Source organism: Desulfotruncus arcticus DSM 17038 (assembly GCF_900113335.1).
Lineage (GTDB): Bacteria > Bacillota > Desulfotomaculia > Desulfotomaculales > Desulfallaceae > Desulfotruncus > Desulfotruncus arcticus.
Genome location: NZ_FOOX01000001.1, coordinates 288,357 through 346,027 on the forward strand (window position 1 = coordinate 288,357; position 57,671 = coordinate 346,027).

Annotated in this window: 53 protein-coding genes and 1 riboswitch (2 of these 54 cut by a window edge); of the genes, 39 read left to right on the plus strand and 14 right to left on the minus strand. The window is 42.6% G+C overall.

Features of this window, described 5'->3' with window-relative positions; translation table 11 throughout:
* From BM056_RS01440 to BM056_RS27570, 3 genes are all read left to right on the plus strand, one after another.
* Window positions 1–869, plus strand: partial view of a hypothetical protein gene (locus BM056_RS01440; RefSeq protein ID WP_092467990.1) — the 3' portion only. Its footprint begins 727 nt before the window's first position; 869 of the gene's 1,596 nt are visible here — the last part of the coding sequence; its start codon lies beyond the left edge, outside the window; the stop codon is at window positions 867–869.
* A 132-nt stretch (window positions 870–1,001) separates the two neighbouring features.
* Window positions 1,002–1,325: a stalk domain-containing protein gene (locus tag BM056_RS01445; protein ID WP_092467992.1), complete on the plus strand. Its 324-nt coding sequence runs from the start codon at window positions 1,002–1,004 to the stop codon at window positions 1,323–1,325.
* A gap of 103 nt (window positions 1,326–1,428) precedes the next feature.
* The gene (locus tag BM056_RS27570) at window positions 1,429–1,698 is read left to right on the plus strand and encodes a helix-turn-helix domain-containing protein (protein WP_092467994.1); all 270 of its coding nucleotides are present in this window, start codon (window positions 1,429–1,431) and stop codon (window positions 1,696–1,698) included.
* On the opposite strand, the gene BM056_RS01455 is transcribed toward BM056_RS27570, so the two are convergent.
* Window positions 1,685–2,365: a helix-turn-helix domain-containing protein gene (locus BM056_RS01455; RefSeq protein WP_092467996.1), complete on the minus strand. Its 681-nt coding sequence runs from the start codon at window positions 2,363–2,365 to the stop codon at window positions 1,685–1,687. The genes BM056_RS27570 and BM056_RS01455 overlap by 14 nt on opposite strands.
* A 1,047-nt stretch (window positions 2,366–3,412) precedes the next feature.
* Here BM056_RS01455 and BM056_RS01465 point away from each other — a divergent pair.
* From BM056_RS01465 to BM056_RS01495, 7 genes are all read left to right on the plus strand, one after another.
* Complete coding sequence (locus BM056_RS01465) at window positions 3,413–3,748, plus strand: type II toxin-antitoxin system HicB family antitoxin (RefSeq protein WP_207648111.1); 336 nt, start codon at window positions 3,413–3,415, stop codon at window positions 3,746–3,748.
* Window positions 3,749–3,817: 69 nt separating this feature from the next.
* Window positions 3,818–4,033 (plus strand): helix-turn-helix domain-containing protein, encoded by a 216-nt coding sequence (locus BM056_RS01470; RefSeq protein ID WP_092467999.1) that lies wholly within the window; start codon window positions 3,818–3,820, stop codon window positions 4,031–4,033.
* Between the two features lie 5 nt (window positions 4,034–4,038).
* Window positions 4,039–5,115, plus strand: coding sequence for a tyrosine-type recombinase/integrase (locus BM056_RS01475; RefSeq protein ID WP_092468000.1), 1,077 nt, complete (start codon window positions 4,039–4,041; stop codon window positions 5,113–5,115).
* 217 nt (window positions 5,116–5,332) lie between these two features.
* On the plus strand, window positions 5,333–5,767 hold the full coding sequence (locus tag BM056_RS01480) for a YkvA family protein (protein WP_092468002.1): 435 nt from the start codon (window positions 5,333–5,335) through the stop codon (window positions 5,765–5,767).
* Between the two features lie 502 nt (window positions 5,768–6,269).
* Entirely contained in the window at window positions 6,270–7,004 is a 735-nt protein-coding gene (locus BM056_RS01485) for an enoyl-CoA hydratase/isomerase family protein (RefSeq protein WP_092468004.1), read from the plus strand.
* 69 nt (window positions 7,005–7,073) lie between these two features.
* A complete protein-coding gene (locus BM056_RS01490; protein ID WP_092468006.1) occupies window positions 7,074–8,531 on the plus strand; it encodes a 4-hydroxyphenylacetate 3-hydroxylase family protein in 1,458 nt (485 codons plus the stop codon).
* A gap of 210 nt (window positions 8,532–8,741) precedes the next feature.
* Window positions 8,742–10,385 (plus strand): long-chain-fatty-acid--CoA ligase, encoded by a 1,644-nt coding sequence (locus BM056_RS01495; RefSeq protein WP_092468008.1) that lies wholly within the window; start codon window positions 8,742–8,744, stop codon window positions 10,383–10,385.
* A 93-nt stretch (window positions 10,386–10,478) separates the two neighbouring features.
* On the opposite strand, the gene BM056_RS01500 is transcribed toward BM056_RS01495, so the two are convergent.
* On the minus strand, window positions 10,479–11,003 hold the full coding sequence (locus tag BM056_RS01500) for a carboxymuconolactone decarboxylase family protein (RefSeq protein ID WP_092468010.1): 525 nt from the start codon (window positions 11,001–11,003) through the stop codon (window positions 10,479–10,481).
* A 359-nt stretch (window positions 11,004–11,362) separates the two neighbouring features.
* Between BM056_RS01500 and BM056_RS01505 the strand changes: the two genes are divergently transcribed.
* The 7 genes from BM056_RS01505 (at window position 11,363) to BM056_RS01535 (ending at window position 20,453) form a co-directional block, all read left to right on the plus strand.
* Entirely contained in the window at window positions 11,363–11,938 is a 576-nt protein-coding gene (locus BM056_RS01505; protein ID WP_092468012.1) for a TetR/AcrR family transcriptional regulator, read from the plus strand.
* A 17-nt stretch (window positions 11,939–11,955) separates the two neighbouring features.
* Window positions 11,956–13,929: a sigma 54-interacting transcriptional regulator gene (locus tag BM056_RS01510; RefSeq protein WP_092468015.1), complete on the plus strand. Its 1,974-nt coding sequence runs from the start codon at window positions 11,956–11,958 to the stop codon at window positions 13,927–13,929.
* A gap of 265 nt (window positions 13,930–14,194) precedes the next feature.
* Complete coding sequence (locus tag BM056_RS01515; protein ID WP_092468017.1) at window positions 14,195–15,850, plus strand: AMP-binding protein; 1,656 nt, start codon at window positions 14,195–14,197, stop codon at window positions 15,848–15,850.
* A gap of 30 nt (window positions 15,851–15,880) precedes the next feature.
* The gene (locus BM056_RS01520) at window positions 15,881–16,315 is read left to right on the plus strand and encodes a MaoC/PaaZ C-terminal domain-containing protein (protein ID WP_092468019.1); all 435 of its coding nucleotides are present in this window, start codon (window positions 15,881–15,883) and stop codon (window positions 16,313–16,315) included.
* Between the two features lie 20 nt (window positions 16,316–16,335).
* Window positions 16,336–17,631: a DUF362 domain-containing protein gene (locus BM056_RS01525; RefSeq protein WP_092468021.1), complete on the plus strand. Its 1,296-nt coding sequence runs from the start codon at window positions 16,336–16,338 to the stop codon at window positions 17,629–17,631.
* Window positions 17,632–17,796: 165 nt separating this feature from the next.
* A complete protein-coding gene (locus tag BM056_RS01530) occupies window positions 17,797–18,687 on the plus strand; it encodes a 3-hydroxyacyl-CoA dehydrogenase family protein (RefSeq protein ID WP_092468024.1) in 891 nt (296 codons plus the stop codon).
* A 137-nt stretch (window positions 18,688–18,824) separates the two neighbouring features.
* Window positions 18,825–20,453: a long-chain-fatty-acid--CoA ligase gene (locus BM056_RS01535; protein ID WP_092468026.1), complete on the plus strand. Its 1,629-nt coding sequence runs from the start codon at window positions 18,825–18,827 to the stop codon at window positions 20,451–20,453.
* 207 nt (window positions 20,454–20,660) lie between these two features.
* Here the strand turns inward: BM056_RS01535 and BM056_RS01540 are convergent, their stop codons facing one another.
* The 5 genes from BM056_RS01540 to ybaK form a co-directional block, all read right to left on the minus strand.
* Window positions 20,661–22,484, minus strand: coding sequence for an acyl-CoA dehydrogenase family protein (locus tag BM056_RS01540; protein WP_092468027.1), 1,824 nt, complete (start codon window positions 22,482–22,484; stop codon window positions 20,661–20,663).
* A 27-nt stretch (window positions 22,485–22,511) separates the two neighbouring features.
* The gene (locus BM056_RS01545; RefSeq protein WP_092468030.1) at window positions 22,512–23,285 is read right to left on the minus strand and encodes an enoyl-CoA hydratase-related protein; all 774 of its coding nucleotides are present in this window, start codon (window positions 23,283–23,285) and stop codon (window positions 22,512–22,514) included.
* Window positions 23,286–23,326: 41 nt separating this feature from the next.
* A complete protein-coding gene (locus BM056_RS01550; protein ID WP_092468032.1) occupies window positions 23,327–24,505 on the minus strand; it encodes a thiolase family protein in 1,179 nt (392 codons plus the stop codon).
* 96 nt (window positions 24,506–24,601) lie between these two features.
* Window positions 24,602–25,474, minus strand: coding sequence for a 3-hydroxyacyl-CoA dehydrogenase family protein (locus BM056_RS01555; protein WP_092468034.1), 873 nt, complete (start codon window positions 25,472–25,474; stop codon window positions 24,602–24,604).
* 539 nt (window positions 25,475–26,013) lie between these two features.
* Complete coding sequence (ybaK, locus tag BM056_RS01560; RefSeq protein ID WP_092468037.1) at window positions 26,014–26,496, minus strand: Cys-tRNA(Pro) deacylase; 483 nt, start codon at window positions 26,494–26,496, stop codon at window positions 26,014–26,016.
* A 271-nt stretch (window positions 26,497–26,767) separates the two neighbouring features.
* Window positions 26,768–26,951, plus strand: a riboswitch (cobalamin riboswitch).
* A gap of 332 nt (window positions 26,952–27,283) precedes the next feature.
* Between ybaK and cobK the strand changes: the two genes are divergently transcribed.
* The 13 genes from cobK (at window position 27,284) to BM056_RS01625 (ending at window position 39,175) form a co-directional block, all read left to right on the plus strand.
* Entirely contained in the window at window positions 27,284–28,048 is a 765-nt protein-coding gene (gene cobK / locus BM056_RS01565; protein ID WP_238456262.1) for a precorrin-6A reductase, read from the plus strand.
* Window positions 28,049–28,138: 90 nt separating this feature from the next.
* Window positions 28,139–28,888, plus strand: coding sequence for an energy-coupling factor ABC transporter permease (locus BM056_RS01570; RefSeq protein WP_092468039.1), 750 nt, complete (start codon window positions 28,139–28,141; stop codon window positions 28,886–28,888).
* Between the two features lie 2 nt (window positions 28,889–28,890).
* Window positions 28,891–29,181, plus strand: a complete 291-nt coding sequence (locus tag BM056_RS01575; RefSeq protein ID WP_092468041.1) for an energy-coupling factor ABC transporter substrate-binding protein — start codon at window positions 28,891–28,893, stop codon at window positions 29,179–29,181.
* Between the two features lie 82 nt (window positions 29,182–29,263).
* Entirely contained in the window at window positions 29,264–29,965 is a 702-nt protein-coding gene (gene cbiQ / locus BM056_RS01580) for a cobalt ECF transporter T component CbiQ (RefSeq protein WP_238456274.1), read from the plus strand.
* Window positions 29,958–30,794 carry an energy-coupling factor ABC transporter ATP-binding protein gene (locus BM056_RS01585; RefSeq protein ID WP_092468044.1) on the plus strand — a complete coding sequence of 279 codons (837 nt, stop codon included), beginning with the start codon at window positions 29,958–29,960 and terminating at the stop codon, window positions 30,792–30,794. The genes cbiQ and BM056_RS01585 overlap by 8 nt, the downstream gene beginning before the upstream one ends.
* Window positions 30,795–31,016: 222 nt before the next feature.
* Window positions 31,017–31,868 carry a nitrilase family protein gene (locus BM056_RS01590; RefSeq protein ID WP_092468046.1) on the plus strand — a complete coding sequence of 284 codons (852 nt, stop codon included), beginning with the start codon at window positions 31,017–31,019 and terminating at the stop codon, window positions 31,866–31,868.
* Between the two features lie 54 nt (window positions 31,869–31,922).
* Window positions 31,923–32,177, plus strand: coding sequence for a hypothetical protein (locus tag BM056_RS01595; protein WP_092468048.1), 255 nt, complete (start codon window positions 31,923–31,925; stop codon window positions 32,175–32,177).
* A gap of 280 nt (window positions 32,178–32,457) precedes the next feature.
* Window positions 32,458–33,570 carry a PRK06851 family protein gene (locus BM056_RS01600; protein ID WP_092468052.1) on the plus strand — a complete coding sequence of 371 codons (1,113 nt, stop codon included), beginning with the start codon at window positions 32,458–32,460 and terminating at the stop codon, window positions 33,568–33,570.
* 329 nt (window positions 33,571–33,899) lie between these two features.
* Window positions 33,900–34,337, plus strand: coding sequence for a 4Fe-4S dicluster domain-containing protein (locus BM056_RS01605; RefSeq protein WP_092468054.1), 438 nt, complete (start codon window positions 33,900–33,902; stop codon window positions 34,335–34,337).
* A 10-nt stretch (window positions 34,338–34,347) separates the two neighbouring features.
* A complete protein-coding gene (locus BM056_RS01610) occupies window positions 34,348–35,640 on the plus strand; it encodes an NAD(P)/FAD-dependent oxidoreductase (RefSeq protein ID WP_092468055.1) in 1,293 nt (430 codons plus the stop codon).
* The gene (locus tag BM056_RS01615; protein WP_092468057.1) at window positions 35,640–36,785 is read left to right on the plus strand and encodes a class II glutamine amidotransferase; all 1,146 of its coding nucleotides are present in this window, start codon (window positions 35,640–35,642) and stop codon (window positions 36,783–36,785) included. Before BM056_RS01610 ends, BM056_RS01615 begins: the two co-directional genes overlap by 1 nt.
* 15 nt (window positions 36,786–36,800) lie before the next feature.
* Window positions 36,801–38,315, plus strand: a complete 1,515-nt coding sequence (locus BM056_RS01620; RefSeq protein ID WP_092468059.1) for a glutamate synthase-related protein — start codon at window positions 36,801–36,803, stop codon at window positions 38,313–38,315.
* A gap of 5 nt (window positions 38,316–38,320) precedes the next feature.
* Window positions 38,321–39,175: a GltB/FmdC/FwdC-like GXGXG domain-containing protein gene (locus BM056_RS01625; protein ID WP_092468061.1), complete on the plus strand. Its 855-nt coding sequence runs from the start codon at window positions 38,321–38,323 to the stop codon at window positions 39,173–39,175.
* A gap of 137 nt (window positions 39,176–39,312) precedes the next feature.
* Here BM056_RS01625 and asnB read toward each other — a convergent pair whose 3' ends face one another.
* From asnB to BM056_RS01650, 4 genes are all read right to left on the minus strand, one after another.
* Complete coding sequence (asnB, locus tag BM056_RS01630) at window positions 39,313–41,157, minus strand: asparagine synthase (glutamine-hydrolyzing) (RefSeq protein WP_092468063.1); 1,845 nt, start codon at window positions 41,155–41,157, stop codon at window positions 39,313–39,315.
* 234 nt (window positions 41,158–41,391) lie between these two features.
* Complete coding sequence (gene pssA, locus BM056_RS01635) at window positions 41,392–41,925, minus strand: CDP-diacylglycerol--serine O-phosphatidyltransferase (RefSeq protein ID WP_238456263.1); 534 nt, start codon at window positions 41,923–41,925, stop codon at window positions 41,392–41,394.
* Complete coding sequence (locus BM056_RS01640) at window positions 41,909–42,541, minus strand: phosphatidylserine decarboxylase family protein (RefSeq protein WP_092468065.1); 633 nt, start codon at window positions 42,539–42,541, stop codon at window positions 41,909–41,911. The genes pssA and BM056_RS01640 overlap by 17 nt, the downstream gene beginning before the upstream one ends.
* A 367-nt stretch (window positions 42,542–42,908) precedes the next feature.
* Entirely contained in the window at window positions 42,909–43,151 is a 243-nt protein-coding gene (locus BM056_RS01650) for a hypothetical protein (RefSeq protein WP_092468069.1), read from the minus strand.
* 177 nt (window positions 43,152–43,328) lie between these two features.
* Here BM056_RS01650 and BM056_RS01655 point away from each other — a divergent pair, with 177 nt between their 5' ends.
* The 3 genes from BM056_RS01655 (at window position 43,329) to cotE (ending at window position 46,048) form a co-directional block, all read left to right on the plus strand.
* Window positions 43,329–44,327: a CotS family spore coat protein gene (locus BM056_RS01655; RefSeq protein WP_165613317.1), complete on the plus strand. Its 999-nt coding sequence runs from the start codon at window positions 43,329–43,331 to the stop codon at window positions 44,325–44,327.
* Between the two features lie 29 nt (window positions 44,328–44,356).
* The gene (locus BM056_RS01660) at window positions 44,357–45,373 is read left to right on the plus strand and encodes a CotS family spore coat protein (RefSeq protein WP_165613318.1); all 1,017 of its coding nucleotides are present in this window, start codon (window positions 44,357–44,359) and stop codon (window positions 45,371–45,373) included.
* 147 nt (window positions 45,374–45,520) lie between these two features.
* On the plus strand, window positions 45,521–46,048 hold the full coding sequence (gene cotE / locus BM056_RS01665; protein WP_092468075.1) for an outer spore coat protein CotE: 528 nt from the start codon (window positions 45,521–45,523) through the stop codon (window positions 46,046–46,048).
* A gap of 137 nt (window positions 46,049–46,185) precedes the next feature.
* On the opposite strand, the gene BM056_RS01670 is transcribed toward cotE, so the two are convergent.
* From BM056_RS01670 to BM056_RS01680, 3 genes are all read right to left on the minus strand, one after another.
* On the minus strand, window positions 46,186–47,337 hold the full coding sequence (locus tag BM056_RS01670; RefSeq protein WP_092468077.1) for a glycosyltransferase family 4 protein: 1,152 nt from the start codon (window positions 47,335–47,337) through the stop codon (window positions 46,186–46,188).
* Between the two features lie 46 nt (window positions 47,338–47,383).
* On the minus strand, window positions 47,384–48,685 hold the full coding sequence (locus tag BM056_RS01675) for a UDP-glucose dehydrogenase family protein (RefSeq protein WP_092468079.1): 1,302 nt from the start codon (window positions 48,683–48,685) through the stop codon (window positions 47,384–47,386).
* A 98-nt stretch (window positions 48,686–48,783) separates the two neighbouring features.
* A complete protein-coding gene (locus BM056_RS01680; RefSeq protein WP_092468081.1) occupies window positions 48,784–49,728 on the minus strand; it encodes an NAD-dependent epimerase/dehydratase family protein in 945 nt (314 codons plus the stop codon).
* 203 nt (window positions 49,729–49,931) lie between these two features.
* Here BM056_RS01680 and BM056_RS01685 point away from each other — a divergent pair, with 203 nt between their 5' ends.
* The 6 genes from BM056_RS01685 to glnA form a co-directional block, all read left to right on the plus strand.
* On the plus strand, window positions 49,932–51,842 hold the full coding sequence (locus tag BM056_RS01685; protein WP_092468083.1) for a thioredoxin domain-containing protein: 1,911 nt from the start codon (window positions 49,932–49,934) through the stop codon (window positions 51,840–51,842).
* A gap of 114 nt (window positions 51,843–51,956) precedes the next feature.
* Window positions 51,957–52,529, plus strand: a complete 573-nt coding sequence (locus BM056_RS01690; RefSeq protein ID WP_092468085.1) for an ANTAR domain-containing response regulator — start codon at window positions 51,957–51,959, stop codon at window positions 52,527–52,529.
* Between the two features lie 179 nt (window positions 52,530–52,708).
* A complete protein-coding gene (locus BM056_RS01695) occupies window positions 52,709–54,034 on the plus strand; it encodes a glutamine synthetase family protein (protein ID WP_435050946.1) in 1,326 nt (441 codons plus the stop codon).
* 132 nt (window positions 54,035–54,166) lie between these two features.
* Window positions 54,167–55,747, plus strand: a complete 1,581-nt coding sequence (locus BM056_RS01700) for an FMN-binding glutamate synthase family protein (protein WP_092468089.1) — start codon at window positions 54,167–54,169, stop codon at window positions 55,745–55,747.
* Between the two features lie 181 nt (window positions 55,748–55,928).
* A complete protein-coding gene (locus BM056_RS01705) occupies window positions 55,929–56,516 on the plus strand; it encodes an ANTAR domain-containing response regulator (RefSeq protein WP_092468091.1) in 588 nt (195 codons plus the stop codon).
* A gap of 92 nt (window positions 56,517–56,608) precedes the next feature.
* Window positions 56,609–57,671, plus strand: partial view of a type I glutamate--ammonia ligase gene (gene glnA, locus BM056_RS01710; RefSeq protein WP_092468093.1) — the 5' portion only. It continues 275 nt past the right edge of the window; only the first 1,063 of its 1,338 coding nucleotides appear in the window; the start codon lies at window positions 56,609–56,611; the stop codon falls past the right edge of the window.

Sequence of the window (57,671 nt, forward strand, 5' to 3'; positions counted from 1 at the left end):
GGGAGATCACCAGTGACAGTGATACGCCGATTACAACACTTGTCCAATGGTACCTGGGTAGCAAAAAAGTCTATGAAGGGAACGTAACCATAGATAAAACAAAAGACTTACATTTCCCGTTTACAATGCCTGATAGCAGTACATTAGTGACTGTTCAGGTAAACCCGGGCCACAACCAACCGCCGGATGAAACAACCTGGGACGACAACAAAGACAGCGTAACCATTAACCTTTCCGCCCCGGTACCGCCACCGGTAATACAAACAGGCTCAGGGCTGACATTCCAGGCGGTGAGCCAGTATAGCGTAGTGACAGGCAAGCCGGACACCGGCAACAGCATCAGACAACCGAACACGGCAAGGTGGACCGACACCGTGACAGCGTATTTAAGACCGCTCAAAGTCGTGTCAAGCGTTAGCGGTAATGACGCAATAGATTACACAATAGCGGTTGCGCCTCCGAAGCCGGATATAGAATCAGAGTGCGGTACCGCAAGCTATAACCAGTTGGATGATTATTCGATAACCGCTACACTAATTTACCCGAAACAAAACCCGCGCTATACCTTTGGCGACCCTGTGCCGCCAAAAGGGACCGACCAAAACTATGACTTTAAACATAAGCTGCCGCCTTCAGGCTCAACGCTTACAACAGAACTGGCCTGGAAAAGCCAAGAACAGGCAGCCGTAGGGCAATTCAAAGAAATGTGGGCTGAAAACGGAGCTAATGTTGAAAGCATTATGCATCCGGAACTTAATAGCTGGATTAAAAGTCCGCAGGAGTACATGCTAACGGCCAGCAATATTAGCGTGACGGTGAAATATACGACCCATTATAATGTTCGTCATTGCCCAGAACACGGATTGTGAAGATGCAACTCTAGAACCAAGTCGGGTACTTGGACATATAAATTAAATGATATTAATGGTATTCTAACTGTAAATTATACAGGTGTAGCAGGCATGTAATGAAATATAACTAATTTTTGAGGAGGTTTTTTGATGAGAAAAATATTAAGCCTTACTATTTTTGCGATGATTTTTGCTATTGCTTCAACAACAGCCTTTGCCGGGCAGCAGCAACAGGAAAAAATGATTATGCTGCGCCAGTATGCCGATGAGCATAACTTCAAGGTTTATTATGAACAAACTGGCAGCTTCCATCAGGTTTTTGTATTTCCCCATAATGATGTTAGTGATATTTGGCAATTTGTTAATGGTTCAACTAATGCTTACCATAATGCTAAGCCTTTTAAAATGCCAGCTCCCGCTGTGATAAAGGATGGCCGGATGAACATTCCTGAAACTGTAGCTAATATGCTTTAATCCGATTGCATGATAGCCCCGCCTGGTTCCTTGGGCGGGGCTAATAAAGTATTATTAACTTGTTTACACTAATTTTTTATGAATTTAAGGGAGTGATAATATTATGAACAAAAATTCAAGTTTTTTGTCCGTATCCGGCGAACTCATCATCGATAGCGATAACCCGATCAGTAAAACTGAAAAAGAAAGTTACTTTCTTAGCATAAAAGAAATATCAGATATACTTAATGTGCCTAGACGTACTGTATACAGATGGGCCGTTAACGGGATTCTACCATGTTATAAATTTGGATCAACTTATCGTATTTATTATGAAGATTTTAAAAGCTTTGTAGATCAATCGAAAAATAAAAAGCCCTCTAATCATCCGTAGAGGGCTTTTTCCTTTCTCTGATTACTTTTAAAATTGCGGCTACTAATTCTGCATCATCTTTATCAATCTTAAAAATTTCCGCAATAAACGTAACCATATCTTCTTTAATTACTTTATTTATTTCACCCCATATTTCAATTATGGCTTCAATATTACCAGCACTTAGTCCTTCTTCCCATTTTACCAATTCAAACTCCCACATCTTACCAACTAAGTCGTGGAAGGAAATACATGCATCATTGTAAGTAACTACACTTTCCATTGTCCTTATAATATTTTCAGCTTTTATTCTTTTTTTTACAATTGTATCGTACCGATTTTGGTAAATGGCTAACATTTTTTTTAAGTTATTTGGAAGTGATTCTTTAATTTCATTATTTTTTTGTATTATTTCATTTAATTTTTGCATTACTGGATTACTTTTAAAAGGAGGATATTTCTCCTCAAATTCCGGAGGTATCACCCGGCCAGCGGCTTGAAACAATTCGTCTGCAACAAGAACGTCAGCCAATCGAAATAGTACATCATCAGATGGCATTCGAATTCCTTTTTCTATTTTGTTTAAGTGTGATGGATCTATATTAGCTTTAGCTGCCAATTCTTTTTGAGAAAGCATTCTGCTTTCTCTTATGGCGCGTAGGTATTCACCAAAAGTAATGTTAGTCATTTTGGAACCACCTTTAATTTAATATAAGCCAATTATATTTCTATATTGACACAAAGACAAGAATATGCTAGATTGACAAAAAGACATATTAAACAAAGATTTGACAAAAAGGCATAGTGCAATCCGCATTATATTAGTTTCTGATTTTCGCCCTGTGTAAAGGTGCGAGCTTTAATGCTCCTTGAAAAATTGTAGTTAAAGAGACAATATCACAACAGGCGACGAGATTGGCCGCGGTTTCAGCCCTGGGGAGAGCCTTAACGGCGGAGAGCTGGACACTTGAATCCCCGTGGACCTTAATGGAAAAGGAGAAATGACAAACTGTCAAAGTAGCCGGCATAGCTGCGGTAAGCCCGTCAATGGCGGGGACCCATCCGAGGGTTTGGTCCGTTGGATTGATTGTCTTTAATGTACTTCTATATTGTGTTGCTCTGTCTGCTGAGGGTAGACTCAATACAAGCTGGTGCCGAATAGAGCACGGTGGCGGCCGTTATCACGCCCAGGGCAGATACATGATTCGAAATAATCATTCCTGTATAGCTTTCTAGATGGTATAGTACTAATTCTTATATCTGACCTGGAGACGTAGCAATGTTTGTACTGTCACAGCAAAATATACAGCTGGCAAGCTCGAAAAAGGAGGTCTAAGTCAGATTCGAGTAATGCCGGACCGGTGGTGACGGTACCACTGCCGGATTTTAATTGATAGTTTCTTAATCAACTACCTATACACCTAATTAAATAAAGTTTAAAATATACATAGGCAAGAAGGTGTATTTACGTTGGGCAAATTTGAAAAACTATTAAAGAGATTTTATCAGCACCCCGTTCCATTGGATATACCCTACCAGGAAGCAGCACGGTTGTTATTGGTAATTGGATGCTCGATGCGAAAAAGATCAGGCAGCCATCGGGTTTTTACATATTCAGGGTATTCTAAATCAATTGTTCTCATGGAAAATGAAAATTTGCGGCTATACCAGGTCCAGGACATCAAAAACTTATTAAACTACATAGGCATCAAGGCTAGGTAAGGGGGTGTATCAAGTGTCTATGATTATGAGTTCAATTAAAATTAATACCGATGCTCTTGAAGGAGAATTAGACCGTTTTCTTGATATTCCTGCCGATCATTCTGATTTAATTCATCGAAGCGAAGCATACAGGGATGTAAAATACCCGGTTGTATTAACCAGGTTGGCCGGTGGGGAATGGTTGGCTGAACACAAGGACTTACCCGGGTGTAAAACACACGGCGGCACTCCGGAAGAAGCAATGGCCAGGTTGGAAGATGTTAAACTATCCTGGATCTATGCGGCCATGGCCGAGGGCAGGAAAATTCCAAAACCAGCAACGGGCGTGCCTATTGTGAAGATTGTTTAACTTAAAATTGGTAGTAAAAAACCTCCGGCATATCCGGGGGTTTTATGTTTATAAAAGGGGGCTTTATGCATGCAACTATATACTGTTCCAGAAGTGGCCAAAATTCTGCGTGTAAAAAAAGGATATGTATATGAGCTTATCTACACAAAAAGGCTAAAGGCGCTTAGAATGTCCGAACGGCGTATTAGGGTTCCAGAGGAATCTTTAAAAACCTTTTTGAAGCAGGAAATGTTTACAAGTACGGAGAATATGACAGTACCTGCCTTACCCAATTTGGGGAGGTAATCTAATTGGCACAGATAAGAAGAAGAGGCCCAAATAAATACGCAATAATAATCTATTTGGGCAGAGATGACACTGGCAAGAAGCTATGTCATAGCGAAACTTTTTATGGTTCCCGGCCACAAGCAAAACTCCGTGCAGATGAGTTGGAATTGTCCTTAAAGAAAAAATATACGGGATCAAAGGCCGGTAAAATGACACTAGGTGAGTACCTGGATCAGTGGCTTATTGTAACTAAAGAAACTTACGATGAAGGTACATGGGCAAAAAATGCTTGGCACGTTCGGCGCTTAAAGGAATGCGTTGGTGATTTTTCTTTGCATAAACTAAGCATACCAGAAGTTCAACAAGCATTGCAAGGGCTAAATAATTCTCCGCGGACTAAGCGTGACTTTTTTGATACCTTACGGACAGCCGTACGGCAAGCTGTCGTCTGGGGGTTACTAAGCAATAATCCGCTGGAAGGTTTAAGGCGTCCAAAAGTTCCACGTAAAGAAGCAATTGTTTTAGGCCGAAAGGAATTGTATCAACTATTGGAAGCTGCAAAGGGTTATCGCCATTATTTGGTTATACGTTTGTTGGCTGTGTCAGGGATTAGGCTTGGTGAAGTCCTGGGCTTGAAGTGGGAAGATGTGGACTTTGACAAAAGTACATTTAAAATCCAGCGTTCGGCAAACTGCCGTAAGCGGATATTGAAAGACGAACCCAAGAACTTTTCTAGCCGACGTACAATTCAACTTGATGATGAAACTTTAAAAGAGCTTGCCAGGCATAAACAGGTTGAACGATGCACCAATCCGGATAATTTGGTTTTCCCAGCATTAGATGGCAGGCCCATGAAAGAGAGCGCTGTACGGAAAACTATGAATAGGGCACTAAAAAAAGCTGGATTAGAGCATATCAAACTTCATGGTCTTCGACACACCGCAGGATCTATAAAATTGGATGCCGGGGAAGGACTAGCCACTGTTTCGGCTTTCTTAGGGCATAGTTCCACCGCTACCACGGCAGCGATATACGCACATGCAATAAGGGGCGGAGTGAGCATTGCAAATTATCTTGAGTCGGACAGTTTGTCCGACTAGCATGGACAAACACAATAGCCTGAGGGGTTGACAGTTTTGGAGTTGACATTCAAGTCGTGTCGCTCCGACCAGAAAGTAATTTCATGAAACCCGTAAAGCCTTATAAATCAAGGACTTACGGGTTTTTTCTGTTTTAAGCAGATCTGTTTTTTGAAGCAGGAAAAAACAGACAAATTGCGAACCTATAATTAATTTAAATTTCCGGGGGTGATTGATCTTGACTACAAAAGAGGCTGATTTCTACCAAAAATTAAGGATCAAAATTAAAGACTGGTTAAGTAAAGATGGGGCGAATAATAAGTGGGCCGAATACATCATGCTTGCCCCTGATTTGTTTTATTTGCTATATAAGCTAACTCTTGATAGGGAGGTATTGGTAGCTGATAAAGTAAAACTGGCAGCAGCAATTGCTTATTTCATCAGTCCTATAGATTTAGTGCCAGAAGCATTACTTGGCCCTGCTGGATATGTTGAGGACATTGCAGTGGCTGCCTATGTTTTAAACTCAATAATTAATAATACTGACCCTGGAGTAGTAAGAAAATATTGGGCTGGTGAAGGGGATGTACTAGAGGTTATTCAGCAAATTCTAAAGGTTGCCGATAAAATGATTGGTAGTGGTTTGTGGAATAAACTAAAATCAAGATTTTAAAGCATAGTCACTACCAGCCCGGCTACCCCGATGGCGGCAGCAAAAAGCATTACCCCGTGGTAGCCCGTAAACTAGTGCATTGACATATAAATTCTTGCACACTTTTGGGCAATGTAATTAGCTTATAACTTATTTGGCAAAACATCCTTTTTTAAGACGGCACTAGTTCGATTGAAAACGTGCAGCTTTGACACAAAATTCCTGACGAGAATTTAGTTATTAACCGATAGTGTTTTATATGTAAATCATTTTGGCTTTAAAGTCATTAGTTTTCGTTTCAGGACTTTTGTGTCAAAGCACTAGGCGATAATTCCTCCCAAAAGAGGCCCCAGAGCACTGCACAGGTTTAAGGTGGCCTGAAAAATACCGCTGGCAGTACCCCCTGTTCTCACCTGCTCGTAATACCAACAACAATGCGCCCACGATCAGTATGGTATCAACTTTGCAAATAATACTTATTAAAATTTATTGATAATGTACAACAAACAATAGGAGGTTAAACATGAATTACGAATGCTTTCTTTACGATGTAAAAGAAAACGTTTTAGTCGTTACCATGAACCGTCCGGAGGTGCGCAACGCTTGGAATAGGACAATGCATGAAGAATACCTGCAAATATTGCGCCGGGCCAATCAGGATGATTCTATTCGTGCGGTTATATTAACGGGTACTCCGCCTGCCTTTAGTTCAGGCACTGATTTAAAATCTTTTAGCGAAGGTGCGACCAGTTTTGAAATTTCATTGAACCAGGGAGGGGCGGGGCAGCAGATTACCCTGATGCATGAGTTTCAAAAGCCCTTAATTGCAGCCATCAACGGAGCAGCTGTGGGCATGGGTATAACAATTACCTTAATGTGTGATATCAGGCTTGCCGCTGAAAGCGCCAAAATGTGCTTTCGATTTACCCATCTGGGAGTAGTGCCCGAGTTTGCCAGCCCTTACATGCTCCCCAGGATAATCGGCCTGGGCCGTGCCATGGAATTATGTCTCACCGCTCGCACCTTTGATGCACAGGAGGCCTTGAACATGGGTTTGGTAACGCAAGTGTTGCCAGATGACCGGTTAATGCCAACGGCGCTGGAGCTTGCCCAAAATTTGGCCTCCAAAAAAGAGCATGCCCTAAGGATGACCAGAGAAATACTTTACCGTTACCAGGATACGGATTTCTATACTGCCGTGCGTCATGATGCGGTAGACTTTATGGAAGCTGTTAAGAAATCCTTTGGCGGAAAGTAGTATATAATGTGCGGGGTCTGAATTGCAGAAAATCTTGGTCTACTAAAAACTTTAAAAAGGAGATGTGCAATGGCTTTAAAAACCACGCAGGAGTACCTGGATAGTTTACGAAAATTAGATATTAAACTTTATATGTTTGGAGAATTGTTGGAAAATTTCGTAGATCACCCTATTGTTCGACCTTCTATCAATTCTGTTGCTAAGAGCTTCGAACTGGCAGCTGATGAAAGGTACAGCGAATTGATGACCACGACATCCAACCTATCGGGAGAAACCATCAACAGGTTCACCCATCTTCACCAGAGCACGGATGACCTGGTGAGCAAAGTGCAGATGTTGCGTATGATGGGGCAAAAAACAGCCTCTTGCTTCCAGCGCTGTGTAGGCATGGACGCTATTAATGCCCTTGACAGTGTCACTTTTGAAATGGATCAGCAACTGGGTTCGGTTTATCATCAGCGGTTTCGCAGCTTTTTACAATATGTGCAGGATAACGACCTGGTAGTGGATGGAGCCATGACTGACCCCAAAGGAGACCGTTCCTTACGCCCCAGTGAACAGGCGGACCCAGACCTTTACCTGCGTGTGGTAAGTGAATCCCCAGATGGGATTGTGGTCCGCGGGGCCAAAGTTCATCAAACCGGGGCTATTAATTCTCATGAAATCTGTGTCATGCCTACTATAGCCATGGCCGAGCTAGACAAGGACTATGCGGTTTCATTTGCTGTGCCAAGCGATACCCCTGGTATTTTTTATATTTATGGGCGCCAGTCCTGTGATACCAGAAAAATGGAAGGTTCGGATATGGATGTTGGTAATGCGCGTTATGGTGGACAGGAAGCACTGGTTATTTTTGAAGATGTTTTTGTTCCTAAAGAACGTGTGTTTATGCTCAGGGAATACCAGTTTGCCGGGAATCTGGTTGAACGCTTTGCCGGTTATCACCGTCAGAGTTACGGTGGATGCAAGGTTGGGGTGGGTGACGTACTCATCGGCGCCGCTGCGATGCTGGCTGATTACAATGGCGCAGCTAAAGCCTCTCACATCAAAGATAAATTGATTGAAATGATTCACCTTAACGAGACACTTTATTCCTGTGGTATTGCCTGTTCCTGCCAGGGGCACCGGACTTCCTCGGGAACGTTTCTAATCAATCAGTTATTGGCTAATGTTTGCAAACAGAACGTAACCCGTTTCCCTTATGAAATATCCCGGCTGGCTGAAGATATCGCTGGTGGTTTAATGGTAACAATGCCATCGGAAAAAGACTTCCGACATCCTAAAATTGGTCCGTATATAGAAAAGTACTTCAGAGGTGTACAGACAGTACCGACGGAGCACCGCATGCGAATGCTGCGACTGGTGGAAAATATGACCCTTGGTTGTGCTGCTGTTGGTTACCGGACTGAGTCTATGCATGGCGCCGGCTCTCCCCAGGCCCAGAGGATTATGATTTCACGCCAGGCCAATTTGGATTATAAAAAGAAATTGGCTAGAGTCGTTGCCGGTATAGAAGAAGATAATTAATAATGTTTAATTAATTAACATTCTTGTTTAAAATATAGACTTGGTATAAAAGTATAAATATTTTCATTAGTGCCGCGGTTTTTAATATTTTTAGAAATAGCCTGCGGCTATTTGTTTTTTACATAAAACTATAAATTTGAACATCCGGTATGAAAATTGCACAATGATTTAAATTGCGACAATTTTTAATTAATATGGGGGTGTCAGAGGATGGATTTTCCAAGGCCGTACTTAAAAATTTACGAGAACGCAGGTATTGATTGGGATATTACAATTGATCCCAAGCCCCTGCACAGCTTGTTATTTAATTCGGCTAAAAAAGCGCCAAATAGAACTGCAATTATTTTTTATAGGCAGGAGATTAAATATGCTCAGCTTGAAGCGTGCGTAAGAAGAGTTGCGTCGGCATTAAATGAGATGGGTTTAAGAAAAGGCGACAGGGTAGCCATTATGCTTCCTAACTGTCCTGATTTTGTAATAGCTTACTATGCTATATTAAGTCTTGGAGGGGTAGTGGTTAATACCAATCCCATGTATGTAGAAAGGGAAATCGAGCATCAGGTTAACGATTCCGGTTCCAAGATGATGGTTACCCTGGCCGACCTTTATCCCAGGGTCAAAAACATACGCGCAAATACTCAGCTGGAAAAAGTATTTATCACCGGATTCACAGGCAAACCGGAAACTATGCCCGATGATACTATTTGGTTACCCGACCTGTACTCAGTAGACCGTCCGATGCCGCCAGTTGTTGAAGTAGACCCGATGGAAGACCTGGCCGTATTACAGTATACCGGTGGGACTACCGGTGTGCCCAAGGCAGCTATGCTCACCCACTTCAACCTGTATGCCAATTCCTGTCAGGTAATGGCATCTGTCATTAAGGATGAAATTAAGGAGCTTATCCTTAGTGTACTTCCTTTCTTCCATGTTTTCGGTATGACCTGCTGCATGAACCTGGCTATGGCTGCCGGAACTACCATGATTTTAGTTCCCAGATTTGTGCCCGCAGAAATTGGCAAAATTATCAGTGATTATAAGCCCACGTTTTTCCCGGGTGTTCCCACGATGTACTTTGCTATACTTAATAGCCCGGACTTCAAGGACTATCAGGATTTCTCCAACGTAATGCTGTATAATTCCGGCGCCGGTCCGCTGCCGTTGGAAGTGTATTATGGTATGAATAAAAAGTTGGAAGGCAGTGATTCCCTGTTTTGTGAAGGCTATGGTTTATCCGAGGCATCGCCTGTAACCCATTGCAACCCCGTACTCTTTGGTGTTGGCAAACCTGGCAGCATAGGTATACCTTACTCCGCAACTGATGCTGCGGTGGTTGACCCGGATACCGGAAACCCGCTGCCCGTTGGTGAAGTTGGCGAGATGGTTATCAGGGGGCCTCAGGTGATGAAGGGATATTGGAATCGCCCCGAGGAAACGGAGAAGACCCTAATTAATGGCTGGCTGCATACCGGTGACATGGCTAGAATGGATGAAGATGGCTATTTCTTCATTGTCGACCGTAAAAAGGATATGATTATCGCCGGCGGCTACAATATCTATCCCCGTGAGATTGAGGAAGTTATCTTTGAACATCCAAAAGTACAAGAAGCAATGGTTGCCGGGATTCCCCACCTTTACCGTGGTGAAACAGTAAAGGCATATATTGTTCTTAAACAGGGTGAAATTGCTACGGAAGAAGAGATTATTGGTTTTTGCAAGGAAAGACTTGCCCCTTACAAGGTTCCTAAAATGGTTGATTTCAGAGAAGATCTTCCCAAATCAGCAGTTGGCAAGCTTTTAAGGCGCAAGCTGGTTGAAGAAGAGAAGAAAAAACTTGAGCAATCAAGTAAATAATTATAAATAGAAAAAATTTAAACAAAAACTTAAATATAAATCATAAAAGCAAGGCGGTTGGTTTAAGCTAACCGCCTTGCTTTTAGAGCAGAATTACTGGTTTTCGACTTGGACCTCTGTATTTTCCAGAAAGCGGGCAACGAGGTTGTAAAAGCCTATTGTCAAGGTTAATTCCACCAGTTCACGGTGATTTAAATGTTCGGCAACTTCATTAAAAGCCTCATCACTGGATTTAACGTTAAGTGTAACCTCTTCGGTATAGCGCAGCGCTGCCTTTTCCAAATAATTAAATACCGGGCTGTCAGGTCCTTCTTTCACAGCAGTTATTTGTTCTTCCGGAATCCCCACTTTTCTGGCTAAAATTTCATGCTGGTACCATTCGTAATGACTGTGGCAAAGGGTGGCCACTCTGAGAATCACCAGTTCACGCAGTCTTTCGTTAAGTTCAGCCTGAGTAAGCAAAGAATTACCCAGGCGCGCAAAATGGCGAACGCTATTTTCCGCATGTGCCATCATTTTATTGATATTTAAGCCACTTAAACCGGATTTCCCTCCTGTGATCATATTGCGAGTTTTTTCTGGCATTTGCTCCAAAGGTAAAACAGGTAATCTTGGCATTGTTATCTCCCCTTAATTTTTTTGAAATATCGGCCCAATCCAGGTAAAATTTTATCAAATTTTTTAATAAATTCCCATTGTATATTAACAATACTTTGTGGTCAAATTTTGCTCAGGTTTCTTTTTATATATCTGGTTTAAAGAACGTACACGCAAAACTGATGCCTTGCTAGTAAGGCATCATCCAAGAGTCCTAATAAAATTCTTGTGAGACCCGCCTTAACCGGGAAGGGGCTCTCAATTTAATTGTTGACAGAATTTTTTAAACTTAATATGCTATAGACAAATATTAAACCGGCCAGCCGGTATAAATATTGGATCTTTCAGTTAACCAAATTGTTTTACAAGGAGTATGATTTATGGAGACTCGTGATAAAATTATTCTTTCGGCAGTAGAACTCTTTGAAAAGAAGGGCTATCATACTACAACCATTCAGGAAATCAGTGAAAACGCGGGTGTAAGCAAAGGGGCTGTATTCCATTACTTCCCAAATAAAACCGAAATTTTATTCGTAATACATGAAAGATTTATTGATGTGTTATTAGTAAAGGCAAATCATGTATTACAAAAGGCAGATCTTAATGCCGCTCAAAAATTGCAGCAATTAATCATAGACCTGGTCCAACTGATAGCTGATTTTAAGCCCTATGTCGTCGTTTTCTTTCAAGAATATAAATACATTGGTGAAGATAAAATGGCGATTATAAAAGCTAAAAGAGAACATTGTGAAAAAATATTTCAGTCAGTGGTGGAAGCCGGAGTTGCCGACGGTGAATTTCGTAAGGACTTGGAGGTTGATATTATTGTCAAAGCGATTTTTGGCATGTGTGACTGGACCCACCAGTGGATGAACCCTGCCGGCAAACTTAAACCCGGAGAAATTGGATTAATATTTTGGGAAATATTAATGGGTGGAGTAAATCTATTTAAATAAATGCACGTGATAAAAGAATGATTATAATTATACCTGAGTTTAATTATTCATTAGAGGTGGTTTTGGTGATACTGCCCAAGATAGAATTAATTTCTACCAATATAGAATTAAGTAAAATCGCTGGTGAATTAGCAAAAGAGCTTGGAATAAATCTGATAATAAATGATTATAAAAATGCTGATATAACCGGGATGCTAAAAAAATGGGAAAACGGTTATGCCGTTGAAGCGGTTGTAACCTGTGAAAATATAGCCGACCAATTGCGTGGCAAAACTAGGCTGCCTGTTTTTACAGTTCAGGTTTCTGCTTATGAAGTATTAATTGCCTTAAGCAGGGCCAAAGAAGAGGGGCGAAAAATAATTCTTGCAGAACTGGATTATCTGTCACCACGCGTTGACATATCCGGTTTGGCCTCTACTTTGGACTTGGACGTTGAACCCCTTTTGTATCGTGAAAAGGACGAGCTAATTAGGCGGCTAAATAATATGCAAGGAAACATTGATGCTCTGGTTAGCACTACCGTTTCAGCTGTTGAATGTGCCGGAGAAGTAGGTTTACCTGCTTTTTTAATCCATTGCGATCAATTGCTGATTAAAGATGCACTGGAGAAAGCAGTTCAAATAACCAGAATAAGTCGTAGAAATGTAAAACTTTGCAAGTCCCTCCAGGCTATTTTAGAAAATGCTTATGACGGAATACTGGCGGTGGATGAGCGGGGCAAAGTTGCCATATTTAACTCAGTTGCGGAGCGAATAATCGGCCTGTCGACAGATGCAGTATTGGAACAGCCCATCAGTAAGGTAATTGAATCTAATTATGCCTGTAAGAAAATTGTTGGCAATGGTACTGCCACCAGCGGTGAAACAGTTGAATTCAACGGCTTAACCTTTACTATAAACAGGATCCCGGTAACTATATATAATCAGTCTGGCCTTGTAGTTACTTTTCAGGTTACAGAGAAAATTAAACGAATAGAAACCAGCCTGCGTAAAGAGATTAACCATCAGGGATTAATAGCTCATTATCGTTTTAGTGACATAATTGGTCGCAGTGCTATGATTGAAGAAACCATCAGGGAAGCGCGGAAATATACCCGTTCAGATGCAGCTGTGTTAATTACCGGCGAGAGCGGCACGGGTAAAGAGCTATTTGCCCAAAGTATACATAACGAAAGCATCCGCCGCAATGGCCCTTTTGTGGCGATAAACTGTGCAGCACTGCCTGAAAGTTTGTTGGAAAGTGAGCTTTTTGGTTATGAGGAAGGAGCGTTTACCGGCGCCAAAAAGGGAGGCAAGCAGGGTTTATTTGCTATGGCTCACGGGGGGACAATTTTTCTGGATGAAATAGGTGACCTTAGTCCCACTCTGCAGGCTCGTTTGCTGCGAGTGCTCCAGCAAAAGGAAATAATGCCCGTGGGAAGTCAACGTGTGATTCCAGTTGACGTTAGGGTAATAAGTGCTACCAATAGGAATTTGCAGGAGGCTGTTGAGAAAGGCGAATTCCGGGTGGATTTATACTATCGACTAAATGTACTGCACCTACACATTCCATCACTGCGTATGCGTATGGAGGACCTACCTCTTCTGTTTAAGCATTTTTACCAACGGCTCATCGGCTCTGATCACAGTCAAGAATTACATATTGTTGAAAAAGTCTTGGAAGAACAGAAAAGCTATCTTTGGCCGGGCAACATACGTGAACTGGAAGGATTTGTCGAAAGATATGTGGCTTTGGGTGAAGAAGATGCAACTACCTGTAAAACACTCAGGAGCTTGCTTAATAAGCTTAAAAAGAACATGCCGGGTGAAAGCTCCCTATATGATAAGCATATGCTGGTAATTAAGTTAGGCAGTATGGAAGATATGGAAAGGCAAATCATAGAACAAGCTGCTGAAGTGGTGGAAGGCGGTAAAGGAGAATTAGCCAAGGTGCTGGGTTTAAGCCGGACCACCCTATGGAAAAAGCTTAAAAAAGTTGATATGACTGGTTAGGTATGGATATGTCATATTTAAAAAAGTTGGTTCAGTTGTTATTTATTCTTTTGACTGGCATAAATATTGCAATAAGTATCATAAGCTAGAGTAACGTTAATAACATGCCACGGTGGTTACTTGTTTTTTGTTTAATAAATGGGTTGCATTATTCATAATGATTAAACAGCAGTATATTGTGATTATCAAATTTTAATGTTTATTATATTAACAACTTTTCTATTGTGAATAACATGTGCTTAGTATTATTTGCTCAAAAAAATAAATGCAGGTAAAAACTATGGTGGAAAAGATTTGGCTTAAATCATGGCCCAAAGGAGTCACTAAAAATTTAGAATTCCCAGAAAAGCCAATAACTTGGACTATTGCAAAGCATGCTCAAAATAGCCCCACGCGTACGGCGGTGAATTATTATGGCCGGGTTATTTCCTATAGTGAACTTGACCAATTGGTAAACCGCTTTGCATCTTCATTAGTAGATTTGGGAATTAGACATGGTGACCGTATAAGCCTTTATATGGAAAATTGCCCGCAGTTTATTATAGCTATGCTTGGGGGATGTAAAATCGGTGCGGTAATAGTGCCGTCTAACCCAATGTTTTTAGGTGATGAACTTGTTTACCAGCTAACAGATGCAGGTGCGGAAACTATCATTTTGCAAGATGACCTTTTCCCGGTTTTCAATTCTGTCTGGAAGCGTACACCTGTGGCAAACGTAATTGCAACCAATCGTAAAGAATTTTTACCGCAAGACCCAACATTGCCGCCACACCACACTCTTTTAACCGCATCAATTAAAACCCCGGGCGCAATACGCTTCATAGATATGTTGTCCCGGGATAGCCGGGAGATTAATGAAGAACCGGTAATAGACGACCTGGCCTTATTGCAGTATACGGCAGAAACTACCTGTACGCCCAAGGGCGCCATGATAACCCACCGTAACCTGCTATTTAATACAGCAGTATCAGCCAACTGGTTTGATGGCAGGTTGGGTGACATACATCTGTCAGTTTTACCCCTGTTTGAAGCGACAGGACTTGTGCACAGCATGTGTATGCCTTTTTATTCAGGCGGAACAATGATACTGTTGGCCAGGTATGACAGCGAAACGGTTCTTAAAGCAATAGAGTTATACCGGTGTACCCACTGGGCCAGTATCGCAACAATGAATATTGCTATTTTGAATTACCCGGGCGTTAGAAACCGTGACTTAACTTCTCTCCGCTGTTGCTTGTCCGGAGGTTCACCTAAAGTAGTTCAGGCCTTTTGTGAACTTACAGGAGGGGCATCTTTAGGTGGAGGATATGGTTTAAGCCAAACAATATCACAAGTGACCTTAAGCCCAATGGATAACCCACGCCCCGGATCTGTCGGCATTCCAGTACATGAAACGGAAATTAAGATTGTTGATATTGACGACTGGGATAAAGAACTGCCCCTGGGTTCAGAAGGTGAGTTAATGGTAAAGGGACCACAGGTAATGTTGGGTTATTGGAATAGACCACGTGAAACAAGGTTGGCACTTCATGACGGGTGGCTTGCTACGGGTGACGTAGCAAGATTGGACCAAGACGGATTTGTTTATCTTGTTGGCAGAAAAAAAGAAATAATTAAAGCTTCCGGTTTTCTGATATTCCCACAGCAAGTAGAAAATTTTCTATGTGAACACCCCGCCGTAGCTGAGGCTGCAGTTGTAGGCATACCAGACCCTTACCGGATAGAAACTGTGAAGGCGTATGTCGTATTAAGACAAGAATATGTTGGCAGCGTTAGCCAGCGTGACATCATTGAATGGTCACGCCAAAAGATGGCGGCCTATAAATACCCCAGGATTATTGAGTTCGTGCCTGAATTGCCTCACAATGGTACGGGTAAGGTTAATAGATTCCTTTTAAATGAGTGGGATAAAAGGTTTTAACTTGCAGCCAATCAAAAGGGGGTTATAGCTTTGTTAAGTAGTTATTATGAAGATTTGAATGTCGGTGACTGTTGGGCTTCTCGCGGCAGGACCATTACAGAGACCGATATTGTTTTATTTGCAGCGTTTAGTGGTGACTGGTACCAACTACATACTGACCGGGAATGGGCCGCCAAATCACCGTTTGGGCAGAGGATAGCTCATGGTTTGCTGGTATTATCCGTATCATCGGGTTTATGGGATCTCTCGGGAGGAACAGTTGTTGCGTTTTACGGCATGGATAATGTGCGTTTTACAGCACCAACGTTAATTGGAGACACTATTCATGCTGAACTTGAAGTTTTGGAGAAAAAAGATAAAGGATCGAATCAGGGCTTGGTTAAGATAAAGCAGGAAATAAAAAACCAGGATGGCAAAACAGTAATGGCAGCAATTTTGCAATTGCTAATAAAAAAAAGGATTTAATTTATGGAGGTTTGATTTAAATGACTAAGCTGTTAGTATCAGTGACAAAGTTTGATGATGCCTATAAGTCAGTACGCCAGGCGCTGGATTTATGCCAGGGTCTGGCCGGTTTGCATAAAGGGGATAAAATTTTAATTAAGCCTAATTTGGTATCGTGGGATTTTGATCTGCCGTTTCCACCATACGGTGTTGTTGCCACATCAGCGGTAATGTCGGCGCTGGTGCAAATTTTAGCCGAAGAGGGTTTTACCGACCTTACTATCGGTGAAGCTCCGTTAATGGTCCCCCGAACGATTGGTCAGGCTATATTTAAGGAATTAGGCTACGATAAGTTACAAGCAAGATACGGAGTAAAATTAATTGATTTTAACGAAGAGAAATTTGAAAAGGTTGATTGCGGCGGCTATGAATTATCAATAGCCGAAAGTGTGCTTGCAGCCGACAAGATTATAAATGTGCCGGTGTTGAAAACACATAATCAGACCATGGTGTCTTTGGGCATTAAAAACTTTAAAGGCGTGTTAAATCGCAAATCAAAAATGTTCTGTCACAATAAAGATACTGACCTGAACTATATATTCCCGCACATCATTGAAAAATTGCCTGTAGCGTTAACCTTGATCGACGGTGTATTTGGTTTGGCCAAGGGACCGGGGCCAACCGGCAAAGCCGAGAGGCTAAACCTGCTGGTTGCTTCGCGTGATACGCTGTCTGCAGATATAGTCGGGGCAGCGCTGCTTGGTTATAAGGCAGAAGATGTTGAGTTCCTAACTTATTTCGCCAAGCGTAATGGCGGCAGCCTTGATATTAATGATATTGAGGTTAGGGGAGAAGATGTAGAGAAAAACAGCAAGTTTCTGGATTATGATTGGGAATGGACTGAGGAAAACACCGGTCCCGTTGGTTTCGCCAAACGTGGTATTACCGGGCTTGCTATACGCAAGTATGACAACACCATGTGCACAGGTTGTTCAATGCTCTTCAACCCGGTATTGATTATGTTTATGTCGGCTTTTAAGGGCGAGCCCTTACCCAATCTCGAAGTAGTAAGCGGTAAAGTACAAGTTGCTGCACCTGGCTTTGACAAAACTGTTTTATTTGGCAGATGTCCCTGTCAGTTAAATAAAGATAACCCCAATATTAAGCATGCCATTGCCATCAAAGGATGTCCCCCGGACTTAATGGAATTTGAAAAAGCCATGAAGGAAGAGGGAATTGCCTGTGACTATAACCAGTATGTAATGTATCGCCATTACATTTTTAATCGCTATAAAGCAGAAGATGGTTTCGATATGGGACTATATAAAGTAAAATAATTGCTTCTAAAAGCTCCCCTATTAAATAGGGGAGCTTCCATTATTACTACGGTAGTGCTTTTGGAATATTCAAAATAAAAAGATTATACTTGTTAAATTAATTAACATTATTGTTAGAAAAATAGACTAACTTTTAACTATAAATAGTGGAGGGATCTGTAAATAGTGAAGGTAAAAGGTATCGATAAGGTTTGCGTGGTTGGAGCGGGTACAATGGGCCATCAAATTGCCCTGTGCGCTGCGCTGGCCGGTTATCAAGTTAAGTGCAATGACATTAACGAAAAAATTCTGGAAAAAGCCCGGCTGTTTATGGAAAAATATTTACCTGATCGTGTAGCCAAAGGCAAAATGACCGAAGATGCGGCATGTGCAGGTAAAGAGAATATATCTTTTACCAGTAATTTGGAAGAAGCGGCAAGCGACGCTGACTTAGTTATAGAGGTTATCCCGGAAGTATTAGCTTTAAAGCGTAAAATGTTTGCCCGTTTAGATAAGATTTGCCCCAAGCAAACCTTACTGGTTACTAATAGTTCGTTTATTGTGACCTCTAGATTAGCGGACGTTACAGGTAGACCCGAGAAATTATGCAATATGCATTTTTTTGTCCCCCCGCTTGCAATGTTGCCGGTTGAAGTGGTGAAGGGCCCTCATACTTCAACCGAAACAGTTAATACAATTGCCGACGTTTGCAAAAGCATGGGCAAAATACCAATCATGTTGGATAAAGAAATTCATGGATTCCTGGTTAACCGTATTTTATCAATTGTCCAAAGAGAAGCATTGTTTTTGTATGATACCGGAGTTGCTTCATTTAAGGATATTGATATTGCCGTGAAAGAAGGACTGGGCCATAAAATTTCACCTTTCTATCAAATGGACTTAATTGGGTTGGACCTGGTGCTTTTAATTTCAATGGAACATTACCGTGAAACCGGTAACCCTGAGTACAAGCCATCACCCGCAGTAATAGACATGGTTGCAAAGAACAGGTTAGGTCGTAAAACCGGTCAGGGTTTTTATGATTACAGCGACATGCTTAATGAAAGGGGGTACTAGATAAAACAATGGAAAAACGCTATGGTTTTAGCGGTTTTTAAATTAATTTAAATTTCAAAATATTATAAATATTTTAATGCGGTTGTTGAATAACTTTTAGAGGATTGATTAATTTTTATATATGGAGGTATTAAATAGTGGAATTTTCAAGACCGTACCTTAAGGTTTACGAGCAAGGGGGGGTAGAGTGGGATCTTAAGATCGAACCAACAGCTTTACACAGCCTGTTATTTAATTCGGCTAAGAAATATCCCCAAAAAACAGCTTTGATTTTTTACGGTCATAAAGTATCCTATGCAAAACTGGCAGAAGCTGTAAGGAGGGCAACATCAGTTTTTTTTGAACTGGGGCTGCGCAAAGGAGACAGGGTGGCTGTAATGTTACCCAATTGCCCTGATTTTGTAATAGCTTATTATGCTATTTTAAGCCTGGGGGGTATTGTGGTAAATACCAACCCCCTGTATGTGGAAAGAGAAATACAGCACCAAGTAAATGATTCCGGCTCAAAAATGATTATTACCCTTTCTGACCTGTACTTTAGGGTTAAGAACATCAGAGAAAGCACATCGCTGGAAAAGGTTATCTTAACTGGTTTTACTGGTAAACCTGAGACATTGTCGAATGATACTCTCTGGTTCCCTGATTTTTATGCCCAGGACCGTCCTCCCGCGCTGGAAGTGGAAATTAACCCAATGGAGGACCTGGCCGTGCTGCAGTATACGGGAGGTACCACCGGGGTATCCAAGGGTGCTATGCTTACACACTACAACCTTTATGCCAATTCTCAGCAGACAGACCATTTCTTTATCGGAGAAGAGAAAAAGCAGCTTACGCTAACAGTGCTTCCGCTGTTCCATGTTTACGGCATGACCTCCTGCATGAATTTGGCCATGGCTGCAGGAACCACCATGATCCTGGTGCCCCGTTTCGTGCCCGAGGAAATAGCCCAAATTATTAAAGATTATAAGCCCACCTTTTTCCCGGGTGTTCCGACAATGTTCATTGCATTGCTTAACTGCCCTGAATTTAAGGAATATGATGCAGTTATGGTCTATAACTCCGGGGGAGCTCCAATGCCCGTTGACGTGATATTGAAATACCAAAAACTCCTTGCGGGAACTAACACTGAGGTGGGTGAGGGGTACGGGTTATCAGAATCTTCTCCCACAACACACTGCAACCCGATATTTGGAGAAGGCAAGCCAGGAAGTATTGGAATTCCCTTCCCGGCTACCGACGCTGCTGTGCTAAGCCCGACGACCGGTGAGTTTCTGCCTGTTGGGGAAGTTGGTGAATTGGTAATCAAGGGGCCGCAGGTGATGAAAGGTTATTGGAATATGCCCGAACAGTCCGCTGTAACACTGCGTGACGGATGGCTATATACCGGAGATATGGCCAGGATGGACGAAGACGGTTACTTCTATATTGTGGACCGCAAAAAAGATATGATAATCGCCAGCGGCTATAATATCTATCCCCGTGAAATAGAAGAGGTGCTATTTGAGCATCCCAAAGTTCAAGAAGCTGTGGTGGCAGGGGTGCCTGACGCGTACCGCGGTGAAACAGTAAAAGCCTATATTGTATTAAAACAGGGGGATACTGCAACCCTGGAAGAGTTTCAGGCTTATTGCAAAGAAAAACTGGCTCCATTTAAAGTCCCCAAGAAATATGAATTCAGAGATGAACTGCCAAAGTCAGCAGTGGGCAAGCTGTTAAGGCGCAAACTGGTGGAAGAGGAACGGAAGAAATTGGAGGAAGCTCAATAAGATTATACAGCGATAAAAAACGGTTTATTGTTTTTAGCTATTTGATATATACAAGGGGCTTCAAAGCACCTCGGATTGTTAATTTTTTAATACTTCAATGTTTAGAAAATTAACATTTTAACCGGATAGCATGGAGGGGCTTCGCTATAATACTTTTATCGCGCAGCCCCTCTGTTAACATTAGCCAGCTAGTATATTGTTTTATTCTTATAGAGCTTCTTCAGGAATATCAATCGCCGAGGTGTCGCAATCTTTAACTATTTCAGCAATCTTAAAGATTTCCGGTACAATGTTTCTAATATAGAATTTGGTGGTTTGAACTTTGCCCTGGTAGAATGGGTAGTCATGATGATCTTCGCCCAATTTTTTAATCTTGGCAACTGCTATGGCTGCCTGTTCCAGCAGCAGGGAACCTCCCCACAGCATGGCGGTTGCATGTAGAATTCTGGTGGAAAAGAGGGGAACAACCTTAATGTTTTTAGCGAAAGTCATGGCAATAAAGCCCTGGATTTCTCGGTAGGCGCCCATTGCTTTACTTAAAATTTCATGCTCACGGGCAAACCCTTCCAGTTCTTTATTGCTTTCAACCGAAGCAGCAATTTCTTTAAACCATTCCCCGAATACCTTGCCGCTGTCCATTATCCATTTTCTGCCAACTAAGTCCAGGGATTGGATAAAGTTTGTACCTTCCCAGATAGACAGGATTTTGGAGTCTCTGGCGCACTGAGCTACAGGATATTCTTCGGTGAAGCCATATCCGCCATGAACCTGGATGGCTTCCGCAGTGGTTTGCCACACCATGTCTGAGGGGTAGGCCTTGACCAGCGGGTTATTAACATCAACTCTTCTTTCTGCCATTTTTCTTTCTTCGGGGTCATCGCTGAATCTCATTAAGTCCAGATAATAAGAGTTTTTCATGATCATAGCTCTGGAAGCTTCAATTACGGATTTTTGGAACATCAGCATCCTTCTAATGTCTTCGTGATCAATAATCCGAACTCTGTCGCCCTTGGGATTGTTAATGGCTTTACCTTGAACGCGCTCCTTGGCATAGGCAACGGAATAGTTATAAGCGGCCTGCGCGATGGCCATGGCGGTCAGGCCGGTGCCCTGCCTGGCGCCGTTCATCATCACAAACATTTGAGCCATGCCCTGGGCTTTACCTTTTTCATCAGGCGGGTTGCCCAGCAGGATGCCCCGGCAGGTACCCTGGTCGCCAAAGCTCAGCATAGCTGTTGCCGAGCCCTTAATACCCATTTTATGTTCAATGGCTACGGTAGTTACGTCGTTGGGTTCTCCGAGACTGCCATCTTCATTTACCCAAATTTTGGGCACGATAAAGAGCGAAATCCCTTTTGTGCCTGGCGCTGCCCCTTCGCACTTGGCCAACAGCAGGTGGATAATGTTATCTGTCAGGTCATGATCGCCGGCGGTTATGAAGCATTTGGTGCCCTTAATTTTGTAAACTCCCGGTTCATCTGTAGCAAAAGCTTTGGTGGTAATGTCACCAACATCTGAGCCACAGCAGGGTTCAGTTAAGCACATGGTGCCGGCCCATTCGCCGCTGTACATTTTGGGTAGGAACAATGCTTTGTCTTTTTCAGTGCCATAGGTGTTGATCAGGTTGGATGCTCCGCCTGCCAGTCCAATATAAGGGTGAAAAGCGGGGTTAGCCGCGTTGAAAAATTCGTCCAGGGCGATATGGATAACAGTAGGTAATTTACCTTCTTCGTCGGGGTCATACTGGCTGTTGCCGTACCCGTTTTCTTGCAGGAAATTGTAAAGCTTATGGAAAGAAGACGGGGTGGCAACCTTACCGTCGGCAAATTTGGCTTCGATTCTGTCTCCGTCTTCATTGGTGGGGGCTATTACTTCTTTGGCTACCTTTAATGCCTCGTCCAGGATCATATCTACGTCGTCCAGATCATAGGTGTCTTTAAAAGCTGCAAAGTTTAAAATCTTTTCCGTATTCAGCCATTCTTTGATGACAAATTTATGGTCCCGGTTTGAATAAATGAAATTACTAGCCATTTTTTGCTCTCCTTTGTGTTTTGGAATTTATTTGCCCTGGAAGTTTGGCGGTCTCTTCTGGAAGAAAGCCATACCGCCCTCTTTGGCGTCCTGGCTGGCAAACACAACTGCTGACCCGGCCTGCTCAATTTTAATTCCTTCTTCAATAGTAGTATTAAGCCCTTGGGTTACCGCTTTTAAAATTTCTCTAATGGCCAGAGGGGCACCTTTGGCCAGCTTTGCTGCCAGGGTTTTTGCCTCACTTAAAACCTGGTCGGCGGGAACTACTTTGTTTACCAGGCCGTAGCTAAGAGCATCTTCAGCACTTAATGGATCACCCGTAAGCATAACTTCCAGGGCTTTGGTTTTGCCAATTAACCTGGGTAGACGCTGGGTGCCACCCCAACCTGGAATAATGCCCAGCTTGACTTCCGGCAGGCCGATTTTGGCCGATGCGGATAAAATCCTCAGGTGACAGCTCATAGACAGCTCGTTGCCGCCGCCAAATGCGCTGCCCTGCATAGCAGCTATGATTGGTTTGGGGTAATTTTCAATCTTTAGGAATACATCATGGCCGCTGATCTTAGGGGCCCCGTCGGCCTGGATGGATGCAAATTCTGTAATATCGGCACCCGCAGAGAACAATTTTTCACCGGAACCGGTTATAACAATGGCTCTGACTTCATTATCATTAAGACTTTCATCAAGCAGGGCGTTCAGGTCGGCAAGAACAGGTTGCCCCAATGCGTTTGCGGGGGGATTATTAATGGCGGCAACAACATAACCGTCTTGCTTTTCCACAATTAGTTTGGTGTGCTCCACTTACTTTACCTCCTATCAATATTCAGAAGTCCCCATGGAGTCTAACACTTCTCAATTATAGTTGCTACACCCTGGCCGCCACCGCAGCAGGCCGTAATTAAAGCATACCGGCCATTTTTTCTGTGTAGTTCATATACTGCCTTTACAGTCAGTATAGCCAGTGAACCGGCAATGGGGTGTCCAAGGGCAATGGCTCCGCCATTGGGATTAAACTTTTCCTGATCCCGCCAGTTTATGCCAAGCTCCTTGCAGCAGGCTAAAGCCTGGGCGGCAAAGGCCTCGTTAAGTTCAATGACATCCATTTGATCAATGGTTAAACCGGCCATGGCCAGCGCCTTACGGGTGGCAGGTACTGGTCCCATACCCATAATGTTGGGGTCAACGCCGCCGGCGCCATATGCGCGTATAAGGGCCATTGGCTTTAATCCCAGTTCTTTCGCCTTTTTACGGGAAGTAATCAGCAATGCACCGGCCCCGTCATTAATACCCGAGGAAGTTCCGGCGGTAACTGTGCCGTCTTTTTTGAAAACCGGGCGGAGTTTAGCCAATGCTTCCAGAGTTGTGTTAGGGCGGGGGTGTTCATCAACTTCAAATACCACAGGGTCGCCTTTCTTTTGCGGTATCACAACCGGAACGATTTGTTCCTTAAATCTTCCCTCCTGAAGAGCCCGGGCAGCTTTAACCTGGCTCAAATAACCAAGTTCATCCTGTTCTTCCCGGGGTATATTGTAACGTGCAGCTACGTTTTCCGCAGTTATACCCATGGGAGGATCACCGATTTCCTGTGGGCTCAGCGCACGCTTAATAAAACTGGGGGCAAACCGCTGGTAAGCCGCAGTTGGCTTTTCCAGCAGATAAGGCTGGCGGGTCATGCTTTCCACTCCACCTGTCAGGTAGATGTCACCAACTTCCGCCCTAATGTGAGTAGCTGCCAGGTTTACAGCGGTAGACCCGGAACCGCACTGGCGGTCTATCGTGATAGCCGGTATTTCCATAGGTAATCCGGCCATGAGTAAGGACATGCGGCCAAGGCAGCCCGGCGCGCCCAAACAGTGTCCGAAAATTACCTCATCAATTAATTCCGGCTTTTGCAGACCACCTCTGGCAACTGCTTCCTTCATCACTAAAGCGGCCAGCGCTTCCGGTGGAACATCCCTTAGAGCGCCGTTTTCCCTGGCTATGGCTGTTCTGGCGGCGCCAACTATTACAGCTTCACGCATCCTATTTCCTCCTTTCAATTAATTTGGGCGACCTTTCCAATAGCATGGCCGCCCTTCTTTTTGAATCAGCCAGTGTAATAGCAAACCAAGTTGAGATTATTTTTTGGTATAGTCGTAAAAGCCTTTCCCTGTTTTTTCTCCCCATTCTCCTTTAACAAACTTCTCAACAATAATTGGGGAAGGCTTGTGTGAAGGGTCTCCGTTTTTTTGGTAATGCTCCATGCCGATGTAGTAAGCCAGGTCGATGCCGGTTAAATCCATCAGGCGGAAGGGGCCCATTGGGTGTCCCAGCGCATATACAACGGCTTTATCAATATCTTCATAAGAGGCTACACCCATGTCGTAAATATACATGGCTTCATGGTTAATGGCAGAAACAATGCGGTTGACCAGGAACCCGTCAATCTCCTTTTTCAGCATTACGGGAACCTTACCGATATCCTTGGCCAGGTCATAAATGGTCTGGGCTGTTTCGTCGGAGGTGTGCGGCCCGTTTACAACTTCAACAAGCTTCATTACCAGCGCCGGGTTAAAGAAGTGCATATTGCAAACTTTTTCCGGACGCTTGGTAGCCGGGGCAATTCTCGAACTTACGATAAAGGAACTGTTTGATGCCAGAATAGTATGCGGAGGGCAAATTTCATCCAGTTGGGCAAATACTTTTAATTTAAGATCTATTTTTTCCAGAATTGCTTCAATTACAACGTCCGCGTCTTGAGCAGCTTCTTTAAGATCAGTGGTAAAAGAAATGTTGGCTCTTGCCTGTTTGGCAGCTTCCTCAGTCATTTTGCCTTTGGCTACGCGCTTGGGAAGGTAATTATCAGCAAAGGCTTCCGCCTTTTTTAAAATTTCTTCATTTACGTCAATACATTTTACCTGATAGCCCCCTATGGCACAGCTTAGGGCAATCTGGTGCCCCATGTTCCCTGCACCCACTACACAGATTTTGCTTACGCCTGGTATTGTCATTTTTACTACACCTCTCCTTAAAGTTTTTTATCTGCCCCCGCTTTGTAAGTAAGATTAATCTTTCATTATTTACAAGGGACAATCTGTTTGAAAACTATAACAACCAGTATCTAGGTTTAATCATAGCAAATTATATGCCAAAAGCTTCAGTGCAGCCCCACCTTGTTAGAAAATTACTAATACTTAATATTTATCAGCAAATCTTTTATTGAAATTAGCCAAAGATTGTTTAAAAACTTAACAAACCTATCTCAGCTTTAAACCGGATAGGTCCTTTTAAATAAAAATACAAATATTTTATTTTAGATACCGCTTATCTCTTATTTATCACGTTTAAATTTTTAACATTTAGTTAAGATACTAAACGGTTAGTGTCACTGATAAACAATCCTTTGTTATTGGGAGTTCTGGAGGTGTATGATATTGTTTCCAACCAAAAATGAATTCGAATCGCTAAAAGCTTTTTAAAAACCGGAGGCCAGAATAAACGGGGTACTGGTGCAGCCATGGAGATGATTAAAGAGATCAAGGGCTACCAATTATATTTTAACACTAACCATGGTTGGTTTAAGGATACGAACAACCTCTTGGGGGTCCATGCTAACAGCATAGCCTCGTTTGCCACCGTTAATATATATAATGGGAAGGTCTTGAATTGTGTGTTCCATAAATATGGGTAATCTCTTGCGCGTTCCAAAAGGTGAAGTACCTCCAACCAAGTAACCGGTATGCTTATTGGCAGTTTCCGGAGTGCAAGGAGAAATACTTTTAACGCCAATTGTACGTGCCAGTTGTTTGGTGGAAATTTCCGCATCACCATGCATTAAACAAATTAAGGGATTATTGTTTTCATCCTCCATAACGATAGTTTTAATCATATAGTGTTCATCAACACCTAGTTCTCTTGATGAAACTGCCGTACCACCTTTTTCCTCATAATTATATAGATGATCCTGGTACACTGCATTCGCTTCTCTTAATGCGCGAATGGCTGTGGTAACAGGAAACTTAGACTTTGCCATAATTATTATCCTTTCATCTAATCATAGAAGCTGTTTCTATTATCTTTTTCGCATTAATATCTTAGCCAGAGTATAACCTATAAAACCGGCCATCAAATATAAAACCCATTCCATTTCATAAATGTCCTCCAATCAAAACCCCTATTGCATTTTTATTTTACTAATTATAAATTAGCCAAAACAAACCCTGCAAGAAAAATATTAAAACTTTATTGTTTATATTGTATTATGGAATCTACTGGACAACATAGTAATTAAATGATACTATTTAAAAAAATATGTTTTTTCGGGTGCCCCAAGTCTATGGGGATAATAGGGAACCAGGTGAAAATCCTGGACGGTCCGGCCACTGTAAATGGTAGCTGCCCTTTGTATTGCCACTGGTTTATCCGGGAAGGATTAAGGGTATGTGATAATCCATAAGTCAGGAGACCTGCCCGAAAAAAGTGCTTTTACCTCCCACGGAGAGGATATAGTAGCTTTTATCGGATTATGGTAAAAGGGACATGTAACCTTAGCTTATCAGGGAGCTAAGGTTTTTGTATTTTATAACTATAAACAGGTGTTGTCGCTCGAGAAGCTACAGCTTAAATCAGGTTTATAATAGCTGCAAAGGTTTGGTAACCAAAAGATACTTGGAGCCTTAATCCTTAACCAGCAGGCCGGGCCTGTTCAATCATACCGCTGAATTACAGGGGGTGTTTGAACTATGGCTTTTTTCGGCCGAATGCCAAATTTATAAGCCCCCGCTAACACGGGGGTTTTTTGCGCAATGGGGTGAAAAGAATTGATATTAGTTTTAGCAGGCACAGGAGACGGGAGAAAAATTACTAAAACGCTAACAAGTTTGGGACGCAGGGTTTGTGTTTTGGCAGTTACCGGTTTCGGCCGGAACCTGACGGAAGATGACGGAGCTTCTATGGTCAAAGGCACCATCGAGTCAATTCAAGCCGGTTGGTTGATTGAAAACGGCATTGAAGCAGTTATTGATGCCAGGCATCCTTTTTCATTAAAGCCAAATGATACTTTTAGCCGTATGTGCTCGGAATTGGGCATTATGTACCTGCGCGTAGGCAGAGAAGAAACCGCTCTTGATGCAAACGATTTAATTGTACCTGTTATTTCCATGCAAGAAGCGGCAAAAAAGGCTGTCGCCATTGGCAGAACCATTTTTTTAACCACCGGCAGCCATGACCTTGAACCTTTTTTAGAACAACGGGAAAAACGCGGTTTTAGACTGGTGGTCCGGGTTTTGCCGGAGCACAGCATTATTAAAAAGTGTCAGGACCTTGGTATTGGCCCCAAGGATATAGTCGCTTTACATGGTCCATTTTCTAAACAAATAAACAAAGCCTTGTTCAAAATGTATAAAGCCTCTGTGATTGTAACTAAGGACAGCGGCAAAGCGGGTGGCACTGATACAAAAATTAATGCGGCTCTTTCCCTTAAAATTCCCATTGTTATTGTCAAGCGTAATATTCAGGACTGCCAGCCGTGCTACGGTTGGGAACAGGTAATTGATATGATTAAGGAAAAGCCGATTAAATTTTGAGTTATGGCGAATTGTTTAATGTTTGACAAGTCAATTGAGTTTTAATTAGGAAAGTATCATTTAAGAAATTTGACGGGAGGAAAGATGTTGATGAAAACGAGGAAAATGGTTGCTTTAACCTTTGTCTATATCCTGAGCGTGATGTTATTAATTCCTCAAAACGCTTATGCAATGCATATTATGGAAGGTTTTCTGCCAATGAACTGGGCAGGTATATGGTTCGCCCTGATCATTCCTTTTATCTTCCTGGGACTGCGTTCCATCCAAAAAACAATTAATATCAACCCCAGCTTAAAAATGCTGTTGGGTTTGGCCGGAGCTTTTGCTTTTGTGCTGTCATCCCTCAAAATTCCGTCAGTGACCGGTAGTTGTTCACATCCTACAGGAGTAGGACTGGGCGCTATTATGTTCGGGCCGATGACAATGAGTGTTCTGGGTTGTATTATCTTGATTTTTCAGGCCGTATTGCTCGCCCATGGCGGCATAACTACTTTGGGTGCCAATACTTTTTCAATGGGAGTGGTTGGCCCGATTGTCTCATACGCAGTCTTCAGAATTGCCAGGAAATCCGGGGCACCTTTGGGGTGGTCGGTTTTTCTTGCCGCAGCCCTGGGAGACCTGCTCACATATCTCACCACATCGTTGCAGTTGGCTTTGGCTTTTCCAGACCCGTCCGGAGGTATTCTTGCCTCATTAATTAAGTTTATGGGTGTCTTTGCGGTTACCCAGGTGCCGCTGGCTATTAGTGAAGGAATTTTAACTGTAGTGGTATTTAACGTTTTAATGAATTACAATAAGCAAGAACTTCGGGATTTATCAATTCTGGCAAAGGAGGTTTAGTAATGAAAAAAAACCTGGTTCTCATAGGAATTGTTGTGCTATTGGCTGTAATACCTTTATTTATTCAAAATGGTGCTGAATTTGGGGGCTCAGACGATCAGGCCGAATCAGTAATTGCAGAGATGAACCCGAATTATGAGCCATGGTTTTCCTCATTTTGGGAGCCTCCCAGCGGAGAAATAGAAAGTCTGCTTTTTTGTTTACAAGCTGCCCTGGGAGCCGGTTTTATAGGTTATTTCGTTGGCTATTACAAGGGGAAAAAAAACCGGGGAGAGAGAAAGTTTAATGCTTAACATCGACGGTTTTGCCTATACCAATAGTTTGCGGCAAGTTCATCCTTTGGAAAAAGCCGCGTTTGCCTTTATAACCATGTTTATGTGTATAGGTTTTTCTTTACCTGTGATTTCTGGCCTCGTAATTGTTTTAATGGCTTTTGCGATAGTGGGGCCGGCTCGCATTCCTATAAAAGTATATTTCAGATTAATGTCTTTACCTTTTTCTTTTTTGTTGATAGGTGTAGTAACCATAGCAGTTTCTATTACGACTAAAGGCTCCGGGGCGGGGTGGCTGGCAGGGATAACCATATCTGGAATAACTGTTGGAATTACGTATAGTGGTATAATATATGCTATAGGGTTATTTTTAAAATCGTTGGGCGCGGTTTCTTGTTTGTATTTCCTGTCCCTGACTACCCCGGCTGTGGAAATGACAGCTGTTATGAGGAAATTAAAATTTCCTTCCCTTTTCATAGAATTGACTGATTTAATATACCGGTTTATATTTGTTATGCTGGCAACAGCAGAAGAAATTCATACCAGCCAGTCTTCCCGCTGGGGGTATGCTTCCATGAAAAATTCTATGAAATCTCTCGGACAATTGACTGCTGCCTTATTTGTGAAAGCACTGCATCGTTCCCAGACGCTATACACTGCATTATCGTCGAGAGGCTATACCGGACAGTTAAATGTTTTAACGCCTGAATACACTGTTTCTGTAAACAATATAATTATCATTGCGGTTATAGAATCTGCTTTAACTATTACAGCAATCTTACTGGAGATGGGATATATTGGCTGACTATATTCTTGAGGCTAACAATCTTAGCTATACTTATCCGGATGGGACGCAAGCTTTAAAAGAATTGTGTTTAAAGATTCCCAGGGGCCAAAAAACAGCCATACTGGGCTCCAATGGAGCGGGAAAGTCCACTCTTTTTCTTCACTTAAACGGCATATTAAAACCAAAGAGTGGTACAGTTAAATTTAATGGCAAAGATGTTGCTTATGGCAGGAAATCTCTGCTGGAGCTGCGTAAAAACGTTGGGATTGTGTTTCAGGACCCGGACAGCCAGCTGTTTTCAGCCAGTGTTTACCAGGAAATTTCTTTTGGACCGCTAAATCTTGGATTAGCCGAAAAAACAGTCAGAGGCCGGGTCGAACAGGCAATGACCGCCACCGGGATTAATGAACTGAAGGACAAGCCTACTCACATGTTGAGTTACGGTCAGAAAAAAAGAGTGACTATTGCGGATATATTGGCCATGGAACCTCAGGTTCTTATCTGTGACGAACCTACTGCCTGGCTTGACCCGAAACATGCTAAACAAACGCTGCAATTATTTGATGAAATCAGTCAAAATGGCACTACCGTTATTCTTTCAACTCACGACGTAGACCTGGCCTATTCCTGGGCTGATTATGTTTTCATCGTGAGTGATGGCAGGGTAATCGGGGAGGGGACTCCCGATAAGGTTTTCAGTGATGATAATCTTATCCGTATAGCTGACCTCGAAAAGCCGTGGCTGGTGGATGTATATGATTTGTTAGTTAAAAAAGGATTTCTTGCAGTAAATACGGATTTACCCCGTAATAAAGAAGATCTTTATAATTTGATGTTAAAAAAGTGATGTTGAGGGCAAAATCCAGGTCCCGATGAGTAGGGAAGTGCTTTTGGAATTATTCTAATTTGTGGTAATATTATTTTATCTCGTTAACCGCCGCTAAGACTCCCACCTCTTCAGGCGGAAGTTAAGCGGCGATAAACTCGAAATAAGTGCGACTAAGGTTCAGGTGGGGTCAAAACCCCACCTGAATCAAGTCTTCTTTATTAGATTCAACAGGAGCTTATTATGGAGAATACTAAAATTGCCCTGGTACAAATGCAATCCATTTTTGGCAATACAGAATACAATCTAAATAAAATAACCGAATTTATTAACAGAGCGGCAGAAGAAAAAGCTGATATCATATGTTTTCCCGAGTTGTGCGTACAGGGCTACAGCCGTGACCGGTCGGGTGTATATTCGGAACCCGTACCCGGTCCTTCAACTAATCGCCTGTCAGAAGCGGTTAAAAACAGCAACATGACAGCTATAGTGGGGATGGCGGAAAAATCAGGGGCAGATAAACCTTATATAACTCAGCTTTTGATAGAACCAGACGGCCGACTGTTAAAATATCGCAAAACCCACCTGGGCAACAGTGAAAAACCTTATTTTTCTTCCGGTGAAAAATTACCTGTATTTGATTTAAATAAAGCTAAGGTAGGCATTGAAATTTGTTGGGACCTTCATTTTCCCGAAATAACAACAATCATGTCTATGGCCGGGGCAGAAATTATTTTTGCCCCGCATGCTTCACCGTCTATAGTTGGTGACCGGCGTGGGATCTGGCTCAAATATATGACCGCACGGGCTTACGATAACGCAGTATACTTGGCGGCCTGTAATTTGGTGGGAGAAGACGGAACAGGACATTGTTATTGCGGGGGAGCTATGGTCATTGATCCTAAGGGGAATGTAGTTGCTGAATCTTTTAATAAGGGAGAAGGCATGCTGTTGACGGAGCTTGACGCGAAGCTTATCAATACGATCAGAAACAGAGAGTCTGTTTCCATGAGTAATAGTTTTTATCTCCACAGCAGGCGACCGGAGCTATATCATAACCTAATCAAAGAAAATTCTCGCGCCGGGAAACAATAGCAATGCTAAAATGTTGGTTTAGTGGAGCAAGAAAATTATGAGGAGCGTTGATAAATGGATATTAAAATAACTCAAATGTCAATGATCGACAAAGATGAATATGAGGTAAAAATGCATTTTGAATTTAAGGGCAATAGTTACTTTGGTATTTTAAACCTGAAAAGCGGTGCGTTTATTTCAAATCTTGTCAATGTATCTGATGAAGATAATCACGAAGTCTTGCATTATTTAGGACATCAAGCTGAAGAGTTTTTAGAGGAAAACGGTATCGCCATCCCGCAAGATTTTAAGTGTGGCTGCAGTCATTAATTAACACCCGCCGGTTCCTTATCCAGAAAAAGGTATGCCTAAAAGATATTGAATTTTGATCATTTTTTTCTGTTTAGGCATATAAATAAGACATCACGATCCAACTGGGCGATTAAAGAACACCATGATTGGGAATAAGCACCTTCATGGTTTTTTTAGTGTATGCCTGTGCTATGGGTCAAATAATTAAATCTCATAGTTCTTCCGGGAAATGTACGCGGGATCAACGGGGCTCCCGCTAAAACTATTCCGGTTGACTAGTACGAAAGGGGGAACCGGTTTGTCCAAAGGCAGCTTAAAAAAATATTTTCCCGGTGGTAATACCAGCCAGGGCTTTTACTCTTTTTATGATTATATTATTGACCAGCAGGAAGCAACCAGAATATTTGTCATCAAAGGCGGCCCGGGAGTCGGCAAATCTACCTTTATGCGTAAAATTGGCGAGGCGATGTTGGAACAGGGTTACGATATTGAATTTCATTGTTGTTCTTCCGATAACGGTTCACTTGATGGTTTGGTAATACCGGCTATTAAAGTGGCGATGTTGGATGGCACAGCACCTCATGTTGTGGATCCCAAGCATCCTGGTGCCGTTGATGAGATTATCCATCTTGGCGACCACTGGAACGTAAGTGCGCTTAGAGCCAATAAAAAAGAAATTCTTGCCTGTAACAAGGAGGTCGGCAGACTTTTTAACCGGGCTTACTCTTACCTGGCGGCAGCTAAAATATTTCTCAACGAAGTTAAATTTTATTATTCTGGAACTGGTGCTTTTAACGTAGGTGACTTCGACCGCAAGGTATTGGAATTGACACACGAAATTTTTGAGGGCCAGGAGCGTCAGAAGGATAACCCCAAAGAGCGCCATTTATTTGCTACAGCCATAACGCCCGATGGTCCGGCGAGCCACCTTGGAACCATCGTGGGTGGCATTGCGAAAAGGTATATTATTGAAGGTGACGACGGTACAGGTAAAAACACATTGGTGCGCAGACTCGCGGAGGCCGCCATGATGAGGGGCTTTGATATCGAAGCCTACCATTGCGCCTTAGAGCCGGAATTAATTGATCATCTGGTTATACCCGGACTAAGCATTGCTATTGTCAATTCCGTTGAGCCACATGATTTTAGACCCGGCAACGGTGATGTTGTAGTGGATACGATGGAATGTGTGAATCCCATTATCAACGAAAAATATCTAACCGAAAAAACTACCGCCCGCAAAATGTACCGGCAGTGTATGGAACAAGCGGTATCTTTTATCAAACAGGCCAAAGCGGAACATGATGATATGGAAAAATATTATGCACCTTACATGGATTTTGAGGCAATTAACGCCAGAAGGGAACAAACGTTGGCCAGAATATTGGATTTAGCTGAGGAATTCAAATAAAATTGTGAGTTAACAGAACAAGTATACAATATTTCTATTAATAAAGCATTGATTTTTTTAAATATTAACATATAATAATTAGCAAGATATTTTTTGGGGCAATGGCGTCCTACCGGGATCTGAAAATACAGATCCCGGTAGGACGTTTTTATTTTGTCTGTTAACAAGTATTTACTAATTGTATGTTTAGTTGAATATTTAGCTCGAGGAAGAGCGCGAAAAGGGCAACGAAGCCCACACGGCATGTTTAACTGAGGTTTTTTAAGCATGTCCATGTGGGCTTTTTATTTTCTAAATCAAAAACTATTATTTGAGAGGAAGGAGCAGCCATGGGAAAAATACTGGCCAAACCTGAAGTATGCATGGGGTGTCACTTGTGTGAAATATGGTGTGCGGTGGCACATTCAAAATCCGGGCATATTATCAAAGCTTTTAATTATGAAGAAGTAAAACCGGAGCCCAGAATCAGGGTTGAAGAAAAATTGCCTTTGACCTTTGCCCTGCAATGCAGGCATTGCAATGAACCAGACTGTGTAGCCGCATGTATCAGCGGCGCATTAACTAAGAATCCTGAGAGCGGGGCAGTTGAACATGACTCGGAAAAATGTGTAGGTTGTTACAGCTGCGTGCTTACCTGCCCCTATGGAAATATTTTTATTGATCATGCACACAAAAAAGTTATTAAATGTGACTTATGTGCGGGATTGGAATTCATGTACTGCGTCAGCAAATGTCCCAATCAGGCGCTGGTATACGTAGAAGATTAGGGGTGAGAAAATGGGAAATTATGATTATTTAATAATTGGCAATTCAGCCGGGGCAGTGGGGTGCATTGAAGGGCTGAGAAGCATCGATAAAACCGGCAGCATAGGGCTGGTATCCGAGGAAAACCATCACGTATATTCCAGAGCGCTAATCCCCTATTACCTGGCTGGTAAAATCACCAAAGATAAAATGTTTTACCGGCCCGCAGGATTTTATGAGCAAGCCGGGGTTAACCTGATTACGGGTCAAAAGGCTGAAGCAATCGATACGGAAAAACAGGAAGTTGTGCTTACCGGTGGAGATCGCCTGAGTTACGGCAAACTTTTACTGGCCACAGGTGGTAAACCAATTTACCCCCCCATAGCCGGACTTGATAAACAGAACGTATATAGTTTTCACAGCTTTAACGATTTGCTGGGTATCGAAAAGAAATTGGCAACGGCCAGGCATGCAGTGGTACTGGGCGGGGGCGTTATCGGGCTGATGGCAGCCGAGGTATTAAAAAAGAGAAATTTAAAAGTTAGCGTGGTGGAGTTGGGAAGCAGGGTGTTGGCTCCTGTTATTGACGAAACCGGTTCCATGTTGGTACAGAATACCTTTAAAAACGCCGGCGTGGGTATTTACCTAAATAATACTATCCAGGAAGTGCAAGGCAATGAATTCGTTGAAGGTATAATCCTGAAAGACGGTACAAGCATACCCTGCGACTTGCTTATTGTCGGTGTCGGTGTAATTCCCAGAGTCGAATTGGCAGAAAACGCTGGAATTGAAGTTAACAGAGGCATTGTGGTGAATAAAAAAATGCGGACCTCCGCTCCCAATGTATACGCCTGCGGGGACTGCGCCGCCAATTATAATTTCGTTACCGGCCAAACTCAACCACTGCCGCTGTGGCCCAATGCTTACGCCGGCGGCAGGACTTCAGCTTTTAATATGGCCGGCGTAAAAAGAGAATACACAGACAGTACGAGTATGAACGCAATGCACTTTTTTGACCTCAATATGATTAATGCGGGTTTAAATGTAACAGGTGAAACTGCGGGCGATTTTAGAGTTCTACAAAGATTAGACGCCGACGAGAGTATATACTTGAAATTTATTTTAAATAATGAGGGCATTATTCAAGGCTATATTTTAATTGGTCAAATAAACAGGGTGGGTATATTCTTAAATCTAATGCGCAAAAAAATCGACGTGCGGAATTTTGAGCAAGATCTGCTGTCCGGTGATTTCGGATACGCCAATTTACCTGATGAGCTCAGATGGCAGTTACTAAGAGAAGATGTAATTTTAGGGGTGGTATAATGCTGGTTCAAAAACATTTCGAAAGTGATAGGTTTATACCCGATAAAAAACATGATGCCTGCGGGCTTTTCGGTGTAATGAACACCAAGGGCGAAAAATTTGGCGGCAGTATGGCCATCAACGCCATTAAAAACATGAAAGTGCGCGGCAGCGGGCTGGGCGGAGGTTTTGCCATCTACGGCCTTTATCCGGAATATAAAGAATATTACGCTCTGCACATTATGTATCAAAACAAAAATTTAGACGCCAAGCGCAGGGTCGAGGCTTTTTTAAAAGAGCATTTTTACGTTGTTTATGACGAAGAAATACCCACCAATCCTGATGTGGCTTTATTCTTCCCGCCGATTGTATGGAGGTATTATGTTGCTCCGCAAAAGAAAAGTGAAGATCAGGCCATTCCGGATGATGAGTACGTAGTAACCAGGGTCATGTATTTAAATACCAACGTTGATGATGCTTATGTTTTTTCTTCCGGCAAAGATGTGGGAGTTTTTAAAGGTGTTGGTTTTCCTGAAGAGATAGCTGATTATTTCATGCTGGACAAATTATACCAGGGACATATTTGGACCGTGCACAGCAGGTTCCCAACCAATACCCCGGGTTGGTGGGGTGGTGCGCACCCGTTTAACATATTGGACTGGACAGTGGTGCATAACGGTGAAATATCTTCTTACGGAACTAATAGAAGATATTTGGAGATGCATAATTACTACTGCACGCTGCACACCGACACCGAAGTACTCGCTTACGCTGTCGACCTGCTTATGCGCAGGCAGAGCTTGCCTATAGAAATCGTCAGCAAAATATTTGCGCCGCCCATGTGGGATGTCATCGAAAAAATGAACGAAAACGATAAAGAACTATTTACAGCTTTACGTATGACCTATGCACCACTGCTGATGAACGGACCTTTTACTGTAATTATCGCCCACCATAATGAGATGATCGGGCTGACCGACAGGATCAGGCTAAGGCCGATAACAGCGGGTGCCAAGGGTGATTTTGTATTTCTTTCCTCTGAAGAGGCGTCTATCAGGGCTGTTTGTCCGGACCTGGAGATGGCCTGGACGCCACCCGGCGGCGAACCGGTAGTGGTCAGGATGAATTCGCAGGACCACTTGCTAAGTGTAAAAAATTCGATTTGAGGGTGATAAAAAATCATGTATTCATACCTTTTACCTGAATTTGCCATCGAGAGATCGGAAGATAAATGCATCCGCTGCCGGGTATGCGAAAGACAGTGTGCCAACAAAGTTCATCAATTCGACGGGGATTTGAACAGGTTTTTTACGACAGACGAGTTATGCGTTGGCTGTCAGCGGTGCGTGGCCCTTTGTCCCACTAACGCACTTTATGTACACCCACGCGTATCGGATTATCGGCCTAACAGCAGCTGGTCCAGAGATAAAATGCAGAATCTCAAAAAACAGGCCGAAACCGGCGGGGTAGTACTTACCGGCAGCGGTAATGATAAACCCTATCGGATTTACTGGGACCATCTGGTACTTAACGCATCTCAAGTTACCAACCCTTCCATCGATCCTCTAAGAGAGCCGATGGAACTTAAGACCTTTATTGGCCGCAAGCCAGACACGCTTGAAATCAATTATGAAAAGGGCAAAGCTTGTCTTAAATCTCAGCTGAACCCCAACATACCCATTAAAACACCACTGGTATTTTCTGCTATGTCTTACGGGGCTATCAGTTACCAGGCCTATAAATCACTCGCCATGGCTGCCAAGGAATTCGGGACACTGTTTAATACAGGTGAAGGTGGCTTACCGGAGCATATGCGCTTGGAATTCGGGGGAAATGCCATAGTCCAGTGTGCCAGCGGCAGGTTCGGGGTCGACTCGGATTATCTTAACAGCGCGCAGATTATTGAAATTAAGATCGGACAGGGAGCGAAACCCGGCATAGGCGGGCACCTGCCCGGAGAAAAAGTATCAGTTAATATTGCCGAGACCAGGATGATTCCGCTGGGCACCGACGCATTATCACCTGCGCCGCAGCATGATATTTATTCAATTGAAGACCTTTCCATGCTTATTTACGCGCTTAAAGAAGCTACCAATTACGAAAAACCTGTCTCCGTAAAAATCGCCGCTGTGCATAATGTGGCTGCCATTGCTTCCGGTATCGTCAGGGCAGGCGCTGATATTGTGGCGATTGACGGCATCAGAGGTGGAACAGGAGCCGCTCCGCTGGCCACAAGGGATAATGTGGGCATACCAATGGAACTGGCGCTGGCTGCAGTTGACAAAAGGCTGAGGGAAGAGGGTATCAGGCATAAATGTTCAGTGCTGGCCGCCGGAGGAATCAGATGTTCAGCTGACGCCATTAAAGCCATCGCCCTGGGTGCCGACGCTGTATATATAGGAACAGCGGCACTGGTGGCTATGGGCTGTACTCTTTGCCATAAATGCTATACGGGCAAATGTAATTGGGGTATTTGTACCCAGGATCCTTTTTTAACCAAAAGACTTAACCCGGAAATCACCACTCAAAAACTGGTTAATTTATTAAAGGGCTGGAGTCATGAGATACAGGAAATGCTGGGCGGAATGGGCATCAATGCTATTGAAAGCCTGCGCGGCAACAGGGAACACCTGCGCGGTGTGGGTCTGGAAGAATGGGAACTCAATGTTCTGGGAGTAAAGGGAGCAGGGGAGTGAGCCGAATGAATGGTATGAATGTTAAATTTGGTTATAGGGATAATTTCTTGGGCGATATTCGTCCGGTTGACGAACTAATTGCGCAAAATACTGTGATAGATGGCAGCAAAGCTGTAATTAACGCCAATACTTTAAAACATAAAGAAGTTAACGATGTTTTAAGGGAAGTTGTCTTGCGAGGCGCTTCAGAAATTACCTTAAACAATGTTTACGGGCAAAGATATATAGGTACCAGATTGGTGCTTCCCCGGGGACACAAGCCCGTTAAAATAACCATTAATAAATTTCCCGGTAATGACCTGGGGATGTTTTTAAAAGGTCATCAAATTATTGTCAACGGCAACGCCCAGGACGGCGTGGGAAATACCATGGACGACGGAGAAATAATCGTTTACGGCCGGGCCGGCGATGTGGTTGCCATGTCCATGCGGGATGGCAAGGTCTTCGTCAGGGATAACGTTGGCTACAGGGCAGCCATTCATATGAAGCAGTATAAAAATAAATTGCCCGTATTAGTTGTCGGCGGAACCGCACAGGATTTTTTAGGTGAATATATGGCCGGTGGAATAGTAATGCTGTTGGGTTTAAATTTAAAAGCAGGCGAGCCGCACCGGGCCAACTATATAGGAACCGGCATGCACGGGGGCGTAATCTACCTGCGCGGCACAGTTGAACAACATCAACTTGGCAAAGAAGTTGGTGTTCGTGAATTAGACGACGCAGATCGTAAAATTGTTTCCACCTATGTTAAACAATATTGTGAATACTTCGGAGGTAACGCTGAAGAAATTTTAAAAGGTAGTTTTATTAAATTACTGCCGGTTTCCCTTCGCCCTTATGGAAAAATATACGCTTATTAGTTTTAGGCATTCAGGAGTCAGAATTCAGAATGATCCGATCCGGCTCTCTCGTTCTGACTCCTAACTCCTAAGTAGTTTACAGGTGCTGAGATTATTAGATCAATAAAACGCAGGTGTTGCATTAGCGGCATGGGTATCTAAACAATGCTTACTTTATATTCCCTCAGCCACGTATCTACCTGGATTAAATAGGCAAATAATTGCGCATCTGTCATTAACTGACCGTAAAAAGGTTGATTAAAGCTTTTCCCTTCACAGGTAGCTAATTGACGTAATGGCTCCATATTTATCAGTCTCCGCAGTGGAGAACCGTGATCCTCCAGTATTTCCAACACAGCATTGCGAACAGCTCTTAAATAGTTGGGGTTATGGGTTTTAGGGTAAGGACTTTTCTTTCTTTTTAGCACTTTCTCCGGTAAAACTCCTTTCATTGCTCTGCGCAGGATACCCTTTTCCATCTGATCGCAGGATTTCATCGACCAGGGAATATTCCAAACATATTCAACAAGACGATGGTCGCAAAACGGAACTCTTACTTCAAGTCCCACGGCCATGCTCATTCTGTCCTTACGGTCCAATAGTGTTTGCATGAACCAATGCATGGTCAGGTAGCCAATCTCACGGATGCGCTCATTTTGCATATCCTCTCCGGGCAGGCGGGGTACTTCAGCCAGAGTTTCCAGGTAACGCCGGTTGATGTATGCTTCAGGCCTGACCAGTTCAATTATTTCAGGTGAGATTAAACTTTCTCGCAAGTCAAGATTTGACATCCAGGGAAATGTATTAAGGGATACAAGGTCCGGCCTGTTAAACCATGGATAACCGCCAAAAATCTCGTCAGCGCATTCTCCGGATAAAGCAACAGTAGCCTCTTGTTTAATCGCCCGTGAAAATAAATACAGTGAAGCATCTACATCTGCCATGCCCGGCAAGTCTCTGGCCCTGACGGCCGCTGAAAGTGCATCCACCAGTTCCGGAGTATCAATAATAACATTATGGTGCAATGTACCTAAATAATCAGAAACCAGTTGCACCCAATTCATATCTGAATCAGGCTGATACATAGTAGGTTTAAAGTTTCTGTCATTGTCAAAGTAATCAATTGACCAAGAATGTAATGTATCTTTTCCTTGATCATTAAAACCCTCAACTGCATAGGCTGTAATCGCACTGGAATCAATACCACCGGACAGTAAGGTGCAAACGGGAACGTCGGCAACCAATTGCCGGATAACCGTGTCTTTAAACAGTTCCCGTACTTTTTCAATCGTTATATCAAGGTCATCCTCATGAGGCTTGCTGGCCAGTTTCCAGTAAGGCCAAATTCTAAGGCCATCATGGTCGTAAACCAGACAATGAGCTGGTTTTAATTCAGCGATCCCTTTAAATACACCATGCCCCGGAGTGCGTCCGGGGGACATGAACAATGCTTCCGCCAAGCCTTCAGCATCAAGTTCAGGCTTAATATCAGGATTAGCAAGTAATGCTTTTAATTCGGAGGCGAAAATTAATGAGTTATGATGATGTGTATAAAAAAGCGGCTTAACTCCAATTCGGTCACGGGCCAGGAAAAGCCTTTGTTCTTTTTCGTTCCAGATACCAAAAGCATAGATGCCATTAAGTTTTTCTACACATTTTTCACCCCACTCGATATAGGAGACAAGTAAGACTTCAGTATCGGAGTGCCCTGTAAATGAATAACCTTTTAACTCTAATTCCCGTCTTAAATCAGGTGTATTATACAACTCTCCATTATAAGTAATTACATACTGGTTTTCCCCACGGTTACGTACCATTGGCTGAGCTCCACCTTCAGGATCAACCACTATAAGCCTGCGGTGAGCAAAGGCAGCGTGTCCGGATATCCACATACCGGAGGCATCAGGTCCCCTGTTAGCCAACGTATCGCTCATAGTTGCCAGAACGGTACGTTTAGAAGCCAAGTCCTGATCCCAGTCCACCCATCCTGTTATACCGCACATATCTTTCCCTCCTGATGACGTTTGATAGCTTGTTTTAACAAAACAAAAGCCGCCTGCCCTTCTGGGCCGGCGACATTGCCATTTTAGGGGGCGCCTTATTGCGCCCTCACACCTCTTTTTAACAATATGCATCAGTAAGGGAAAACTCCATATAAAAATTATGGTAAATCAATAGAATATGCCATTTCCGGTTTATCTCTTTGCGATTATACTTATTTAAGCCTATTTAAATAATTAGATTTTTTTAATTTTATGCTGACTAACCATTAAGTAACTGAAAACCAACATCATAAATGCCGTGGAATGTGGGTGCACATTATATTCAGACTGGTAGATTAAACTAACCGCCAGCAAACACCCTGCAATGGTGATAGGAAGTCCGGTATACACGTTACTCATATGAGATACATTATATCTGGATAGCCTATACCAACCACAGGTAATAAATATTATTGAAATAATATAACCTGAAATCTTAAAAGATGAAAGTGGAAATAATAACGCAATAATGGAAGGGGCCAGACCAAACGTTATAAGATCCGCCAGAGAGTCCATTTCCTTGCCAAGTTTACTTACGACATTTAATTTTCTGGCAACAATTCCGTCATAACGGTCAAATACAGCACCGATTATTACCATAATTGAAGCGAGAAAAAAATACTCTTTGGCAGCCAGGATTATCGCTGACACACCCATGATCATATTGCAGCAAGACATAGCATTGGGTAAATTATTCTTTATCTCAGTTATGCTAACTTTTATCTTCAATCACCCCCAGTACAGTTTTTCCAGCTATAACCACATCTCCTTCCTTAACCAAAACTTTTATATTATCAGGGAAGTCTAATTCAGTGCAGGAACCAAATTTTATCATCCCAAATATTTCCCCTTGCAGAACAGAATCACCTTTTTTTCTGTAACAAACTATTCTTCGGGCAATAAAACCTGTTATTTGGTGAACAAGAACTCTAATTTTTTCATTTTCTATGCCAATAGTATTTCTTTCATTTAACTCAGATGCATGACTCTTAAACGCAGGAAAATATTTGCCCGGCCTGTAAGAGGTATAAGTGATTTTCCCACTTAACGGGCTTCTGTTGATATGGACGTTAAACAATGACAAAAAAATACTCACCTTTATGGCATTTCCTTTGATGAATGTTTCTTCTTGAAAAGAAATAATTCTTTGAATTTTGCCATCGGCGGGTGATAAAATATATTTATCATCAGAAATTATCAGCCGGTTGGGATTACGGAAAAAAAACAAAACAAATGCCAGGGACGCCAGAAGAATGTAGAATAATATAGTGCTTAAAAAATAGCTTAAAAAAGTTAATATTGATAAAATAATACAGTACGGTAGTGCTTCTTTAGCTAGACGCATAGATACTCCCAGATATTATTTTTTATCATTATACTTTAAAGGTCGTCTTTCTGAAAGATGTTTTTAAATCCGAAAGGTGTGTAAAATAAAATGGGTTCATTAACCTACCACGCCAATACTGGTTGTCTCTTTAACTTTATAGCCACTTATTTTCTTTTAATAAAAAATTATATTCTGAATTATCACCTTACATCACTGGGCTGGATAATTATTTTTTCAATAATCAGGCCATTTATTTTAATTCCAATTTCTGTCCTGGCCATTGAGACTAGGTAAGTAATTCTGGAGTACCGGTATCATTCTCCTCCCACTCGAAAAGAACAAAAAAAATGCAGGAAGCACCTGCATATATAATCTCTGCATTTTTTTATTCCTCTGCATCCTCCTCAGTTACGGGTGCGTCAGGATTTGGCCAGCAAACTTTAATGGATAGCTTGCGTTCTTCCTCATCTTCGTCGTATTTAATCTTATATTCCAGTTCGACATCCTCTGGAAATTCGATTACTCCATCTTCCACTGTTAGAGAGCGCGAGGCCATTCTCATCATTACTTCCTGCATGAACTTCATAAATTCAGCCTTTGAACCAACATACTTTTCACTATAATCCACAAAAAATCCTCCTTCTTCAATTAATGTATTTTATATTATTAGCAGACACTTTCAGATGTGCATGTATTTGGAAAAATTTTTAAGATTAGATCAATTATAAAAATCTTACACCACCTGGGGTTTATTCTCATAAGATATAATGGAATGAATTTGCATTTAACTTTAGGAGGATCGCACATGTCTTCTGCTTTATATGATATCGCCAATACAGTACTTCTGGAGTATGGGAAAAAACCTGGTGAAATAAAAATAATACAAAGTGGCGGAATTAAGACGGTGTGGAAAATAAAATCAGGCAATGAAACTCTTTGTCTGAAAAGACTTCGACACAGCAAGGACAAAGCACTATTTTCAATTAACGCGCAAAAGCATATGGTGCGTAAAGGAGCCAGGGTGCCCGGAATCTTCCCGGCTCTCAATGGTAAAGATTATGTAGAATTTCAGGGGCATCTATTTGTTCTCTACAAATGGATTGAGGGCCGAAGCATTACCTTGTCACGAGATTTAAAAGTAGCCATGGAGGGCTTGGCGCAGTTTCATGTTGGTTCGGCCGGTTACATTCCTCCTACAGAGTGCCGTATATCTTCCAAGCTTGATCGAATGGTCAATTATTATCAATCAGTTTTAAAACGTTTTGATGAATGGCAAAAACAATCGCTGGAGAAGCCGCAACACCCTGTATGCCGGGCTTTTTTAAATGAAATAAGCGAAATGACCGAGGTTGGCATGGATTGTGTAAAATTACTGGAGCTCTCTGATTATAGCAATTGGGTTAACGACATAAGAGAATTAGGCAATTTATGTCACCAGGATTATGGTGACGGAAACGCATTAATTACGTCGGACGGAGTATACGTACTGGATTTGGACGGAGTAACCTTCGATCTCCCCAGTCGGGATTTACGTAAAGTTATTATTAAAATAATGTCAGGGCGCAGCAGATGGGACCTGGAGCAAATAAATGAAATCCTCGCCTGGTATGAAAAGATAAACCCGTTGGATGATGGGAAGCGCCGGGTTTTATACATTGATTTACTATTTCCCCATGAATTGCATGACACCGCAAAAAATTTTTTCATCAAGGGAAAGTCCATCAAACCCGGTGAAATATCTTTAACATGTTCAGTGGCCAGGAGAAAAATTCAAATGTTATCTGCGTTAATCAAAGGAGAGTGAAACGGGTGCCTCCATCCACCACGAAACATATGGATTTGTTATCTAACGTTTTAAATCAATACAATGTTACAAATGCGCAGGTATTTGAAATTAGGGACAAGGGCAAAAAGACGGTTTGGCAGGTAAATTTGGGTGATAAAAAGATGGTTTTAAAAAAAATGCCCTCCTCAGTTGCGCAGACTAAATTTATTACAGACGCGGCAAGCCATTTGATCAGTGCCGGTGTGCGTATACCTAAATTAGTTAAAACTAAAAGCCAGAAAAATTTTGCCTCCGCAAATGATCTGGCTTATATTTTAATGGAATGGGTTGGTGGTAAAAAACCTGATTATAACCGCGATACTGAGGCAATATTATCCTCTTTGGCAGCTTTCCATCGTGGTTCCTTGGGCTTTAACCCTTCCTCGGGAAGTGACTGCCGCTCCCATCTGGGTACATGGCCCGAGAGTTACCAAAAGAAAAAAAATCAGTTGCAGGCCCATTTCCAACATGCCCGTGAACTCAGGGATAAAGATGAATTCTCAGAAATTTTTTTGCAAAATTCTGAACTTGCCTTTGCAAGAATAGCGCAGGCAGTTAAGAGGCTGGAAAAATCGGACTACAAGGAATGGTTGGAATTGGTCCGGACCAGGGGGGGGCTTTGTCATCAGGATTTCACCCCGAAAAACTTAAAAATGCAGAGCGACGGGGGAATAACTGTTTTTGATCTTGACTCCATAACAGTCGATATCCCGGCGCGGGATTTGAGAAAAATCATCAACAAGATTTTGAAAAAAGAAGGAAGTCGAAAAGTCAAGACACTAAAACTCATAGCAGCAGTTTATCAAGATAATTATCCGTTGACTAAAGGACAATGGGAAGTAGTGGCTGCCGATCTTTTATTTCCTCACCTATTTTGTGGTGTAGTTGACAAGTATTATCTTAACCGGGCTCCCGACTGGAGTCTCGGTAAGTATGTGGAAAAGCTTAAACAATCAATCCGGACGGAAATAAATAAAGAAGAAGTAATTTTACAGATACTTGAACAAACAGTTAATAAGCATTAATGTTATTTCAATTTTAAGCACATCTTATTTTACTGATTCATATAATAAACTACCTTTGTTTTAAATGAATTAAGGCATGTGAATTGGCAATTATTTGGTAACAGGTAACAAAATGTTAAAAATAAATTATAAGGAGGGGTTAAATCTATGCAACATATCGAAGCGTCCAATTCTAAACCAGCTTCTAAAAAATATAGAGAGATTATTACCAAAGCTATTTGTGGCAATGCTAAAAAATTTTTTCGTTTAAGTCAGTTCATTGACATCCCGGAAGGTCAACACCCGACTGACGTATTGGGAACTACTATTACCATGCTTGAGCTTACCAATAATACAGGCATCAGTGAAGCAATGTCAAGGGAAGAACCAGGTATCAACATAAGCGGCACTTTTGAAGTACATGTCTGGTATGCTCATAAAAATTCAACTGACGTGGCCAGGCAAAACGTACAATTTGAAGAAATTATTCCCATATCGGAATTCGAGAAGGGCATCATCAGTCTGGTTGACGCCAAGGTAGAAATTATCAAGAGTCCTGAATGCCTTGAGAGCACTATTACCAAGGATAACAAAATTAAAATTAACGTGGAACTGGGGGTTTACGCTGAAATAGTTGGTGAAACGAAGGTTTCGGTATGCATCTATGAGCCTAACGGGGAGGAAGATGACGACTAAGAGCTTACAGATAAAAGTGAACTTATAGCGCAACAGGACCTTGCTTCCATACCCGGGCAGGGTCCTGTTGTGCTTTAAATCGGGGACATTCCTCCGAAGGAGGTGTCCCCTTTCCGCAAAGATATAAATAAATTCCTTTAACAGTGCTCGATTGCGGCATATATTTCCATTATCTCCCTGGCTACTCTGCCCCAGTTATATTTCTCCTCAGCCATTTTTCTGCCCCGCTTCCCCATAGCCAGTGCTGTTTCCGGATTTTCAAGCAAATATTTGATAGCCCAAGCGAAATCCCCGCTATTGTTATATTCAGGGACAATGATCCCGTTGCCATATCCTTCAACAACTTCAGCATTACCGCCCCGGTCTGTTGTAATAATCGGCAGTCCTGCGGCCATGGCCTCGTAGTGTATTCTGGCTAATGGTTCCTGCCATTGTGACGCGCATATAAAAATATCACCGGCGGAAAAAAACTCAACGACCTGCCTGGGTGGTATAAAACCGGTAAAAATTATATGCTTTTCAGGTATATTTTTGGCTAAATTATATACGTGTGTTACATAGGCATCTATCCTATTGCTCCCGTACCACTTGCTGCCCACCACCATCAAAATTGTTTGCGGATATTTTTTTAGGACTTCTTCCATGGCCGAAATAACAAGATGTACTCCCTTTTTCTCTGAAAACCTTGTGACAACCAAAACTAATTTGCCGCTCCCGATGCCAAACTGGCCTTTAATTTTTTGCCTTATTTCCCTGGCCTTTTCTGTCCATACGGGTTGAAATTCGTCGGGGTTTACCCCTGAATAGACTGTTCTAACTTTACCGGTGGCAGGAGGATATCTGTTTTCCACAGTCTTTTTAATAAAATCGCTAACTGTGACAACCTGATGCACAGCTTCAAGACAAAAAGCAGCCTGCTCATTGCCAATCTTGTTAGGGGCAAACATTTCGTTATGAAGGCTCAAGACAAACTTGCTGCCGGGAGAGGCGGTATAAAAAGATTTAAATGATTGGGGCCGATTGAAAATGTGCACGATTTCGAACTGTCCTGCGGACAATTCCCGGGAAACCAGTGCGACGTAATTATTTTTACTGCTGGCAGGCACCCGGCAATACTCAACACCGTTAAGTATCTCGTGATCTTTCAGCTCCGGATCACTAATAGAAAACACTGTTAGCTGGTGCTTTTTATTTAGAAAAGGAACGATACCTTCAATATATAATTGAATTGCTCCGCCGCGGACCGGAGGTACAGGTAATTTTTCACTGCAAACTAAAGCAACCTTCATTTTATCACCATACCCGTTAGGTTATTTGGGGAATATTTATTTTTTTTTATTTATCGATTTTCTGACGTCCTATAGAATAATACTTAAAAGCAAACTTTTTCATTAAATCAGGTTCATAAATATTTCTCCCGTCAATTATCACTTTGCTTTTCATTAAGCTTCCCACCTTGTTCAGGTCGGCGTTCACAAATTCTTGCCAATCGGTTAATATCAACAAAGCTTCCGATTCCCGGGCAGCCTCGTATAAGTCGTTACAATAATGCAGGTCAGGATGCAGCAGCTTAAAATTAGGCATTGCTGCAGGATCATATACCTTAATCAGACAACCCAATTCTTTGAGCTGTGCGATTACCTCCAGGGCGGAGCTTTCCCTGATGTCATCGGTCCCCGGTTTAAAAGACAGGCCCCATACCCCGATTGCCAAACCCGTCTGTTCGGGCAATAATTTACTTAATTTTTTCACAAACTTGCGGCGCTGGTCTGAATTAACCTGCGCAACTGAACGGAGAAGCCTCATTTCACAACCTGCTTTTTGGCCGGTGGCAATCATGGCGCTAACATCTTTAGGCAAACACGATCCTCCGTAGCCTAATCCTGCTTTTAAAAAATGAGGTCCTATCCTGGAGTCATAACCTATTCCCTCCGCCACCTTGGTTATATCTGCTCCAACCTCTTCACATACGCAGGCGATCTCATTGATAAATGAGATCTTTGCAGCAAGAAAAGCATTTGCGGAATACTTGATCAACTCAGCGTTTTCCCAATTAGTTATTATAATACGTTCACAAATATGCTTATAAATGTTTGTCAGTGTTTTTGTATAACTGCTCCGTTCCGTGCCGATAATAACCCGTTCCGGATGGAGAAAATCGTAAACAGCGTTACCTTCACGCAGAAACTCGGGATTGGTAAGCAGTTCGAAGTTCTGACTCCTGCGCTGCTTTTGCAGGCATTCATTAACCAATCGGGTAGTTCCTACGGGGACCGTACTTTTTAAAACTATAGTTTTAAAGTCATCAATATTTTTACCGATCTCTTCCGCTACCTGCAGAACCCTGCTCAAATTCGCGGAACCATCCTTGTTGCATGGAGTGTCCACAGTAATAAAAATCATGCCAGCGTTTTTTACACCTTCATTAAGATTGGTTGTATATTCAATTAATCCCGCACCTCTGGCTTTACCGACCAAATCAGCCAAACCTGGTTCGTAAATCGGTGTTTCCCCCGATTTCAAACGGGCTATTTTGTCACCGTCACGATCTACCAAAGTAACACTATGTCCCATACCCGTCAGACAGGACCCCGTTACGAGGCCCACATATCCTGATCCGATTACACATATACGCACCTAGAACACCACCTAATAAAGTCTTCAGATAAAATATCTTTAAAATTATTACTGTTTATCCTTAATTTGGTAGTACTTAAGCTGTTGGGAACTATGAACTATGTATCTAATAAATCATCAAACCACTGGAATTGGCTCCTCAGACCCTGTTCAAGGCTGGTTTTAGACTTGTAATTTAAATATTTTTTTGCTTTTTCCAGGTCGGCAAGAGTATCGACCGGGTCACCTTTTTGTCCTTCTATATGTTTGAACCTTAGCTTGCCACCTGAGATTTTTTGCAAAATTTCAATTATTTTAAGGAGGTTCGCCCTGCTCCCCCCGCCAATATTTATAACTTCACCACGAGCATCGGACTTGGCGGCAGATATGGTTGCCTCTACAATATCTTCGACGTAAGTGAAATCTCTGGTTTGTCTGCCATCGCCGTAAACATAAAATAACTCTCCTTCTTTCAGGCACCTGATCATTTTTGAAAAAGCCATATCGGGTCGCTGTCTCGGGCCGTATACCGTAAAATAGCGTAAGGCCACGGTAGGAATTTGGTAATTGTGCCAGTAGGTGTGGCAAATTTGTTCAGCAGCGAATTTTGTTACCCCGTAAGGCGAAATAGGTTTTGGCAAGCTTGCTTCTTGCATAGGTAAATTACATATTCCGTAAACCGAGGAGCTTGAGGCATATACAAACTTTTTAATAGAGATGTTTTTTAAAAACTCCAGAAGCTTTTGGGTTGTTAACACATTCAGGTGTAAGTAATTTTGGAAGGTCTGACCCCAACTTAACCTAACTCCCGGTTCTCCGGCCAGATGAAAGCAGTAATCAATATCTTTGGCAAATAATGAAAGGTCTGCACTCAATATATCCGCTGAATAAAAAGCAACATTTGGCTGGTTGATGTATACCTCAATATTCCGTTTCTTTTGCTCCTGGTTATAATAATTGGTAAAGGAATCAATGCCATACACATAAAAACCATTTGAGACAAGCTTTTCAACCAAGTGGGAACCTATAAACCCAGCCGCACCTGTAACCAAGCATTTATTCATATCGCACCCCTTTGATGTAATTATTACATCTTATGTGGGAATTGGCATTTGGTTACAGACAAGGAATGCCCACTATGTAATTGGTGTTTTGCTATTTTTTTGATAATAAACAAAATATTAAAATTCAACTTGCAAATTGCTGTTCATATTTTTGCAAGTCTTTTTGGGATAATAACCTCAAACGATTTTGGGAGGTAATTTTTATGTCTAATAGGCTTGCCAATGAAAAGAGCCCGTACCTGCTTCAGCATCAAAACAATCCGGTGGACTGGTATCCCTGGAGCGAGGAAGCCTTTGAAAAAGCCAAGGGAGAAGGTAAACTGGTGTTCCTTAGCATAGGCTATTCCACCTGTCACTGGTGCCATGTAATGGAGCGTGAATCTTTCGAAGATGAAGGAGTAGCAGAGCTGCTTAACCAAAATTTTATTTCTATTAAAGTAGATCGTGAAGAACGGCCGGACATTGATAATATCTATATGAGCGTATGCCAAGCGCTTACCGGCCAGGGGGGGTGGCCGCTAACGATTATCATGACGCCCGAAAAAAAACCTTTTTTTGCAGGCACTTACTTTCCCAAAACCTCAAAATGGGGAAGGGCGGGCCTGGTTGACATTTTGCAACAAGCGGCCCGAAAGTGGCATGAGGAAAAGGACGCTGTTCTGGAAGCCGCGGAAATGATCACCCAACATATACAGCACGAACCTATTGGCAGGTTCGAGGGAACCGTTGAGGATGTTATTGAGCAAGGATATAACTATTTTCTACAGGCTTTTGATGCAAAGTACGGAGGATTTGGCACCGCACCTAAATTCCCAACCCCGCATAATCTTTTATTTTTAATGCGTTATTATCAAAAAAACGGTGTCAGGCCGGCTCTGGGCATGGTGGAAAAAACACTTAGATCAATGTACCTCGGTGGAATAAACGACCACATCGGCTTTGGGTTTTCCCGGTATGCTACTGATGAAAAATGGCTGGTGCCGCATTTTGAAAAAATGCTATATGACAACGCCTTGCTGGCCCTGGCTTACCTTGAAGCCTATCAGGCCACAGGATCGGCTTTTTACGCTGACGCAACCAGACAAATTTTTAGTTATGTCTTAAGAGATATGACCAGTCCCGAAGGCGGGTTCTATTCAGCTGAAGATGCTGACTCTGAAGGAGTGGAAGGGAAATTTTATGTCTGGACGCCTTCTGAAATAATTAAAGTTTTGGGTAAAGAAAAAGGCGATGTTTTCTGCCGTGTATACGACATTACAAATGAAGGCAATTTCGAAGGTTATAGCATACCCAATCTTATAGCCGGGACTTTGCAAGAAAAAGCCGGTGAACTTATGGTAAATGAAACTGAACTGGCCAAAGAAATGGCAATCTACAGAGAAAAGCTTTTTCAGCGAAGGGAAAAGAGAGCCAGGCCTTACAGGGACGACAAAATATTAACCGCCTGGAACAGTTTAATGATCGCTGCTCTGGCCAGAGGTTCGTCCGTGCTCAATGATCAAAGCTATTTGAATGCAGCCCAAAAAGCTCTGCAATTTATCATGACTCATCTGGTAGAAAGCAATGGCAGGCTTATGGCCCGTTATCGGGACGGCGAAGTCGCACACCCTGCTTATTTGGACGATTACGCCTTTTTAACCTGGAGCCTGCTGGAACTTTATCAAGCTACTATGGAAGATGAGTATTTAAGTCAGGCCATTAAATGGGCGAAGTTAACCCGGGATCTTTTCGGAGACCAGGCCAGGGGGGGGTATTTCTTTTATGGGTCTGATGCTGAATCACTTATCACCAGGCCCAAAGAAATCTATGACGGCGCCATCCCTTCCGGTAATTCCGTTATGACCTGGAACCTGCTTCAATTATTTACAGCTACCAATGATGATAATTATATAAAACCTATCGAAAAACAAATAGCTGCTTTTTTGGGAACTGTCGCAGGCCACCCCGGTGGTTATTCATTCTTTTTAACTGCGCTATTGTTTGCGGCGGACAAATGCGCCCAGTTAATTAATGTTAGAAGTCAAAACCAAGAAACTCAAATGGAACCCCTGCATTTACCACCTGATGATAATGCAGCCAGTGCTGCTGGTAACCAAATTCAGGAGATAAATTAAGTTATCAAAACATCTGTCATTGCCGGGAGTGAAACGATTATAAACTTGCATTGTACTGCAATAAGCAGCTATGTTACAATGTGACTGACTGAAGTGGCAGGGATGTGACGTTGCTTGGCTACGCGAGTATTGGTTGCCAATGCGGAAAAAAGCTACCATAACCAGCTTATTGAAATTTTACAAAGGTCCAGTTATTTGGTGGTTGCTGAACAAAATGAGGCCAAGGGTGCGCTGCAGGCAGCACTGCAAATTGACCCGGACGTGATTATAATAGATGATAATCTGCCAGGTGGAAGTTTATCTTTAGCCAGAGACATTTATGATCATCACATAGCGCCTGTTTTAATAGCTACCTCATATTCTGAAGAGGATATGATGGAAATTGCCAAAGCAGCGGGTGTATTCGGCATGATCTTAAAACCAATACACGAAACAGGTATTTTACCTGCCATTGAAACAGCAATTAATACATTTAATAACGTTAAAACGTTGGAAAGAGAAATTAAAAAGCTCAAACACGAAATTGAGCAAAGAAAGCTGCTTGAAAGAGCGAAAGGCTTACTCATGGATAAAAAAGGTTTTTCTGAAGGAGAAGCGTTTAGATACCTTCAGAAGGCCAGTATGGATAAATGCATTCCAATTACTAAAGTAGCCAAAAATGTAATTGCCAAGTTACAGGTTAGATGATATATTTGATGTATACAATATTCCTTGCTGCTAATTGTTGATTTTTCTATATTATTACTTATAATTAAGGTTGCGGGTAAATTGAGTCAGGGGCAATGACGTCCCAAGCAGTCTGCGATGCAGGCATGCTTGGGGCGTTTTTACTTTCCGCAATTGTTTACCCAAAGGAGTAGGTTATGTTGAAAACTTTTACTAAAAATGATGTTCTGGAAAAAGCTGCAGAGTATAATGTTAAATTTATTAGACTCCAATTTACCAATATTTTCGGCACGTTAAAAAATATTGCTATAACCATTGAAGAACTTGAACGGGCGCTGGAAGGACAGATAAGCTTTGACAGCTCTGTTATCGAGGGTGTGGTAGGTCAAAATGAAGCTGATATCCTACTTTACCCGGACCCTTCCACATTTGTGATATTTCCCTGGCGTCCGCGGGAGGGGGCGGTGGCAAGGTTAATCTGCGACGTGCTTAATCCCGACGGAAAACCCTTTGCCGGCTGTTCCCGTTCGATACTTAAGAAAAACCTGGCACTGGCGGAAAAACTCAACATGCAGTTTCAGGTTGGAGCTGAAATAGAGTTTTTCTTATTCCAAACCGATGATACAGGAAAGCCCACTGTAACCACGCATGACCAGGCAGGCTATTGCGACCTTACCCCTGTGGACATGGGTGAAAACGCCAGGCGGGACATGGTGTTAACATTACAGGAAATGGGTTTTGACGTTTCTTCTTCGCATCATGAGATTGCGCCCGGACAGCATGAAATTTTTCTTAAAGATGACGACGCCTTAGCTATGGCAGACAGCATCACAACTTTTAAGTTTGTTGTGCGTACAATTGCCCAGCGGCATGGCCTGCACGCAACTTTTATGCCTAAACCGGTTTCGGAATATAACGGATCGGGACAGCATCTTTTGTTGTCTTTATGGCAAAACGACAGCAATTTGTTTTACGACGAAAGCATTTCTGAAGGCCTTAGCAAAACAGCCAAACAATTTATAGCCGGTCTTTTGGAACATGCCGGGGCGCTTACAGCCGTGGCTAATCCACTGGTTAATTCTTATAAGCGAATTTCTGCAAACGACCTGGCACCGATTCTGGCAGGTTGGTCCGAAGGCAACCGCAGCACAATGATTCGTGTCCCATCCTGGCGCGGGCCGGGTACCAGGGCCGTACTCAGAAGTCCCGACCCGGCGGGGAATCCTTACCTGGTAATGTCAGCTGCTTTGCAGTTTGGCCTGGACGGTATTAAGAAATCTCTAGTGCCACCGGAACCACTGGCTAAGGACATTCCAGCGTGGGAAATAAAAAAGGTCATCAGGCAAATGGGCTTGCCCAGGAACCTTGAAGATGCTCTCAGGGCATTTCGGCAGGATAAAACTGCCTGGTACGCTCTTGGAGAGGCAATTTCTTCCCGCTACCTAGAAGAAAAAGAAAATGAGTGGGAAAGATTTCAATCAAAAGTACATCCCTGGGAACTTGAAGAATACCTGCGCAATTATTAAAAGAAGGAGGTGCTCCGGCAATATCTTTTGCAGGTTGATTATTCAAGTATAAATAGAAAAAATCAGAGATGTAGATAGAAACCGGTATCAGATAACCGGTAATGCATAATTTTGTTATAGGAGGATGTAATTATGAGTTTTAGTCATGGAATCAACGCCAGCGCAGCAACATTAACACGTTTGCGTACCGGTGAAAGCAAGTGTCCGTACAGTGGCATGTGTGTGACATGTCTGGACGGATGCCCGGGGCTGTGCGAAATCGGCAAATCAGCCTTAAGGGGTAAAGAAGTACTATATCCCCAACCATTTGGCAAAACAACATCAGCTTCTGAAAAAGAATATCCTGTTGACTATTCACATTTTAACATTATGGGTACGGCGGTTGGCGCTTACGGGATAGCTGCAGATTCAGATCAGGCCATTTTCCCCGCTGTTAACCTGGAAAGTGCCGTTGGTGCGAATGGTGATATCAAGTTGAATTTGCCGGTTGTTGTTGCGGGAATGGGATCAACAAACGTCGCGTCCAATAACTGGAACCACCTGGCGGCAGGTGCTGCCATTTGCGGTGTTGGCATTGTGATAGGCGAAAACGTTTGCGCAATGGACCCCAATTCCGAAATCCAAAACGGGCGTATCGTCCACTCACCCAATATGGCAAGAAGAGTTAAGGATTTCCAGGAATGGTATAACGGAAAAGGTTTTATTGCGGTTCAAGCCAATGTAGAGGATACTTCACTGGGTACCCAGGAATATGTTCTGGAGAAGCTTGGTGTTGAAGCTGTTGAGCTTAAATGGGGCCAGGGAGCTAAGGACATCGGTGGAGAGGTTAAGTTGGATTCCCTGGAAAGAGCATTGCAGCTTAAGAGTCGTGGCTATATTGTGCTGCCCAATCCTGAAGATCCCAAAGTCCAGGCTGCCTTTAAAGCCGGAGCCTTCGGGGAATTCGAACGTCACTCCAGAATAGGGTTTGTAGAATATGAATCATTTATGTCCAGAGTTGAGCATCTGCGTAATGCCGGAGCCAAATATGTAATGTTGAAAACCGGCGCCTACCGTCCGGCAGACCTTGCTCGTGCTGTTAAATATGCTTCCGATGCCAAACTGGACCTGTTGACCGTTGACGGAGCCGGTGGCGGCACAGGTATGAGTCCCTGGCGGATGATGAATGAGTGGGGCATACCTACTGTTTATATTCAAGCACTGCTGGTTAAGTATCTTGATAAGCTTGCCGCCAAAGGTGCTTATATTCCCCCTGTGGCCATTGCCGGAGGGTTTACCCTTGAAGACCATATGTTCAAGGGTCTGGCTATGGGGGCGCCATATACAAAGGCAATTGGTATGGCCAGGTCTGCCCTTACCGCTGCAATGGTTGGTAAAAATGTCGGTGAAGGCATTAAGAACGGCAAAGTTCCGAATGAACATAAAAAGTACGGTGAAACTCTGGAACAAATATTTATCGGTGCCGAAGAGCTTAAAGATAAACTGGGCGCCGGGGAATTCAGCCGTCTGCCCGTTGGAGCAATTGGTGTTTATAGCTACTTTGAGCGCCTGGCTCAAGGATTGCGCCAATTTATGTGCGGAGCCCGCAAGTTCAGCCTGGAGCATATGACCAGGAATGATCTGGTTGCTTTAACCAGAGAAGCTTCGGAAGTAAGCGGTATTCAATATATTATGGATTGTGATGCTGATGAGGCGGAACAAATCCTAAGTTAAACAAAATAAGACATTTTTTAAGTATTGCTTTTTAAGAATTAACTAGTTTATAATTATTATAATGAAAAATTAGTGATACAATGTCGTATCATATTTAAAGGCAACGTTGCCCTCATTAGGTATAAATTTATGCCATGGGGGCATTTATTTTCTATATGGACCTTTTAGGGAGGAAAACTCCATGAGCGAACACAGAATTGTCCTGGTAGGTGCCGACACAATGTGGCGCAAAAACGTTAAAGCAATGCTAAGTAAATATGGCTACTGGGTTGTTGGCGAAGCCGGAGACGGTGTTAGCGCGCTGAAAATGGTTCGTAGCAGGCAGCCTGATTTATTGATCATAGATGCCGCATTACAAAGCATGGATGGTTTTCAAGTAGCTAAAATTGTAAACGAAGATAAACTTGCTCCGGTAATTGCTACAGCTGATGCAAGTTTTCAGGGTGTAATGGAAAAAGCCAAGGAGGCCAAAGTATTCTCACTGTTGTTTAAGCCAATAATTGAAAGCAGCCTTTTACCAGCCATCGAACTGGCTTTAACCAACTATCAGGAAATAGCTTCCCTGGAAAAGCAAATCAAAGAATTACAGGATACGCTGGAAACGCGTAAATTAGTTGAGAGAGCCAAGGGCATATTAACAGAAACATTAGGGTTAACCGAGGCTGAAGCTTTTAGACGCATGCAAAGGCAAAGCATGAACAAGCGTGTCTCCATGCGGGTAATTGCAGAAGCTGTGATTATGTCTCAGTCATTAAAAACAAAAAAATAAAGGTTTCATAAAAACCAAAAGGCAACGGCGCCTTTAAAAACGGTTTAGTTAACTGTTTTTAAAGGCGTTTTTTAAGAAAGGTGGGACTAGCAATGAGTGATATCATCTCAACTAAAGCTGAGGTAATGGAAAAAGCAAAAGAAGCCAACGTAAAATTTATCCGTCTTCAATTTACGGACATCCTCGGGGTTTTAAAAAATGTTGCCATACCTGTTGATCAGCTTGAGAAAGCGTTGGATGGAGAACTTATGTTTGACGGTTCTTCAATCCACGGTTTTGCCAGAATTGAGGAATCAGACATGTATCTTAGGCCTGATCCGAAAACCTTTGCTGTTTTCCCCTGGCGTCCCCGGGACGGTGCCGTGGCCAGGCTTATGTGTGATATCTATAATCCTGATGGCACTCCGTACATCGGATGTCCCCGCAATACCCTCAAAAGGGTAATGGCAGAGGCGGAAGAACTCGGCTACACCATGCAAGTTGGCCCTGAACTGGAATTTTTCCTTTTCCATATTGATGAAAATGGTTATCCGAGTCTGAAAACCCACGACCGGGCCGGTTATTTTGATTTGACCCCGATTGATATGGGTGAAGATGCCCGCCGCAATATGGTTCTAACCCTGGAAGAAATGGGTTTTGAAATTGAGGCTTCGCACCACGAAGTCGCACCGGGGCAGCACGAAATTGACTTTAAATATTCCGACGCTTTAGATATTGCCGATAAAATTGTAACTTTCAAATTTGTTGTCAGAACCATTGCCCAAAGGCATGGGCTTCATGCCACTTTTATGCCCAAACCGGTTTTTGGCATTAACGGTAGCGGCATGCATATGAATCAAAGCCTGTTTAAAGAAGGCCAAAATGCTTTCTTTGATCCTGAAAGCCCATTGCAACTCAGCCAGGAGGCCTGCAATTATATCGGAGGGTTACTGAAGCACGCCCGTGCGATCAGTGCTATATCAAACCCTACGGTTAATTCCTATAAGAGGCTTGTGCCTGGTTATGAAGCTCCTGTTTATCTCGCCTGGAGCGGACGTAACAGAAGTCCGTTAATTAGGATTCCTGCTAAGCGAGGAATGAGCACCAGAGTGGAATTAAGAAATCCGGACCCGTCCTGTAATCCTTATCTGGCTATTGCCGCCTGCTTAAAAGCCG

Bases quoted from the DNA above. Each gene is read 5' to 3' on its own strand.
- BM056_RS01445 (WP_092467992.1), top strand. From the start codon at position 1,002: ATGAGAAAAATATTAAGCCTTACTATTTTTGCGATGATTTTTGCTATT.
- BM056_RS27570 (WP_092467994.1), top strand. From the start codon at position 1,429: ATGAACAAAAATTCAAGTTTTTTGTCCGTATCCGGCGAACTCATCATC.
- BM056_RS01455 (WP_092467996.1), bottom strand. From the start codon at position 2,365: ATGACTAACATTACTTTTGGTGAATACCTACGCGCCATAAGAGAAAGC.
- BM056_RS01470 (WP_092467999.1), top strand. From the start codon at position 3,818: ATGCAACTATATACTGTTCCAGAAGTGGCCAAAATTCTGCGTGTAAAA.
- BM056_RS01485 (WP_092468004.1), top strand. From the start codon at position 6,270: ATGAATTACGAATGCTTTCTTTACGATGTAAAAGAAAACGTTTTAGTC.
- BM056_RS01490 (WP_092468006.1), top strand. From the start codon at position 7,074: ATGGCTTTAAAAACCACGCAGGAGTACCTGGATAGTTTACGAAAATTA.
- BM056_RS01495 (WP_092468008.1), top strand. From the start codon at position 8,742: ATGGATTTTCCAAGGCCGTACTTAAAAATTTACGAGAACGCAGGTATT.
- BM056_RS01500 (WP_092468010.1), bottom strand. From the start codon at position 11,003: ATGCCAAGATTACCTGTTTTACCTTTGGAGCAAATGCCAGAAAAAACT.
- BM056_RS01505 (WP_092468012.1), top strand. From the start codon at position 11,363: ATGGAGACTCGTGATAAAATTATTCTTTCGGCAGTAGAACTCTTTGAA.
- BM056_RS01510 (WP_092468015.1), top strand. From the start codon at position 11,956: ATGATTATAATTATACCTGAGTTTAATTATTCATTAGAGGTGGTTTTG.
- BM056_RS01515 (WP_092468017.1), top strand. From the start codon at position 14,195: ATGCAGGTAAAAACTATGGTGGAAAAGATTTGGCTTAAATCATGGCCC.
- BM056_RS01525 (WP_092468021.1), top strand. From the start codon at position 16,336: ATGACTAAGCTGTTAGTATCAGTGACAAAGTTTGATGATGCCTATAAG.
- BM056_RS01540 (WP_092468027.1), bottom strand. From the start codon at position 22,484: ATGGCTAGTAATTTCATTTATTCAAACCGGGACCATAAATTTGTCATC.
- BM056_RS01550 (WP_092468032.1), bottom strand. From the start codon at position 24,505: ATGCGTGAAGCTGTAATAGTTGGCGCCGCCAGAACAGCCATAGCCAGG.
- BM056_RS01555 (WP_092468034.1), bottom strand. From the start codon at position 25,474: ATGACAATACCAGGCGTAAGCAAAATCTGTGTAGTGGGTGCAGGGAAC.
- ybaK (WP_092468037.1), bottom strand. From the start codon at position 26,496: ATGGCAAAGTCTAAGTTTCCTGTTACCACAGCCATTCGCGCATTAAGA.
- BM056_RS01570 (WP_092468039.1), top strand. From the start codon at position 28,139: ATGAAAACGAGGAAAATGGTTGCTTTAACCTTTGTCTATATCCTGAGC.
- BM056_RS01575 (WP_092468041.1), top strand. From the start codon at position 28,891: ATGAAAAAAAACCTGGTTCTCATAGGAATTGTTGTGCTATTGGCTGTA.
- cbiQ (WP_238456274.1), top strand. From the start codon at position 29,264: ATGTGTATAGGTTTTTCTTTACCTGTGATTTCTGGCCTCGTAATTGTT.
- BM056_RS01590 (WP_092468046.1), top strand. From the start codon at position 31,017: ATGGAGAATACTAAAATTGCCCTGGTACAAATGCAATCCATTTTTGGC.
- BM056_RS01595 (WP_092468048.1), top strand. From the start codon at position 31,923: ATGGATATTAAAATAACTCAAATGTCAATGATCGACAAAGATGAATAT.
- BM056_RS01605 (WP_092468054.1), top strand. From the start codon at position 33,900: ATGGGAAAAATACTGGCCAAACCTGAAGTATGCATGGGGTGTCACTTG.
- BM056_RS01610 (WP_092468055.1), top strand. From the start codon at position 34,348: ATGGGAAATTATGATTATTTAATAATTGGCAATTCAGCCGGGGCAGTG.
- BM056_RS01615 (WP_092468057.1), top strand. From the start codon at position 35,640: ATGCTGGTTCAAAAACATTTCGAAAGTGATAGGTTTATACCCGATAAA.
- BM056_RS01620 (WP_092468059.1), top strand. From the start codon at position 36,801: ATGTATTCATACCTTTTACCTGAATTTGCCATCGAGAGATCGGAAGAT.
- BM056_RS01625 (WP_092468061.1), top strand. From the start codon at position 38,321: ATGAATGGTATGAATGTTAAATTTGGTTATAGGGATAATTTCTTGGGC.
- asnB (WP_092468063.1), bottom strand. From the start codon at position 41,157: ATGTGCGGTATAACAGGATGGGTGGACTGGGATCAGGACTTGGCTTCT.
- BM056_RS01640 (WP_092468065.1), bottom strand. From the start codon at position 42,541: ATGCGTCTAGCTAAAGAAGCACTACCGTACTGTATTATTTTATCAATA.
- BM056_RS01655 (WP_165613317.1), top strand. From the start codon at position 43,329: ATGTCTTCTGCTTTATATGATATCGCCAATACAGTACTTCTGGAGTAT.
- BM056_RS01660 (WP_165613318.1), top strand. From the start codon at position 44,357: ATGGATTTGTTATCTAACGTTTTAAATCAATACAATGTTACAAATGCG.
- cotE (WP_092468075.1), top strand. From the start codon at position 45,521: ATGCAACATATCGAAGCGTCCAATTCTAAACCAGCTTCTAAAAAATAT.
- BM056_RS01670 (WP_092468077.1), bottom strand. From the start codon at position 47,337: ATGAAGGTTGCTTTAGTTTGCAGTGAAAAATTACCTGTACCTCCGGTC.
- BM056_RS01680 (WP_092468081.1), bottom strand. From the start codon at position 49,728: ATGAATAAATGCTTGGTTACAGGTGCGGCTGGGTTTATAGGTTCCCAC.
- BM056_RS01685 (WP_092468083.1), top strand. From the start codon at position 49,932: ATGTCTAATAGGCTTGCCAATGAAAAGAGCCCGTACCTGCTTCAGCAT.
- BM056_RS01700 (WP_092468089.1), top strand. From the start codon at position 54,167: ATGAGTTTTAGTCATGGAATCAACGCCAGCGCAGCAACATTAACACGT.
- BM056_RS01705 (WP_092468091.1), top strand. From the start codon at position 55,929: ATGAGCGAACACAGAATTGTCCTGGTAGGTGCCGACACAATGTGGCGC.